The following is a 53,790-nucleotide window of genomic DNA, read 5'->3' on the forward strand; positions in this document are numbered from 1 at the left end:
GCCAGTGCTCGACGCTGCGCCAAGGGTGCTGGTGGCGCGCTCGGAGTTCTCCGGCGTAGCTCGGGAAGTCGTGTATTCGATTGCCGCCTTGATCAGGCCCGGCAGGCCGATTTCTGCAGACACCTTGATGGTCTTGCTCGCAACCTTCGAATCATCCGAATGGCGAGACAGCGGACCGCGTTGCTCAACGATGGCGAAGCGCGAACCGGCAGGCGGGTAGTAGCCCAGCACATCCAACGGGTACTCGCAGGCATGGAACCCAGATGCACATGCCTGGACCTCGCCTTCGTGGGTGTACTCCTTGCCGACTTCGAACTGGAAGTCGCGGCACTTCAGGTTCTGATCAAAGCCCTTATAGGAGGTGATGACCTCTACGGGCTGGACTTCCTTGGCTGACTTCTTCGGCATCTCTGCATCCCTCGGCCTCGGGGTGAGGCGATGGGTGTAGAATAGGCGCGCCTATCATTGCGGTCAATAGGTCAGCCTATAAAAATAGGCATGCCTTTATGAACGAGTCTAATTTCGTTCAGCCTTTGGATTGTGTTGCAAAGAAAAAGCCCCGGGCATCGGGGCTTGAGGCTATTTGACGATTCGGTGGCCTGCGCCGTAGGCAATGAAGAAGATCATCTTCCATACAATGCATATTGCTAGCCAAATTAGGAAGATAGCTCCAACTGCATAGGACCCGTATTTGATGCTGTTCCGCAGAGGGAAGGCGCGGCTGTACTCGTACTTCAGGGGATAGTTGCCATTTATGCTCTCCAAGACCATGCCGTCGGAGTACTCCGTCCTTGGTGTGGGTATCTGTGCTGCTTGCGCAATAAATCCCCTGGAGAGCATGTCATCCACTGCAGCAGTTGTTGTCCTGAACTCGCCACAATAGAAGTTGGCTTCAGCAATGCCTGGATAGAGCAAGATAGTGCAGTCTGAAGGTGACTCAAGATGCCTAGATTCAGCGTGCCAGTTGTACTGATACGTGGTGACTTTCCCATACTCCCACGCGAGAAATATGGAGATGGCGGAACCAAGCAACATTATCGCCAGCGCGATGACAAGTAGCAGCCTGTGCCACCACGCTTCCTTGACCTCCCTGATCATCGATCCTTCCCCCTGTTTCTATGTTGGTCATCCGTAACGCGAGCGAAGCAGCCCTGCATCCTCAAAGCTTACGCCATCTCTAATACAGTCCTGCGCCCGCTCTAGATCCTTGTGCAGCTGTACAAGCGTGTCGTCATCAAGCTGCTCAAGCCCTGCCAGCCCAAAGCAGGCCTGGTCGATGATCTGCTGCATGGAATAGCCCCACCTTCTGCGGATGTGCCGGATCATCCTACGGTGCGACTCGCGCTCCAGTTCGCACATCCCTTGCGAGTTCTGAGGCTCATCCTCTCGAACAATCCTCAGGCTTGGCCTCACCTTCGGCTGCAGCCCGTCCTCAATGGCCGCAACCAGCCGTCCGAACAATTCCTTATCTACCATTTGCCTTCTCCCTACTCACGCCGTCGCAATAGTTCGGCGACCCGTTCGCCGAAGTCGATTACGTCAGCCGTGGAGGGGGTCTCTGGCAATGCACATGCCAGTTGATAGGCCGCCAACGTCTGGGCTGGGTGGGTCTCAGGGTCATAGGACCAGCCTTGCTTCTTCGCCACATGGCGCAGAGCTGCAATCGACGTGGCTAGTTTGGTTGGGTCGAATCCCACGGACTGCGACGGAGAGGCGACACCGGTCCCGGTCATCAAATATTCGACCGAAGTCCCCAGGTACCGAGCAGCAGCCACGGCGTTGTCGGCCATGATCATTTTGGTCGATGGCTTCGAGTCGCTGTCGTTGAACCATTGCCAAATGGTCGGCTGCGACTTCCCGCATGCCTTCGCCAGCCCCTGCAGGTTCAAGCCCTTGGCTGCTAGCTGTTCTTGAATTCGTTCTGCCCACTTTTCCATTAGGCCAGCCTACAGAAATGGCAGATAGGTCGGCCTATTGACATCAGAATAGGCGGGCCTATACTAGCGCCATGGACAAGCACCCCGACTCCGAAATCATCGACCGACTCGGCGGGACTGCGGCTGTTGCGCAGCTCTGCGAGATCGCCTCTCCGTCCGTTAGTGAGTGGCGTCGCAAGGGCAAGGGAATTCCAAAGGCTCGACGGAAGTTCCTTGAGTTGATCAATCCGGAAGCTTTCGGATTGTCGCGCCGCACCCGCAAGAGGGGGGGCTGAGATGCGCGTTAGTTCGGCTCTTGTTGGGCAGATTGTGTTGGCCGAGTGGCTGGACTCCAGCCGCAGCGATGGCTGGACCCGGGACGTTCCGGAGTCGGTCGAATCGCTCCGGTGCTTCTCAGCTGGCCGGCTGATCTGCAAGAGCACCGGTGCTGTGACGATTGCTGGGCACTGGACGGACGAGGAGAGCCCCCAGCGCAGTGGGTCGATGACGATCCCAACCAAGGCCCTCGTATCGCTGAGGGCCTTGGCATGACGCGGGATTACTTCTTCTTGCCCTTGTCCGCCGCCTGCGTAAGAGCAGACGCGGCAACGGACTTCACAGCCTTGGACGACTTCGGGTTGCTCAACAGCTTCGATGCGGTTGTAGCGACCTTGGAGCTGGTTTTCTCGTTCTTTGCCACAGCGACATTCCTTGAACGGTGCGGGCGATTCCGCGCTGTCAATCATATCCATTTCACCCAGCCCTAAGAAGCCGCACGACATGGCGCTCGCCATTCCAGCGGACTGCGTAAACACCGCCTTCGTAGCGGATTAAAGAAACGACATTTGTCGAAGTTGTAGCAACAACCATCACTGACACCTCAATGGATTGATCCATGTACGCCGATCCGACACACATCCGAGATAACGAAGTAAAGCTGCGCTTCAACGATGAAGAGCTCGCTTTGATTGAAGCGCTTGCCCGATACAACAAGAGGCAGCGCGCCGCATTGCTTCGTGACCTGGTTCTAAGTGGCGTGTCCGCAATGCAGATGAAGCCTATCCGCCACGCCGGTATCGCCTGAAGGGCGACTTCAGGACCCGAGGAGGGCCTGTGGAGACATTGCAGTTGAGCAAAGGGGAGATTGCCCCGTTGCAGAAGCTAGCTGAGGAGCTCGGCATGACCGTCGATGAGGTCGCCGAGCTAGCAGCAAAGGAAGCGCTGAAGCAGATGTTCGAGCTACCGACCTACACCGGAACGGTTGTTCATTTCGAGGGCCTGAAGAGGCCTACAGAGGAAAACGGAAATGGCTGACGAATTCGACCGAGCAAGCGATCTGGAAGAAGCCCAGCGGCAGGAAGCCATTTCCCGTGTTCTCGCTCGCAAGCCGGGCGGTCGCAAGTTGCCGCTGATCTGCGTGCACTGCGAGGAGCTGCCGCGTCAGTCCGGATCAGTGAACTGCCATCGCTGCAACCTGGAGCTGGCCCGTGAACACAATTGAGGCTGCCATCGCTATCTGCATCGACCAGTGGGAGCGCAATGCGCCTGCAGCACGCTGCGCGGCGTGTTTGGAGGCCCTGAATGGTCCCGCGATGACTGCCAAGCAGAAGGCCGTCTACGACAGCCAGCGCGCTGCCGAGATGCATCGGGCTGAGCTGCGCCGCGCGCCCTCTCCGCAGCTGGATCTGAGGGCCTGAAAAGTGGCTAACCAATGGTTCCGCATGTATTCCGAATTCGCCACCGACCCCAAGGTGCAGATGCTGCCTGAGGCAATGCAGCGCCGGTTGGTGATGCTGTTTTGCATGCGTTGCGGTGACGTCACAGTGACGTTGCGTGACGACGAGATCGCGTTTCACCTGCGCATCAGTGACACCGAATTGGCCGAAACGAAGGCGCTGTTCGTAGCCAAGGGATTCATCGATTCCGGCTGGAACATCACCAATTGGGAGAAGCGCCAATTCGCCTCAGACTCAAGCGCAGCAAGGACTAAGGCCTACCGTGACAGGAAGAAGAACGCTCCTGTGACGTCACATGTGACGAAGGGTGACGCCCTAGATACAGATACAGATACAGATACAGATACAGAACAGAAGAAAGAGCTTAGCGCTCCTGCGCCGAAGGCCGAGCGTTCGCCTACCGGCTCTCGCCTGCCTGCCGACTGGAAACCCGATGCGGAGCTGACCCTGTGGGCAGCTCGGAACTTCCCGACCGTGAACGCTGGGATGGAGGCGGACAAGTTCCGCGACTTCTGGCATGGCAAGGCGGGGAAGGACGGGCGTAAATCGGATTGGCCTGCGACCTGGAGGAACTGGATCCGTCGAGCCGCTGAGCGCACTGGTGCGCCTATGCAGGCTCAGGCGGCTGGCGGCGGGAGGAGGGCGCTGTGAACTCCGTGACCCCAACCTTCGCCGAGGACGCGGTACTGGGTGGCCTGCTGCTGGCGAACGACCGCCTGCACGACGTGGCTCCGCTGCTGGCAGCTGAGCATTTCACCAGCCCGAAGCGTGCCCGCCTGTTCTCGATCATTCGCGACCGCGTGCTGGCCGGTGAGCCTGCCGACGCAGTGACCGTTGGCGAGATTGATCCGGCGCTGTTTGACGAAGCGATGGATCTGGCGACCAACACGCCGGGCGCAACGCAGGTTGTGGCCTACGCCGAAATCGTCCGCGAAAACTGGCGGCGGCGTGAGGCTGTGCAGATAGGCTTGGAGCTTGTGCAGGGCGCGAAGTCTGGCGAGTCCGATGCAGTCGATGCGGCGGTGTCGCGGCTGATGGCCCTGAGCGCAACCGTCACCGACTGCGAGTTCACCGGCAAGCAGGCGATGCATCAGGCGTGGCGCGTTGTGGAGGAGGCTCACGCGAGTGGGGGCAAGCTTCCGGGCATCACCACGGGCCTGAGCGCTCTGGATGAGATTCTGGGCGGCTTCCATGACTCCGACCTGACGGTGGTAGGGGCTAGGCCCGCGATGGGCAAGACGGCATTCCTAGGCGGTTTGGCGGAGGCGGCGGCAAATGCAGGAAAGCGGCCCGGCGTTATCTCTGCCGAGCAGCCTGCCGTGCAGCTCGCACTGCGCCGGTTGTCCATGGTTTCCAGCGTCGCGGCGTCACGGCTGCGTGCGGGCAAGGTCGATGACGAGGACTGGGCAGCGCTGCAGGCCGGTATCGCAAAAGCCATCCAGCGCGATATGTGGATCTATGACCGGTCGGCTGTGACGCTGGACGAACTGGTCAGCATCGCTCGCAAGTGGAAGCACACGCACGACATCGGAATCCTGTTCATCGACTACGCGCAGCGCATCCGGGTTCCAAAGGCAGACCGCATCACCGAAGTCTCTGAGGTTGCTCGCGGCATGAAGAACTTGGCCCGCGATCTGAACATTCCGGTCGTGTCACTCGCCCAGGTTGTGAAGGGTGTCGATCAGCGCGTGGACAAGCGGCCCACGGCTGGCGATCTGGCGAACAGCGACGAGCTGACGCGAGAGGCAGACCAAATCCTGATGCTCTACCGCGACGAGGTCTACAACCACGCCTCGCCAGACAAGGGCATCGCAGAGGTGCTGATCGAGAAGAACCGGCACGGGCCGACTGGCTTCAAGAAGTTGGCGTTCCTGGGCGAAACGATGCGCTTCGCCGATTTGGGGCGAGGAAGTGAGTTTTGAGCAGTGAGCAAATCAGCCCCCGCCAGTTTGGCCGCTGGGCCAGAGAAGCGGGCAGGGGGATCAACACATGCCCCGGCTACGGAATCACAACAGAAGCAGCAGACGAGCGCCGGGAGTGGCGCAACGACTGGAACGAACGGGATAGGGAGATGAGGCGATGAGTGCAGAACAGAAAGCATTGCAGGCAGCCATTCGCTACGAGAAGGCATCGGCACAGGTGAAGGCTCTGACGCGCTCTATTGGCGAAGAGCTGGAGGAGTGCCCAACTACCAAGCTTGCTGAGCAGGCATGGCAGCAGTTCGGCGGAAACATATACGTCTCAAAAAGTAGCGGGAAAGTTATGACGCACCTGTGGGGCGCTTTCAATGAGGAGACGGAGGGCCCATACGGGGGCGTCGGCCTCAATGAAGGTGAGATTACCGACTACCTGCGGGACGAAGAAACCGGCTGTCCTCACTGCCTCCGTGCGTGGGAACTCATCGGCGAGCGGAAAGCAGCAAGGAAGGATCTTGGTCGGGCGAAGTTGTCGCTGCGCGCAGTCGCAAAGTCGGCCATCAAAGCACAAGGAGCTTGACATGAGCGAGAACGAGATCAAGCCGGTGGTGTTCGATGGAAGCGAGCTCCGCCACGGGTGCGTGCAGCGCCCGAAGCGCTGGAGTGGTGACACGCACGACGACCTTGGCGGATCAGTGGATGAGGCCGCTACTGACGCATTAATGGCCGCAGCTGCTGACGCCATCGACCGCCTGACGGCAGAGAGGGATGCGTCTGTGGCTGAAGTTGCCAAAATGGAGGAATTGGTTGCCGCAGCCAAGCGTGCACGTCGTTGTCTTGCGTGGGCCTGCGAGCAGCGTCCTGAGTTCAATGCGGAATACGAGGCGTTCAACGAAGCCATCGACGCCACCAGGGCGGAGGGCGGGGTATGAGCATCGTCGCGAGCAGCCGAGGCGATTGGGAGCTGCAGGGCTCCACCGGCATGACCGACAAGCAGCGGAAGATGCTCAACGCTGTTTGTGGCGATCTGGCCGAACAGGTGGCATGGCACGGCAATCATTTGAGCAAGGACGACTGGCGGCACATGCTGGCCGGGACGATGCTCGGCTGGCGGATGATGCCCGCCATCGACCGGGGCGAGGGCGCTGCGGGGTTCATCATGCTGGGTGGCTCAAGCCTGAAGCTTACGAAATCGCAGGCAGCAGATGCGATCACCACCGGCTTGCAGATCGGCGACCACCCGGAAGATCAGCGACTGCGTGCCAAGCCTGTGCGGTGGTCGGATGCCGTGATGCGCGGGCTGGGGTTCAACCCGGCTGACTTCCGCGATAGCGAATACAAGGCGGTGGCGTGATGGACTACTACAACGAGTTCGACCCCGCCGTGGCCGCCCAACTCAGGGCATTGATTAAAGTGGGCTTGATCCCCGCAGGAGAAGTGGATGAGCGAAGCATTGAGGACGTTAAGCCCCGAGACCTGCGCGGTTATCGACAGTGTCATTTCTTCGCAGGGATTGGCGGGTGGGCTCACGCCCTGGCTCTTGCCGGATGGCCGGATGATCGACCCGTGTGGACTGGTTCGTGCCCTTGCCAGCCTTTCAGCGCGGCAGGTAAAGGAGCTGGGTTTGACGATCAGCGGCACCTCTGGCCAGCTTTCTTCCACCTCATCCGCGAGTGCAGGCCTGCAGCAGTGTTTGGAGAGCAGGTTGCAGGAACGGCTGCAGGCCCGTGGCTCGACCTTGTACACGCTGACATGGAAGGAATGGACTACGCCTTCGGGTGTGTCCCGTTTGCGGCAGCGGGCGTCGGCGCTCCGCACATCCGTGATCGCATCTACTGGTTCGGTTCCGACACCCGTAGCTTCCGAGGGCCGCGACAAGTCCCGGCCAGAAGTGTTGGCCAGGGCGGACAAGGGGGGGCGGATTGGACGCTGGATCTGCGCGAGATCCTCGACAGCCCGTTCGCACCAGGACGTAGTCATCCTCAACCCCTCCTTCGCAGGATGGATGATGGGTTTCCCAGTGCAGTGGTGGGAGTGCATGCGTTCGGTAACGCCATCGTCCCGCAAGCCGCAGCAGAGTTCGTGATTGCGGCTGAGATGGCGATTGAGGACATGCGCCAGATGCGCTTCCAGGAGGCCGCATGACCATCATCTCCAAGAAGCTGAGGGAGTCGGCGGGGCACCACGACGCGCACTGCATGTTGCAGATACAAGGGGTCTGCGGCGACGCGACGGAGAACAAGACAGCGGGGTGCGTACTAGCCCACGTCCGGTATGGCAATGCCGGATTCGGCATGAAGCCAAACGACAGCTTCGCCGTCTTTGCTTGCGGGCCATGCCACCGGGCGTTCGACAGCAACGGCACGACGCATGGGCTGCAGCGTGGCTCACAAGAATGGCTGCACTACGCATTGCGCGGGGTCGACCGGACGCAGGACTGGTGGCACGACCACGGGATGCTGGACGTAAAGGGGGCGAAATGAGCGCCCAGCCGTGGACCGTAGAGCATGGCGGGCCGCGTGACGAATGCCCGCCGAGGATCGAGATGGCCTTCCGGATCGCCGCGAGATGGCCGAACCGGCCGCCGAAGCCGAAGGAGCTGATGGACGAGTACGGGATGCATCGAGCGACCGCGTACCGGTGGATCAAGGCATTGAACGAAGCAAGGGGGAACCAATGAGGGTACTGGCTATCGACCCGGGCACTACCCAATCCGGCTACGTCCTGTACGACGGCAAGGTCATCACCGCCGGCGTCATGGACAACGGGGAGCTGCTGCAGATCGTCCGCGACGACCGCAGCGACTGCCTGTCCATTGAGCAGATCGTGAGCTACGGCAAGGCGGTGGGACAGGAGACGTTCGATACCTGCGTGTGGGCTGGCCGGTTCATGCAGGCATGGGCCTGCCCGGATGAGGTGCATATGGTCCGGCGCGCCGAGGTCAAGAAGGAGCTGGGCTTATCCGGCGCGGCCAAGGACAAGCAAGTCAACGCGGCGCTGCTGCAGCGAGTCGGGCCGAAGGGCACGAAGAAGGACAAGGGGCCGACCTACGGCGTTGCTTCCCATGCGTGGGCAGCTCTCGGCGTGGCGGTAGTGGCGATGAAGCGAATCAACGGCGGCGCTGCCGCTAACGAGGGGGTGTGAGGTGGGCAAGCTAATCAAGCGAATCTGTGGAATCGGTTATGGCTGGTACGTAGCGTTCAAGGTGTTCAAGGCCTTCTGCGCCATTCCAGTGCTGGCTGTCAGAATTGTCTGGGCGGTGATTCTTGCCTGTGTGCTGCTGGTGTACTGCACCTTCCGGACATGGCTTGAGATCATTTTCGAGGATATTCCGGTGTGGTTCTCTGGGTACACACGTACAAGATGGTTTACGGGATTCAGTAGGCAGCACTACAACAAAATCTACCGGTCACAGCTGACCGCCCTCCCGACGGAGCAGATCAATGACTGACCCCCGCAAGCAACTGGCGAAGCTCAATCCGACCAACGTCCGGTTCGATGTGGGCATGGGTGGTGGCAAGCCTGAGTTCGTCCGGATCGATGTAGCCGGGGCGCTGGGCTACATGGATGCCGGGCTTCCGCGCGAGGTGTTCGAGGCGTGCTGGAACCCGGATGGGGCGCGGCTGCATCGTCACAAGCTGAAGGACGCCGTAGTGGCTCTGGTTGCCCCTGAGCTGAAGCGGCAACGGTTGCGGCTTTCGGAGGCCCATCTAGACCTGCAACTGGCAGAGGCAGCTGTAGCCTGGTCCCGGGCGGCCAGCCATGAACAGCGCCGAGAGGTGGAGCAGAGGCGGGAGCGCTTGGCAGTGATCCGCGCCGAGACGTGGCCGCAGAACGTGATGGAGCAGCTTCCGGCCCTGACGGACGCCGCTATCGGCGAGATCGCACGGTTCCACAAGTGCGAGCAGTGCGAGGGCCGTTGCTTCATCATCGCCGAGGAGCTTGTCACGGACTGCCCGGCCTGTTTGGCGACGGGCTTCGCGCAAGCGCCGGACCTGCAGCGAGCCCATGCGCTGGATGTGATGGACTCCAGAAACTTCGTTCGGAACTGGAAGCCGGTCTATCTGTGGCTACTGGGCCGGTTCCGAAGCGCCGAGCTGAAGGCGCGGGAGCAGTTTGAAGCGGTGGCGGCTTGATTGGGTTTTGACTGGACCCAGCGATATTTGAAATTCTCCTACCATCGCGCGCGACTCATGCCCCGGACCCCCGGGGCTTTCGCGTTATGGCTTAGGGACCGATGGCTGTAAGACCCAAGTGATCCGGCATTAACCCCCGGAGACAGCTAGCGACGAGCGCCAGCGGCTCAATGCGTTAAGTAACAGCAGCCTTTTGGTTGCACAGCTGGCACGGCCCGTTCGGCAAATCCGGCGGGCCTTCTTATTTTGGAGATCGCATGTCATCGGCCAACGTAGAGAGCGTGGCCGATGCTGCGCTGCCCAGTGATGCAACTGAGCGGAACGAGTACCCGATGGCTGACGGCCTCCTGTACTACTTCCCGGCTGCACTGGCTTGGGTGTCCCGCTGCAGCAAGGCAGGGAACGACCAGCACAATCCCGGCGAGCCGCTGCACTGGGCCATGAGCAAGTCCACGGACCACGCTAACAAGATCATGCGCCATCTGCTTGAAGCCGGGACCGACGATACGGACGGCATCCCGCACAGCGTCAAGGTTGCATGGCGGGCACTGGCGCTGGCTCAGGAGGATTTGATGGCCCGCAAAGGCGCGCCGATTGGTCGGAATGCGAGGCGCTGATGCACCCAAGACGCCACTACGTCATCCCGGACGTTCAAGTCAGGCCGGGGGACGCTACAGACCATCTCGACTGGATCGCTGCGGATATCGTCCGGCGTAAGCCCGACGTAATCGTCTGCATCGGCGACTTCTGGGATCTGCCCAGCATGTCGAGCTATAGCGCCCCCGGCGGGCTGGAGAAAGAGAATTCCAGGCTGCTGGCTGATATCGAGGCGGGCCGGGAGGCAATGGGGCGACTGACTGTCCCGATCTGGAAAGAGATCAAGCGGCTCAAGGACAACAAGAAGAAGCAGTGGAACCCACGCTGGATCTTCACCGAGGGCAACCACGAACACCGCGCCGCCCGTCTGGCAGTCAACGATGCCCGGTTTGAGGGTGTCGTTGGCACGCACCTGATGGACGTCGAGACGTTCGGCTGGGAGCGGTACAAGTTTGAACAGCCGGTGCAGGTGGATGGCGTTTGGTACTGCCACTACTGGAAGACGGCCCACAGCCCCCGGCCTATCGGCGGCACCATCGACAACCGGCTGAACAAGCTGGGATTCTCGTTCGTGCAGGGGCATGAACAGGGCAAGCGTTACGGCGACCGCCCGCTGGCGAACGGCAAGACGATCCACGGCCTTGTTGTCGGCTCCTGCTATCTCGGTACCGAGCTGTACCGAGGGCCGCAGGGCGCGAACGAATGGCGCGGCGTGGCTGTGCTGCATGACGTGCGGGATGGGGACTTTGAGCCCATGTTCCTGACGCTGCGCTGGCTCTGCCGCGAGTACACGGGCGAGGAGCTGCCGGACTACATGCGCAAGCGGCACCCGGGCCGGGATTGGAGCCATCTGGAATGAAGCCCAACCCGGAAGTGCTGGGCATCGTCGAAGGCCTGCGCGAGCAAGTGCTGCGCGGCGAGGTAAAGGGCCTGTTCGTTCTGGCCCAGATGCGCGACGGCGAGTATGCGTGCGACTACTACACCCCGGACGCTGGCGATATGCGGCTCCAGCTGGGCACCGAAATCATGGGAATTGAACTCCCGTAACAGACTGCCCACAGGGGGCCAACTTGTGAAACACGAATACGCCGATAGCGTCGCTGCCGGTATTGCGAAGCTGACGCCGCCCGCTGGCGTGGTCGCTGCCTCAGTGGCCGGGATGAGCTTGCAGGACTGGGTGTATGCCCTGACTGCGGTCTACACCCTGCTGATGATCGCCCATCACATCGTGACGAAGTGGTGGCTCCCATGGAGGCGCAGCCGTGTCGATCAGGGCTAAGGTCATCGGCGGCTCAGTCCTTGGCGTGCTGATCGCGGCCACCGCCCTGGTGAAGCCATGGGAGGGCTACGAGCCCAAGCCGTACCGCGACATTGTCGGCTTCCTGACCGTCTGCTACGGCAGCACGACCAACATCGAGCAGCGGACGTATAGCGAGAAAGAGTGCAGCGACCGGCTCAATAGCGAGCTGGGAGCGTACTTCGCTGGCATCAGTCAGTGCATCAAGCAGCCGCTGCGGGAGCGCGAGTGGGCTGCGGTGCTGAGCTGGGCCTACAACGTGGGCGTGGGTGCTGCGTGCCGCTCGACGCTGGTTCGCCGGATCAACGCTGGCGAGCATGGCTCGGGCTGGTGTTCGGAACTGGACAAGTGGGTCTATGCAGGCGGCAAGCGCGTGCAAGGGCTGGTCAACCGTCGCGCCGCTGAGCGGGCGATGTGCGAGGGGAGGGCTGAGTGATGGAAGCAAAGAGCGGCTGGATCGAACAGAACACCGGCGGCTGCATTGGGCACGGCACTGCCGACCTGATCGGCCGCGAGGTCGTGGATGGCTTCATCACCGGCGTGGGCGAGGGCTGACAGATGTGCATGTCTGGTTACTGGCCTGCGCAGGCCCTGCCATCGGTTGGAGTCTTTCCGGGGAATTCGGTTGTAGGCACATGCAGCAAATGCCACGGCCCAGTGACCGTCCCCGGCATATGGGGCGGGATCATCCCCCCGACGCCCATCTGTGCCCGGTGTGGCGCTAAGAAGCGCGAGTCGCATGGCCCGATCATCGACATGGAATGACCGATACGGGGAATCCCGTTTCGGCAACACATCAGCCCTTGTGGGCGTGGAGGTTTGAGTGAACGACAGCGAGTTGACCGACAAGGCGCGCGGCATCGCCCGTTGCCTCACCTACAACGAGGGCGAGCATGAGGCGGCGGCGAAGCACATGCTGCGCGAGCTGGCACATCGGCTTGATAGTCGCAGCCTGCGGGTCCACAAGAAGAAGGACGGGCTGCTGGTCATCAACGCCATTGGCAAGTCGCGTTTCATGACCTTCAGGGAACGGCTGGCCTACAACGTCTTCGGCGCGATGCCGGTCGAAGTATGACCCGCGCCCAGATCCTCGCCGCAGTGTGGAGAGAATGAAATGACCCCAGAACAATTCACCTACTGGATGCAGGGCTTTGCCGAGCTGAACGCTCTGCCGCCCAGCCCTGAGCAGTGGCAGTCAATCCGTGAGCATCTGGCGCTGGTGTTTGAGAAGAAGACGGCTGAGTTCAAGCCGAACCCGAGCTTGGGCATCAATCCGCAGTTCCAGCCCGGGACGGGGGATGTTGGCAAGGCGCGCGATCTTTTGCTGTGCGGTGGCGGCGTATTGAAGTGCTGAGCCGGGCGCAGGTAGTCGGCATCGCGTGGCTGCTTAGCCTGCTGGCGGCATTCAGCGCTGGCTGGGCCTGGAAGGGTGACAAGGCAGAGGTCCGCGAGACGCGCACCGAGCTGAAGCAGGCCAAGGCCGAGACCAAGGCAGTCGAGCAGGCCCGCTCAGTAGAGCGCCAGCAAAACGAACGCCTGCATGAGATTGGCACCCAATACGAGGCAAAACGTAGTGAAAACGAAAGTCTGCCTTCGACTGTTGTTGCTCAGCTCAATGACGGCACTTTGCAGCTGCGCAAGCAGTGGGCAGCGTGTGAAACCAGCCGCCTGTCCGACGCTACCGCCGCCGCCATCGAACGTGATGCGCTCGCCGAGCTACGAAGAAAGGATCAGGGCGATCTTGTTCGAGCAGGGCGAGGCGCAGACGACCAGATCAGAGCCTGCCAAGCGGTAGTCATTGAGGATAGGAGGTAGGTATGTACGACTTCACGTCCCTCTACAGAGTGCACAGAGATCAAGTTGCCGCCGCTGCTGCGGACAAGAGCGAGCGCTGCTGGATTCGCGGCAACCTCAGCGCCGAGGCACTAGAGAAGTTCCAAGCCACAGTCCACGGCATCCATCGCCGGTTCGACGAGGTGATGGCGAGGTGTGGTAAATGAGTAGGGCATCCAAGGCATACGCAAGCGCCCATGTACGCACCAGGGTGGCGGCGGTCAAGATGTTCGTAGGCGAGGTTCGCCGGGTCGAAGCTGACATGAGTGCTGCCATCCCGGCAGGGGGCTCAATCGCCAAGGCTGCGTGGGAGTTGGGCGCTCCATATGGGGCCGTGATGAGCGTGCCGACCATCGAAGGGCTGTCGACCTCTGTGCTTCTGGACGCCGCCTATGTGGGCTGCTCGGCACTCTGTTGCATCGTCACGCTGAATGACGGCACCGCACTGACGCAGATGTTTGACCTACGCATCCTGGACAACGGGCTGACGCCAACGCAGCTCACCCCGGGCCCAAGCCGCGTGGAAGTTACTGCATAACAAAAGTGGATTGAGGTAGATATGGGTGCTCCTAAGGGTCGCGTAAAAGCAGGCGGCCGGAAGAAGGGCACGCCTAACAAAAGCACGGTTGAGTTCCGCGAGGCGGTGACAAACCTGCTGCAGGTCAACACGGACAACTACTGCCGCTGGCTGACGCTGGTTGCAGAGGGGGACGGGGCGAATATCAAGCCTGACCCAGCTAAGGCGCTCGACCTTGTTGCCAAGCTGGCCGAGTACGCGGCGCCTAAGCTCAACCGGACCGAGCATGTAGGCGAAGGCGGCGGGCCTGTCGAGACCATAACCCGCATCGAACTGGTGGACCTAGATGGCGACGGCGCAGATTAAGCTGCCGCCGAAGCTGCGGCCCCTGTTCGTAGGCAAGGCAGACGTTCGCGCAGCCCACGGTGGGCGCGGCTCAGGCAAGACACGTAGTTTCGCCAAGATGGCAGCTGTAAAGGGCTACCAGTTCGGTATGGCGGGCATCTCGGGGATCATCCTGTGCGCTCGCCAGTTCATGAACTCGCTGGAAGATTCCTCGCTTGAGGAAGTGAAGCGGGCGATTGAGGACGAACCGTTCCTGGCGGACTACTACGAGATTGGCGAGAAGTTCATCCGCAGCAAGGATGGGCGCATCTCGTTCGCCTTCGCTGGCCTTGACCGCAATATTGCCAGCATCAAGTCGAAAGGCCGCCTGCTGCTGTGCTGGGTGGACGAGGCCGAACCAGTCACGCATGAGGCTTGGGGGACTCTGATCCCGACGCTTCGTGAAGAAGGCAGCGATTGGAATGCCGAGCTTTGGGTTACGTGGAACCCTAAGCGCAAGACCGCTGCAGTGGAGTCGCGCTTCCGTGGGTCGTCTGATCCGCTGATCAAGTGTGTCGAGCTGAACTATCGGGACAACCCGAAATTCCCAGCCAAGCTAGAGCGCGATAGGCAGCGAGACCTTGAGGAGCGCCCGGATGAGTACGGGCACATTTGGGACGGCGAGTATGCCCAGGCCATTGCGGGCGCCTACTACGCCAAGCATCTGGCCCTAGCCAAAGACGCTGGCCGAATCGGCCGGGAAGCGGCGGACCCTCTGATGACGATCAGGGCCGTGTGGGATATCGGCGGCACAGGGGCCAAGGCAGACGCCTGCGCCATCTGGGTCGTTCAGTACATCGGACGCTCGCTCGTAGTGCTGGATTACTACGAGGCAGTCGGTCAGGAGCTGTCAGCCCATGTGAAGTGGCTGCGCGACTCAGGGTATGGCTCGGCTCATTGCGTTCTGCCCCATGACGGCGTGCAGCACGACAAGGTGCACAAGGTCAGCTACGAGGGCGCGCTAAAGCAGGCCGGGTTCACTGTGAAGGTGATCCCGAACATGGGTGCAGGCGCGGCTATGACACGCATCGAGTGTGGTCGACGCCTCTTCCCGTCCATCCGCTTCAACGAGTCGACGACAGGCGCTGGGCGCGATGCTTTGGGCTGGTATCACGAAAAGCGGGACGCGGTCAGGGGCATCGGCCTCGGTCCCAACCACGACTGGGCAAGCCACGGAGCCGACGCGTTCGGCCTGATGTGCGTTGACTTTCTCTCAATGGATCACTCGCCGCAGAAGCCGGTGAGGATCAGGTTTGCTTCGGAGTTCTGATGGCTGAGAAGACGCAAAAACCAGACGACCCGAAGTTCGCCACTGAGCGGTCTGGCGTCAGCGATGACGATCTCCACAAGGAGATGCTTGAGCGGCACCGCGATGCCCGCGACTACTGGCGCTCGCAATATCAACAGGCTGAGAGCGACATGGAGTTCGCCTTTGTCCCTGAGAAGCAGTGGGATTCGTGGATGGTGGAGACCCGTAAGGGGCGCCCTACCTACACGGTGAACAAGCTTCGTCAGGCGATGAAGCAGATAACGAACGACCAGCGCCAGAACCGCCCGCAGCCCAAGGTCCGCGCTGTCGAGGACAGTGATACGGATCTTGCCGAGGTGCGCCAGGGTTTGATGCGCAACATCGATCAGGCAAGCGAAGCAGATCGGGCGCGAGATACCGCGTTCCAGTTCGCTGTCGGCGGCGGCTTCGGTGTGTGGCGCGTCAACTACGGGTATGAGGATGACGGCGGCTTTGACGTTGTCATTAAAAAGGAAGAGATCGCTAACCCCTATTCGGTGGTGTTTGATCCGGCTGCCAAGTCCAAAGACCGCCGCGATGCTACGTATGCGTTCGTGGACAGCAAGTGGAGCCGGTCGGCCTTTAAGGCAAAGTGGCCCAAGGCGAAGCTTGTGTCTGTCAGCGACTGCGACGACCTGAATCGCGACTGGTTCGACGAGAAGGAGATCACGGTAGCGGAGTACTGGTACAAGACCACTGAGACCTACACGCTAGTCCTCATGTCAGACGGCTCGACCTACGATGAGGCAGAGCTAGCGCCGGTAATCGACGAGCTGGCGGGCCAGGGAATCACCATCCAGCGTAGCCGAGAGGCCACAAGGGACAAGGTGTGGCAGTGCATCGTTTCCGGCGCTGAGATCGTAGAGGGGCCGAACGAATGGCCTGGGCGGTTCATCCCGCTGGTGCCGGTTTGGGGCGAGATACTGACCCTCAAGGGCAAGGAGACGTTCTTCGGCGCGGTCCGCTTCGGGCGTGACCCGCAGATGATGTACAACTACGAGCGCAGCACGTTCATCGAAGTGCTGGCCGATCAGCCGTATTCGCCATTTATGGCGCCCGCTGAGTCGGTCGAGGGCTACGAGTCGCAATGGCGGAACCTGAAGACGCAGCGCCCCCCGGTGCTGTTCTACAAGTCTGACCCGAACCTGCCCAATGGCGGAAAACCGAGTCGTGAGCCTACGGCACAGTTCCCGGTGGCCTTGGCTCAAGCGGCCCAGATATCCAGTGAAGATATCAAGTCAGCCACTGGCATCCATGACGCGAGTCTGGGAGCCAAGTCAAACGAGACCAGCGGCAGGGCCATCATTGCCCGGCAACGTGAGGGTGATGTTGCCAACTTCGATTACATCGACAACCTGTCGTTTGCGATCAAGTACGACTTTGAGGTGACCAATGACCTGATTACTGCTCTTTACGACACTGAGCGGCAAATACGGATCATCGGCGACGACGGTGCCGAGAAGGTTGTGAGGGTCAACCAAGTAATCCTCGACGAGCAGACCGGTCAGGAAGTCACGCTGAACGACATGTCGAGGGGCAGGTTCGATATCGCCGCGACGGTTGGGCCGAGTTATACGACGCAGCGTATGGAAGCTGCCGAGGCCATGATGCAGCTGGCGAATGACCCATCCCCGATTGGCATGGTCGCCAAGTACGGGTTCATCAAGTCGTTGGATGCCCCGGGCCTAGACGATGTGAGGAAGGCGGCACGGAAGATCCTTGTTGATGGAGGTCTGCTGGAGCCTGAAGAGGGCGATCAGCCCCCGCCGCCTCCGCAGCCGAACCCCAAGGACATGGCAGACGCCAAGAAGAGTGACGCCCAGTCCCAATTGTATGGGGCTCAGGCAGAAGGGCAGCAGCTGGAGAACATGCAGTTGCTGCAGCAAGTGCAGGCGGGGCAAATGCTGATGCAAATGCCTCCACCGCAGCCAGTTCAACAGCTCCCCGATCAGCCGCCGCAAGGCGGTTTTTTTATGGGCGGCTATCCCGGGGCTGACCCCACCGTACCGGCCGGAATGCCGGGCTAAAACCGCCAAGAGGCGCACATGACCAGTGAAGTAGAGAAGCCGCAGCCGGTGGACAACAGCCACCTGGACGCGGGTATTGCCGCGCGAGATTCCCGAGCCGAAGCCGAGAAGGAGGCCAGTCAAACCGCTGAGTCTGAACAGGCCGACGAACAGCAAGAGGCAGAGGAAGACGAGCAGAACGACACCGAAGAGTCGGCAGCTTCGGAAGCGGATGATGCGGCCGCCCCAAAGCCCCGTAAGGGCGTGGGAAAGCGCATCGATGAACTGACGCGCGAGAAGTACGACGCGCAGCGGGAACGGGACTACTGGAGGGAGCAGGCGACACGCGGCAACCAGCAGCAGGCCCAGCCGGTGAAGGAGGCGGATTCCACAGAGCCGACGTTGGAAGGCTGCGAGTTTGATGTGCAGAAGTACAACGCCGCTTGGTACGAGTGGAAGCGCGGGCAGGAGCGAAAAGCCGAATCGCAGCAGAAGCGTGAACAGAAGCTGCAGGAGAGCGCCCAGGGCTTTGCCCAGAGCAACCCCGACTACTTCGAAGTGATTTCGAACCCCTACCTGCGCATCTCGCAGGACATGGTCGACGTCATCGCCGACACCGACAACCCCGCTGCATTGGCCTACTACCTCGGCAAGAACCCCCAAGAGGCCGAGCGCATCTCGGCCATGAACTTGGCGGGTGTTGCCCGAGCCATTGGCCGAATCGAGGCCGAGCTTTCCGCTCCGCCTCCGCCGCGTCAGATCACACCCAAAGCCGTGACCAAAGCCCCGCCCCCTGTGACCACCCTCACTGGGGCGCCCGCTGTCGTGAAGTCGCTGGAAGAAATGTCCATGCGTGAGTACGACGAGCAGCGCCGCAAGGAACGGAAGCAGAAGGGCCTTCGATAAGGAACCATAGAACGTGGCAAATCAATATCTCAACACCAAGCTGATCACCCGCGAGATTCTGTCGACCCTGCGACAGAAGCTGACCTTCCTGCGCAAGATCAACATGGAGTACGACGACAAGTTCGCCGTTACCGGCGCCAAGATCGGCAACTCCATCGACATTCGTGTGCCGACCCACGCCAAGATCCGCCAGGGCCGCATCATGGATGCGAGCAACATGGTGGACAAGACCGTGCCGCTGACCATCACTGACCAGACCGGCATCGATCTGGCGTGGAATTCGGCAGACATGGCGCTGAACATCGATGACTTCCGCAAGCGTTACTTGGATCAGCCGCTGGCCGATCTGGCTTCGGTCATCGAAACCACCGTGCTGCAGCGGGCCCTGCCGTTCGCCAGCAACTACGTGTCGAACGCCGATGGCAAGCTGGACTTCTCCGAAGCGTTGCGCGCCAACAAGCTGCTGACTGACAGCTTGGCCCCGAGCCAGCGCTATCTGGTGACCAACACCAGTGGCACCGTGCAGGTGGTCGACCAGCTGAAGGGCTTCTTCAACTCGCAGGATCGCTTGGCCGAGCAGTACGAAGATGGCCTGATGGCGCGTGCGGCTGGCTTCGATTGGTTCGAAACCACCAACATGCCAGCGCAGGCAATCGGTACGGCAACCGCTTCGGGCTACACCGTGACTGGCGCAGGCCAGACTGGCTCCAGCCTGACTGTTGGTGCAGGCACCGGCACGCTGATCGCAGGCCAGCACATCACCATCGCTGGTGTCTATGCGGTCAACCCGGCGACCAAGGTGTCGACCGGCTTCCTGCAGACCTTCGTAGTTACGGAGAACTTCGCAGGTGGCGCTGGTGCGGTGAAGATCAGTCCGGCCATCATCCCGACCGGTCCGGAGCAGAACGTCACTGCGTCCCCGAATGCTGCAGCACCGGTTTCGGTGCTTGGCGCTGCCGCACAGACTGGCGTGAACTTGGGCTTCGCTCGCGACTTCCTGACCTTCGCAACGGTCGATCTGCCGCTGCCGGAGAACAAGGACGCAAGCCGGGTCAACCTGGACGGCCTGTCCCTGCGTATGGTCCGCGACTACGACACTGTCAACGACCTGTTTCTCAACCGCGTCGACATTCTGTGGGGCTCGGCTGTTCTGCGCCCGGAATGGGGCGTGGTTATCCCCAACGACCCGACTTCGTTCTAAGGAGGACGATAGATGGCACTCGACACTGGCAATACCCGCGCGGCCTCGGCCGTGGAGACCGAGGACGGCACCGTGGTTGGTCGCAATGCGACCTCCAAGGTTGGCTTCTTCGGCGCAACCCCCGCCGCCCAGCCGGCTGCGCTCAGCTTGGCATCGGTCACTGCCGCCCAGCTGGCAACGGCGCTGGCGGCCCTGGGCATCATCAAGACCACCGCCTAATAGCGGTTTAGCAGCAACCAAAGGGGCGTCCATCGGGGCGCCCCTTCTTCTTTTAGAGGCCGCAATGACGACTGTCGCAGAAATCGTTTCTGGGGCCTTGGATCTGTTGCGCGTGAAAGACGCGACAGAGGCAGCAGAGGCTGAGGACATGGCTACGGGCATCAGCTCGCTGAACATGATGATGGCTCGCTGGGAGGCGAACGGGTATTCCGTTGGCTGGACGCCGGTATCCAACCCAGCCGATGTGCTGCCCGTTCCACCTGAGGTTGACGAGGCCGTCATGTTCAACTTGGCTTTGCGACTGCGGCCGCGTTACGGCGCTTCGCTAGAGCCTGACGTGGTCGATACCGCCCGCAGGCTGAAGTCTGACGTGCTGGCGGATGTGTTTTCCAGCAATCCGATGACGCTGGAGCCGGGGCTTCTTGGTTTGGGTGGCGCCTACAACATCCGCACTGATAGGTGGGAGGTCTAATGCCCCTCACTCGCGTAAACCTGCTGGCAGGCTTCAACCGCGACGACTCTCCGGCTTGGTCTGTGCAAGACGTGTGCAACTTCCTGCCTGTAGTGGCGGATCAGCCTGGGACGAAAACGCAGTTCAAGCTGCGGACGCCTCCGGGCCTGAAGCCGTACCAGCGTATTAGCCCGGGGCCGATTCGTGGCGTGCATAACGCTGAGGGCCGTCTGTTCGTTGTCTCTGGGCAGACGCTGTACGAGGTCACGGCGAAGGGTGTCGGCATCAGTCGCGGCACCATTCCCGGCGTTGGCCGGGTGCGCATGGCTCACAACCAGGTCAAGAACGGCAATCAGCTGGCCGTGGTGAATGGTCAGTCGGGCTATATCTACAACACGGCAACGCAGGCGTTCACCCGCATCACTGATGACGGGTTCCCGGGCGCTATCGACGTGAAGTTCATCGACGGCTACCTGTTCTATCTGGAGCCGTTCGGGCGCTTCTGGCTGCATTCGGATCTTGCCGATGGCCTGAGCTACAACACGCTGGATCGGGGCGAGGCAGAGAGCCAGCCTGATCGGTTGGTGGGCCTTGCGGTCAATCAGGGCGAAGTGATCCTGTTCGGTGAGCGAACCACCGAGTTCTACGGCAATACCGGCGAGGCGACTGGGACGTTCCATTCCAAGGGCGTAACGGCAGACGTTGGATGCGCATCCCGCGACACGGTCCAGAACCTGGACAACTCGGTCATGTGGCTGGGTAATGACGGGGTGGTGTACCGACTTGATGGTTACCGCGCTGTCCCGATCAGCACCCGAGCGATTGAAAAGACCATCGCCGCGTCTGACTGGAAAAACGCATTTGCGTTCACTTGGGAGGACGAGGGCCACAAGGTCTACTACATCACGTTCCCCGATGGCGAGACCTACGGCTACGACGTGGTAGTCGGGCTATGGCACCGTCGCCAGTCGTTCGGCCTCAAGCGCTGGCGGCTGAACACCGTCACGTCGTGGGGCCGGAAATGGATCGGCGGCGACTTCCAAGACGGGCGCTTGTGGCTGCTGGACTGGGACTATGTGCTGGAGGGCGACGACGAGCTGATCGCCACCTACACCTCCGCCGAGATCAGCGACAGTGGTAACCGCATCGGCATCCCCGAGATGAACCTGGAGTTTGACGTAGGTCGCAAACAGACGGTGCCAGTGCCATTCCCGGCCGAGGTGACGCCATGATCGGCCTTGACGTGCATGTGCTGGTGATGGACTACACGCCAGCGCAGGTACTGGAGCGCTGCAAGCAGTCGCTGCAGGCTGCCGCAGAGCAGGCTGGATACCCGGTGGCGGTCCACTTCCTGCCGGGCGTAGTGGGCCACCTAGGCCGGGCGAGGGCGAACGGCTATGCCTTGGGCAGCCACCCCTACGTGACCCATGTTGACGATGACGACTGGGTGGAGCCGAACGCCTTTGCGGTGCTGGCCGACCATCTGGCTGCCGGTGTCGATGCCATCACAACCGGCGAGAACCACGTAACAGGCGAAGTGATCACGCCTGCGCCGGACGCCCGCCATCACTTGGCCGTGTACCGCCGCGATGCCCTGCAGCAGATCGGCTACAGCGCCTTCCAGTTCTACCCGGATCAGTACGCGCTGAGCATGTTTGAGCCGGTCCACATCCCGCAGTGCGTCTACAGCCACCGCATCTATGCAGAGAGCGGCAGCAGGAAGCAGCGGCGGGGCAATCCTGAGGCTGCACGCCGGGAGCTGGCTGCGATCAAGCGGCCTGACTTGGCGCTGGTCGAGAACGCCACGCCCGCCGAGATCGCCGCAGCCACTGATGCAGCACTGAGGGAGGTCAAATGAGCAATCTGTTGGCCTCCTTGACCGGCTGGACGCTGGTATCAACCACGTTCGACGGCGAGCGATGGGTGCTCAACTGCTACGGGGCATACGCAGAGCAGCCAAACGGGACCATGGAGTACGGCGGGGCTGAGACTCCCGGGGACACCCTGTCTGCCAGCGTCTCCTACACGGTTACCCCGCCACTGGCTGAAGACCTGTGGCTGCTGGTGCGAACTGTAGAAGGGTTCGTGTTCGCGCATAAGATTTGGTCCGCAGATGGTTCGATGCCGGTGTCAGGGGCGTTCCCGCTGTTCGTTGACATGTCGACCTTCGCGTGGGCGACCGTGGCGGTTTCAACGTCTCCGACGATGTTTGTTGCGCCCAACAGCTACGACCAAGTGGCTGTGCTGACTCTGGTCCCGGACATTCCGCCACCCCCGCCGCCGCCCCCTGACCATCATGTGCTGGTCCGCTACAGCAAGGACGGCGGGCGCAACTGGTCGAACTGGAAGAAGCGTTCCCTGGGCGCAATCGGCGAATACCAGCAGCGCGTGCGCTTCACCCGACTGGGCGAGGGCTACCGCTTTGTGTTCCAGATTCAAATCTCCAGCCCGGTGAAGAGGGATCTGCTGGGCGCAAGTCTGCGCATAGAGCCGAGGGGCTGACGATGCTGATAATTGATGACTTCCTGCCCGATCCTGAATCGGTGCGGGCAGATGGCCTGCGCGCAAACTACGTTGATTGGCATGGGCCAGACGGCGAAATCTACAAGCGCATCGCCATCGCTGAGGTGCCGGGGCTGAGAGAAGGCATTGAGAAGGCCATGGGGCCGGTTGAGATGCTGGGTATGGGCTACCGGCTCAACTTCAATGGCGAGTTGCCGAATGCGGCCATTCACTCGGATATGGGCTGGGGCACACATGCCGCCGTCCTCTACCTGAGCGAGGGCGAGGGTGGCACCGCCTTCTGGCGTCACAAGCAAACCGGCGCAAGCCGCATTGAGCAGGGCGACCTTAGCCTGTTTGAGCACGTTCGCCACGACTGGGACGACGCCGACAAGTGGGACCAGATTGCCCTGGCCGAGATGAAGTTAGGCCGCTGCATCATCTATGAATCGGCCATGTTCCACAGCCGCTGGCCCTTCGCGGCCTTCGGCGATGACGCAAAGACAGGGCGACTCGTAGCAGTCGCCTTTTTTACGCCGGAGGGCTGATGGAAATTCGCAAAGCAACACTGGCCGACGTGCCGGTGATCGTCAGCATGTCCGCACGTTTCTACCCGACTACCCACTACGCCGACTGGTGCGAGATGGACGAGGCGAGCGTGGCGGGGCTGGCAACCGGCCTGATCGAGAACGACGTGTTCTATGTCGCCGAGCGTGACGGTGAGCTGGTCGGAATGATCGGCCTGATGATCGCGCCCTTCCTGTTCAACCAGAACCGCAAGTTCGCCGTGGAGATTGTCTGGTGGGTGGCCCCGGACGCACGCGGCTCACGCATTGCCAGCCAACTCCTGGCGGTGGTCGAGCAGCCCTGCCGTGACGCAGGCGCTGAGCGCATCCAGATGGTCCACATGCCCAACAGCCCGCCGCAGGCCGCAGCGCTGTATCGCCACGCGGGCTACGCGGAATCCGAAATCAGCTTCACAAAGGATATCTAACCATGGCAGCAGTAACTTCAGCAGTCGTTGTCGGCGCTGGCATGGCGTATTCCGCCAACCGCCAGGGAGCAGCCGCGAAGAAGGCGGGACAGGCGCAGAGCAACGCGGCCCAGCAGACCATCGATAAGCAGCAGGGCATCTACGACCACTCCATGTCGCTGGCCCAGCCGTACTACGACGCTGGAACCAATGCGCTGAGCCAGCTGGACGCCGTGAACAGTGGCGACTATTCCGGCTTCAATAGCTCACCGGACTACCTGTTTGCCCAGCAGCAGGGGTTGCAGGGCTTGGACCGTAGTGCAGCCGCGCGGGGTAGCCTGTTTTCAGGCGGTGCCGATGCTGATCGTATGACCTTCGCCTCCGGCCTCGCATCCCAGAATCTCAACAACTACCGCAGCAACCTGATGCAGCTTGCTGGCATGGGCCAAAACCAGTCCCAGTATATGGGGCAGTTGGGGCAGAACTACGGCAATCAGTTCGCCAATGCCATGGGTATCAAGGGTCAGGCTGACGCGCAGAGGGCCTCGGCGACCGCTGGGGCTCAGGCTGGCTACGGCAATGCGCTTGGGTCTGCCTTCGGGGCTTACACGGGCGCTGGCGGCAACTTCAGCGGGCTGACCAACCTGTTCGGCAACGGCGCGGCCTCTGGGGCAACCGCTGGCGGGTCCAACCTTGGCAGCCTTGCGAACTTCGGCAACAACACCAATTGGCTGGCCGGTAACGCCCGCAAGTCGGCATGGGGAGCTTGATCAATGGCTGACTATCAGCAGAATTTTTTGGCCTCCCTGCACGGCGGCATGGACTTCGGCCAGCGCATCAAGCAGCAGCGCGACCAGAGCCAGCTCAACCAGCTGGCAGCGCAGTCCTATTCGACGCCACCGGAACAGCGCGACTCACTGCTGGCTCAGATGGCTGGCGTCGATGCTGGCTCGGCGTTCCAGGCTGAGAAGCAGATGGCCTATTCGGACGAGCGTCGCAACACCAACATGGTGAACATGGCGCGCCTTCTGACCAATGCGCCGCCGCAGGCCCGCGCAGGCCTGTACCGCAGCATGGTGCCGACGCTGTCCCGCTTCGGCTTGTCTGAGATGCCGCAGGAGTACAACGACCAGACCGCCCCGGTCATCGACAAGGCCGCACAGTCGATTGTGCAGGCTTATCAGGGCGGCGGCACGTCAAGCCAGAACAAGGTGATTGGTGATGCGCTAGTTGGGCCTCAGGGGAACATCTTGTATCAGGCTGAACGTCAGCCGGAGTACATGTGGTCTGATCGCGCAGGTGCTTGGATTCCGAGCCCGAACAATGCGCTTATCAGCCAACGCCAAGGGCATGCGCAAGGGACGCCCGCAAATCCGCTTGAGCAAGGCGGCACGCAGGCGCAGGTGGACGCTGACGCAGCACTGGCAAACGAAATGATCGCGGCCGGTATTTCGGATGCGCAGGTTGATGCATTCCTCGCGGCGAGGATGAATCCGAATGGAGGCTCAGCTGTCGCTGCTTTGCCTAGCAGCCTTGAGCCAGTTCGAGTTGCCGGAGTTGGGCCGAAGCCTGAAATCTCCGCTGCAGAACAGATGCGGCTGGACATGGCTGGGCGCGCAGCTAATCGTGCTGATGAGGCTGCGCGCGAGGCGTCTGCTGCTCGGCAAGAAGCGGCAGACCAGCGGAGGCGTGGAGAGGAGGAAAAGCGCCAGAAGGCGGACATGGCAGCGCAGCAAGCCATATCATCGGTTACTGACAGTCTGGGCACAATCCAGCGGCTTCGTAACCACCCTGGCTACAGGCAACTAGGCACGGTGATGGGCGATGCGGCATTGAGCACGCCATTGATCCGAACTGATGCCAAGGGCGCTAACGCGCTACTGGAGACAATCAAGAGCCAGATGCTCATCAACACTCTGCAGAGTCTGAAGGCGGCCAGCTCTACTGGCGCTTCTGGATTCGGCAGTTTGACCGAGCGTGAGGGCGATGCGCTGCGGGCGGCTATTGCAAATCTGACCACCGCGCAGAGCCACGAGGATCTGGATTCGGCTATCGGTCAGGTGGAGAACGTCCTGACACGTAGCCAGAGGCAGCTATCTGCCAGTGCGCCACGGCAGGCGGCTCCTGATCGTCCGCAGACCAATGCAATCCCCCAGCGCGCCCGTAACCCGCAGACGGGCCAAGTAATCGAACTCCGCAACGGACAATGGGTGCCAGTGCAATGACGACTCCCCCGCTACCCCCGGGATTTGAGCTTGAGCAGCCGCAGGGCAGTAGCGCGCCGCCGCTTCCCCCGGGTTTCGAGTTGATGCCGGAAGACTCCAGCTACGGCTCCGGTCCGGCGCTGGAGATCGATATTGTGGGCGGCATCCCTGAGAGTAGGGCAGCGGAACAGCAACATCGCGCTACTGACGGCATGTCAGGGAGCGAGCGTTTCGCTGCTGGCGTCGGCAAATCTTTGGTTGATACTGGCGAAGGTGCCAGGCAGTTCCTTGGCGATATGCCGGGGTTGGGGTTTTCGGCAGTAAGCTCTGGCGTCCTTGGCCTCCTTAAGGGGCAGGGGTTCACCGAGGGGATGGTGAATGGACTCGCGCAGATGGGCCGGGAGCGTCAGGAGATGCGGCAGAGTGCGGCTGACCGCCGTGAGGGCGACCGCGATCTGACCAGTACCGGAGCCGGGCTGTCTGGAAACGTGGCTGGCACCATTGCGCAGATTCTTGGCCCCGGCGCTCTGGCTCGAGGAACTGCAGCCGCTCCTGCAATCCTCCCCACTACTATCCGAGGGAATGCACTGCAGGGCGGGGTAATTGGCGCGGTACAGCCGAACACTGGCGCCCAAGATCGCGGCTTGAACATGCTTCTTGGTGGCCTTGGCGGCGGCGCTGGTGCTGGGCTAGTCAAGGTTGCTGGCGCGACGGCGTCTGGACTTGGAAACCTGCTGGCTCGCACCGGCCTCTCTGGAACTGATCGAAGGGCTGCAGAGCTTGTTGCGCGCGAGGCAACCAGTCCGAACGCACTGACCTACCAGCAGTCGGCGGTTCCAGGTGTCCGGCTTACCCTCGGCGAGTCCACGCAGGACGCCGGGCTTATGGCTCTTGAGAATGCGATGCGCGCAAGGAATCGAGGCGCGTTTGAGGCTATCGACCAGTCGAACAATGCAGCCAGAGTCGGGCAACTTGAAAGGATCGCAGGAACGGATGCTGACATGGCTGCTGCTGAAGCTGCTCGCAGTGACGTTGTTGCCGGTAGGCTTGGGGAGGCGATGCGCGAGGGTGCTGATAGCGAGGCAAGACAGGCCGCTACCGTGGCAAGCGAAAGGGCAGCCGCTCAGGCTGCCAGGGACGCAGCCGTACTGGAGAATACGCGGCTTTCTTCGCTAGGCCTCAAGCCGTCAATCGTGCTACCCGAGGTGCTGGATACCCCTGCCGTTTCTGAGGGCCTGAAGAGTCTGCGGAGCACGGTTGGCGATATTCAAGCGGCAAACGCAACTCGACCAAGTGTTCAGTCTGCGGTGAATGATGTCGCTCGTTCCCTTGATAGGGCTGGAGACTCTGTTGCTAGTCTGTATGGATCGCGCAAGTACATTGGAGATCTGCTTGAGGGGAAGGCTGGTCCAGATAAGGGTTACGCCAAGGCGGCTACACGCGAGTTGATGCAGATCCGCGATGCGCTGGATGAGCAGCTCGCGCAACGGGCCCCGAGCTTCCCGGAGTACCTACAGGCATACCGCCAAGCTTCCAAGCCAATCAATCGGATGGAAGTTGGCAGGGAGGTGCTGCAGCGATCTTCCGGCGCTGTTCCCGATCAGCTTGGGAATCCGGTGCTGACCCCCGCAGGAGTCATGAGGGCAACTGGCGACTTGGACGCCATCGCGGCGAAGGCCACTGGCTTCAAGAAGGCACGGGCAGCAGACATCCTTTCTGCTGAGGACGTTTCAGCCATAAGGGCAATTCAGCAGGACATGGTCCGGCAGGCCAATCGCCAGCGGTCAGGAACGGCAGGCAGTCAGACGGCTGAGCGCCTAGCCATTGGGGATCGAATTGCCAAGCAGTCGCTGGCTACACGAATCCCATGGGCCGGACAGTTCTTTGAGCACTTTGAGGCGAAAGCCAACGAGCAACTGCAAGAGCGCTTGGCTTTCATGATGGCAAACCCGCAGGAGGCGAAGCGAGTCCTGGCGGCACTTCCTGAAAAGGACAGGGCTCCGGTCAGGGCGATGCTTGGACAGCTGGCCATGGCGTCTGGGCGGAGTGCAGGGGCGCAGAGAGACTGAGTTAGAACGTGCGTTCTTTTAGGAGCGCACGCTTTAGCTTCCCATCTGGCAGAAGGCGACAAATAGAGTTTCCGCCCTTGATGGCAACAAGCCAGTACAGAAAGAAGAAGACTGGGGCAAACACCATTTTCAAAGCTAGGGCGTAGAGCCAAGTCATAGATAGTTCCTCCTTGACCCCAGATCGTACCACTGGGGCGTGAAGCCCACACCTAACAGCCCGCCTAGTGCGGGCTTTGTCATTTCTGGAGTCCTGAATGACCTACCGCTTCTACAACCCGGCCCCGGTTCTGATGGATCTGTTGGGCCTAAAGCCGTGCGCTGACGGGTCGCTGACGTTTTGCGAGATCGGCACCACCACGGAAAAGGACACTTGGTCCGATCCTGACCAATCGACTCCGAACGCCAACCCGGTGGAGCTGGATTCGTCGGGCCGGACTGACACCAATATCTGGCTGGACGGGGCCTACACCATCACGCTGCGCGACGGCGACGGGGCAGTCGTCTGGACCCGCGACGTAGACAGCGGACAGGGCAGCGGTGCGACCATTCCGGCGCTGGTCACGGGCCAGTTCCTGACCAACGACGGCTCCAACCTCATCTGGCAGGACGTGCGGCAGGTTCCGGACCCCTCGGGCTCGGCTGACTACATCCTGGGCACTGATGGGTCGAATCTGATCTGGAAGGCCCCGCCAGAAGCGCCGCCCGCTGCCGAGGTGACCAGCGTTGACCGTGTTGTCATCAAGACCGGCGGTGACACGGACTGGCAGATTCTGAAGGGCACGGGCACGGCCCCCGCGTCCGGCCTCAACCAAACCACGCTTGCGGTCACTTTCGCCAATGCGTTCAAGACCGGCACCGTGCCGAACGTGACGATCACGCCTGCCCCTGGCGGCCAGCCGGGTGGACCGGTCTGCACCTATGTGACAGCACCCCCGACCGCCACCGGCTTCACTGCTGGTTTTGACGTGGCAGAGGGCAACTCCGGGCAGCAGAACATCGTCAACCCCGTCGTATTCCAGTGGATCGCTCAGGGGCAAGTGGAGGCTGAGTAATGGCGCTGATGATCCCAAAGGCGACCTCCGATATCTCACGCGGTCAGCCCCTGAATGCCGAGTGGTGGCGATTCTTCAAGTCGGTGGAGGTCAGCCTCAATGCCGGGGGCCTTGCCGAGCAGCTGGCCGCGATACAGAAGGAACTGGCCGAGCTGAGCGAGCCGGGCATCCTGCCGGTGAAGTCCGTCAACAGGAAGTACGGCGCTGTCATCCTCGATGCAGGGGACGTGGGCGCTGATCCGGCTGGCGCTGCTGCCGCTGCAGTTGCAGCCCACGTCTTAGCCGCAGACCCACATCCGCAGTACACCACCGAGGCCGAAGCCGCTGCAGCCGCCCCAGTGCAGTCGGTCAATGGCGAAACCGGCGGCGTGGTGCTGGATGCGTCGGACGTTGGGGCAGATCCGGTTGGGAGTGCATCTTCTGCTGTCTCTGCCCACGTCGCTGCATCGGACCCGCACACGCAGTACTTTTCCAAGCCAACTGGAAGCAGCGCAGAGTTTTTGCGGGGAGACGGCACAAGCTCGCCCTCAATCGGCACTGGACTCTTCTATGACGAGCTAAACCGCAGGCTAGGGGTTGGAGAGTCTTCGCCAGCGTACACGCTTAGCTTGAAGGGGCCGTCCGCAGGAATCCAAGTAAACCGAACAGGCGGGTTGCCATTCGCTCAGTTCATTAGAGATGGCGACATAACGGTCGGATTTCAGTTGCGAGGAATGTCTGCAGGGCTCTCGATCACATCGGCTGATGCTTCTACCACTTTTGTGCAAGTCAGTAGTACATATGTCCGCCCCGGTGTTGATAACGCTCAGACCCTAGGAGGGGCGAGCAACCGCTGGTCAACGGTTTACGCAGCAACCGGCACAATCAACACTTCCGACGCCCGCGAGAAGACAACGGTTCGACCGCTGACAGCATCCGAGCTGGCGGCAGCGGCAGAGTTGGGGAGCGCAGTCGGCGCGTACCAGTGGCTGGCGATGATTGCCGAGAAGGGCGACGCGGCCCGGGAGCACATCGGTATGACGGTGCAGGGGGCGATTGCCATCCTTGAATCGCATGGCCTTGACCCGTTCGCATACGGCTTCATCTGCTATGACCAGTGGGACGAGCTGCCCGAGGTGGTCGGCGAAGAGGGCGAGGTGGCGCAGGAATACCGTGCAGCTGGCGACCGCTACAGCTTCCGGATGGACGAGCTGCTGGCGTTCATTGCTCGCGGACTGGCCCACAGGTTGGATACCGTGGAGCAGAGGCTGGCAGCTGCTGGCCTCTAATCCCAGGCCCTGAGACGCCCCGGCGCTAGGCTGGGGCATGCTCCCCGAATGCTACCGCTGGACCGACAACCCGGACATTTGTTTCCTGGGCCTGAACTACTGGCAGGTGGCCGTGTTGCGGCTGGTCGATGGGAAGGTGCATGGTTCGGTGACGTGGCAGGGTCGGGTCCACACCTTCCGGGCCGGATCGTTTGAGCAGGCCAAGCGCTGGACAGAGAGGTGGGTTTCCGCCCGAGGGAACGCGATGCCCAAAGCCCCGAGTCCGGGGCGATCACGGAAGAAGAACGGGCAGGCGGCGGCCCATAAAAACTTGCACCGTTTTTGCACCAGTAGGGAATATAGCCACCGCTGAGACCCGCTAATTACGGTGCATGGCTTTTGTTAGTAGGATTGCACAAGCCTTTAAATTCAATTACTTGGAAAGCCGTGGCCGGATTGAAAATCCCCGTGTCGGCGGTTCGATTCCGTCCTCGGCCACCAAAAATTTCAAGGGCTCGCAGAAATGCGAGCCCTTTTTTGTTGTTTGATCTGCTCCGTTTCCGCGCCGTGGCTTCTAATCCGGCAGCCCAGCTGGAGCGCAAGCAGGCAGTGAGCGCGGCGCCTGGCAACACGTTTCGTCCGCGTTGCGCCTGCAATTGCCCAGCGCACGTGGCGGCGCCCATCGGGTCTTTATCGCGCCAGCAGCATTGTCTGGAGAGGGACGTCACGCAGACGTTGCGCAGCCGCAGATGCCTGGCTGCCATTCACCATCTTCCGGTCGCAAAGAACCAAACATGATTGGACGCGCTGTGCTTGCGCTGGCGACTCTAACGGTGGCGCTGTGCGCGTGCATCGCAACAGAGGCAACAGGGAGGTTGGGATGGAGGATCCATCAATGTCCGCGCGGATCAAGGCATCACGCGTCAGTGCAGGACTGTCGCAGACGGAACTGGCGGTCGCGATCGGTGTGAACAGGGCGACCGTCGGGCATTGGGAGCGCGGTGGGGCTTTCTCGCCAAGCCTTGAGCACCTGCAGGCACTGAGCGTGACGTTGCAGGTCAGCCTGGATTGGTTGGTTCATGGCGAACCGTCAGTACCGCCATCGTCCACGCATACAACGGTTTCATTGTCCCCGCGGCTCGCGGCCGAACAGCGGATGGTTGGGTTGTCGCGACAGTTGCCACTGTCCTTCGTTGATCGCGTGCTTGCGCTGATGGAAGGCATGGCTGCCTATCTATGAGGGGGGGAATGCCGTGCTGTGCGGAGAACAGCACGGCGTTTGCCCCGATGGTGGTGATGGCGTCTAGTGAGGGTGCGGGCCGCGTCGCTTGCCTGCATCAAGCAAGACGCCCCGCTGTTGCCAAGGTAGGGGGGCTACACCGGGACGCGTTCCTGGTGTGCGCGCTGTCTTGGTCATGGTGTTTCCCAACTCTCTCAAGAAGGAAATCTGCAATGGCTGACAATCTCAAAACACCCAAGGCGCTGTCTGCATTGGCGTTGGTTCTGGCGGGCAGCGTGACGGGTGGTGCGTTCGCGCAGTCACCTGATGCGGCAACACTCGACCAGCAGCTCTCCGTTGCCACCAGCATCGACCTGGCCAATGACGCGGCGTCGGCCGGGGCTGGAGCGGTGGCGCAGCTGGGTGTCGATCCGCACCATGTTGACGAAATCCACCATCACCACAGCGAAGCCAACCTGGCTGCACGGGAAAGTGACGCGGTTGGCGGCGCCGACGACGCCGTGTTCAAGGTTTGATCCCCGGGCGTGCCCGCGTGGTGCGGGCACGCCTTTGCAATGCTGTGCGATACAAGGATGAATCACGTGGATATGCCAGTGGATGGTGTGTTGGACGGGGCAGGTGACGTGCGGGTACTGCTGGGGCTGGCCCAGGTCGATGACCAGGCGGCTACTATGGCCGATGGGATCATGTGGGCAAGGCTGCGCGCGATGCGGGGTCATCTGCATCGGATTTTTTCCGGCAGCGGCAGCGATCTTCTGGTTGCGGCCGTCAAAGAACGCTACGGGCAACTCACGCCGGCCCATCAGGCGCGGGTTCTGCTGAGTTCGGAGTTTTGTGATCGACAGATGGCCTGGAACCACGCCTGGCGAAGGGTGCCGAGGGGCGAGGGCGGCGGTGCAAGCGAACAGGTTGGGCCGCTGAGAGACATTTTCGACATCCTGTGCCGCGAGCACGCGATTGCCGGATTGCTCGGCGGCAGCACGCATGAGCATCTGCGCCGTAGTGAGCAATGGCAGGTGTATAGCCCGGCCGGCGACGTGGTTGCGCTGAAGGGGGAGGACGGGCATTGGCGGCTGGAGTCGCTGCCCACCATTGGTGGCTGCGTGGCGGTCGACTTTGACAGTCCATCGGCCAGGTTGCATGAGCCGCGGTCCGGCATCTTGAGCCAACCCTGCCTGCCATTCCTGGCCGCGGAACGGACTGCGTTGCTGGAGAAGCTCGAGCGCGCGCTTGGTCTGATTGATGCCTGCGAGCCATTCTATGGGCAGCTGATTCGAACCTTCGTTCGCCGGATCATCGTCCGCAAATCACAAAGCGATGGCGATGCCGTATCCCTGCACTATGGATCGGAACACGCGCCGCGGCACCCGGGCTCGTTGCGGCTGCTCAACTTCCACCGATCCCTGGTGAGCGTGGAGGCATGCATGGAAAGCCTGATGCATGAGAGCACCCACAATTTCCTGGCGGCATGGGAGCTGTCACAGGGATTTCTTGCCGGTAACGACGACAGCGTTCGCGTCATCTCGCCGTGGTCGGGGAATCCGATCCCGGCTTCTTCGTTCATCCATGCGGTCTTCGTCTACTACATCTGCCATCGCCTGCATGAGCAGCGCCTGCAGCGGGAGCAGGCGTTGAGTTCCGCCGTGCGTGGGTTCATCGAAGGGCGTCTGGCAGTGTGCGCCGCCGGATTTCTGATCGCGCGGCCGCTCAGCTCGCTGCTCCCCGCTGACGCCGCACTGCGGCCGGGTATTGCTGCCCTGCTGGACGAGATGCAGGCGGGTATGCGTGTGCAATACGCAGCGAAGGTGTGGGCATGAGTGCGGTGACCATTCTGCATGCCGACCGTGGTGATCCCATTGCCCGCATTGCACGAGCCAAAGGTAAAGCTGGGGATGTCCGCGTCCTGCATCTGGATGATTGGCTGCAGCTTGTGCAGCCTCGCCCCTGGCCGCAGATGCTTGCGGTGCGGGCGGATGCATCCGGCGCGCCGATAGTCGGCAGGCATGTCGTCAACCGTCTCTTCACTGTGGCCGCGACCGCTACGGGCAGGCGTTTGGAGCAGGGCTCCAGGAACGAACGCTGGTTGCACGTGCGCCTGCAGCAGGTATTTGAACCTGCTGCGTCGCTTGCCTACGAGCCGGGTGTGCGGGGTATTTCGCGGGCCTTGCTTCCGCTCAACCTGCAATGGTCGTCGCTCCGGCACGAAGCGGGTATCCGGGTGCCGAGGTTTGTGTATGGCTTTGGCTTCCAGCGTCCTGATACCGCCGGATTGCGGAATCCGATGCAGAAGTCGATCTGGTCCTTGTTCGATTGGGACCAGGAGCGGCATCTTCCGTCGATTGAAGCAGCACGGCATCAGTTTTTCGTGGAGCGGCCGTCCGGCGAGCCCGTGCTGGCCTGTTTCCTGGGCGAGCATGTCTGTGCGCCCCTGCATCCGCATGGCCAGCCACTGTTCCTTGCAGAGGCTGATGCAGCTGAACTGCGGCGCATATGTCAGGCCGCGCGACGAGCGTTCCATGCAGAGGCCGGAGAGCTGCTGCTGTATCGCGACCAGCAGGGTTGGGTCTTCCATGCGTTCTCACCGCACCTGCGCTCTGCCCAGCAAATGCCTGATTTCGAGTTGCGGGCACGCGCGTGGATGGAAGACTTGTGCTCCCCAGGCGTCCGTGTGGTGTCCGGGCAGACTGCGGATCACCGCAGCTGATTGACCTGTACCGGACCGGAAGTTCCACCTGCAGCAGATGGTGCTGGCTGCCCAGCCGTGGCCAGTACCAGGAGACGAACAATGCTGGGTCACTATGTTCACTTGGCGCTGCGTGCGCTCGGGAGGTCGCCGCTGATGGCTGTTGCCGTGGTGGTTGCCCTGGCGCTGGGGGTGGGGACGAGCATTGCCATGCTTACGGTGGTTCGGGTGATGTCCTGGGATCCCTTGCCCGGGCTGAGCCAGCACCTCTATCGCCCTGTCATGGATCCATTGCCAGCATCGTTCAAGATCCGGCCAGGTGCCGATCCCCGCATCGCCATGACCTGGGTCGACGCCAAAGCCCTGCTTGATGATGGTCCTGCGGCTGCCCAGGTTGCATTGGCGACCGGCCGTGTGGTCCTGCCGCCACAAACGCCGTTGGATCAGCCTGCGTATGTGGATGGGCAGTTTGCGACGTCACAGGTTTTCCGCGTGTTCGGCATCCGCTTTCTGGAGGGGGCGGGCTGGTCAGCGGCCGAAGAAGCCGGGCACGCGGCCGTCATTGTGATAAGTGAGAGCTTTGCCCGCAGGCTCAGGGCAGAGGGTTCCTTGGTTGGGAGGCGGATCCGGCTCAGCGAGCACAGTTTTACCATTACCGGCGTGATCGCCGATTGGACACCAGTGCCGCGCTTCCATACCGATATGCAGCGCGAGGTGTTCGCGGGCAGGGATGATTTCTTCATCCCCTTGGAGACGGCGATTGCCCTGGATATGGAGGTGCGCAACGCGGTGTTTTCGTGGGGTGATGTGACCAACTCCCGCGACATGAAGAGCGCATCGGCGACATGGCTGCAGTTCTGGGTGGGACTTGAAGACGCGCAGGCGCGTGCCGCGTACGCTGCTTTCCTGCAGAACCATGTGCAGGCCCAGCTTGATCTGGGCCGATTCCAGCGCCCGCAGCAGACGGCGCTCGTGCCGTTGCGCGACCATCTGCGGCAGCGCGGGGTTGTACCTGCGGAAGTCAGGCTCCAGTTGTGGCTTGCGATTGGGTTCCTGTTTGTCTGCATGGTCAATATCTGCGCGCTGTTGTACGCACGCTTGAGCCGGCGTACGCATGAGATAGCGGTTCGGCGGGCATTGGGGGCACGGCGTGCCGATGTCGTGCTGCAGTTGGCCACAGAGGCGGTGCTGGTGGGCGGCCTGGGAGGCGTGGGTGCATTGGCCGTTGCCGCGCTGGGCCTGTGGTTTCTGCGTACGCAACCGGAGGGCTATGCAGCTTTGGCGGTGATGGACTGGCCCATGGCCGTGCTCACGCCCTTGCTGGCCTGTGTGTGCAGCCTGCTTGCCGCTGCTTTGCCTGCCTTGCGCGTGGCTTCCACCCGTATAGCCATGCAGATAAAGGTCGCCGAATGAACATCCTGCAACTGGCATTGATTGCACGAGCACTGACCCGCCATCGTCTGATTGTTGGCATATTTGCCGTGCAGATCGTGGTGACGGTGGCAGTAGTGGCGAACATCGCTTTCCTGTTCGTGCAGCGGCTGGATGCGCTGGCCGTTCCCAGCGGGCTTGCCGAGCCGGGTCTGGCCATTGTCGAAGCGGAGTTCGTCGGCGATGGGCTTGGCCGCATCCCTGGGGTAGTGCAGGCGGACCTGCAGGCATTGCGGCAGTTGCCTGGGATCACCGCCGTGTCGGTGCTGGGGGCGGTGCCGTTGGGACAAACCGGCTGGTCGATCGGCGTTGGCAATCTGCCCGACGTACAGGACGGGGCGCCGGGTGCTGTCGAGGCCGATGTTGCGGTATTTGCGGCGGCCCCGGATGCCATCGCCGCGCTGGGCCTGCGACTGGAAGCCGGCAGTGATTTTGGGCAGGACGCGTATGTGCCGCTGGCATCGGATGACTACTTTTCGGGCCTGTACAAGGCGGCGGAAGTGATTGTTTCCAGACAGATCGCCGAACGGCTGTTCCCGGGGCAGAACCCGCTTGGCAAGGCCTTGTACGCCGACGGCAACCATCCACTGCAGATTGTCGGCGTCGTCGAGCATCTTGCACGGCCGGTGCTTGGGCAGGGGCTCGATGGTGATGCAAGCATCCTGTTGCCTTTGGTGCCGGACGGGGCACGGGTGACGTACGCGTTGCGGACGCAGCCAGGCCGGATCGGCGAGGTGCTGGCTGCTGGTGAGCAGGTGCTCAAGTCCAATGAGCGCAGCCGGATGCTGCGACGCTCGCTGCCCTATGTGGATCTCCGCCAGGGTTACTTCCGGCGCGACAAGACGATGGCAACACTGTTCATCGGTGCCGGCGTGGCGCTGCTGCTGGTCACGGGTATCGGGATCTATGGGTTGTCCAGCTTCTGGGTCCGCCAGCGTTATATGCAGATCGGTATACGCCGTGCACTGGGCGCTCGAAGGCGCGATGTCATCAGCCATTTCCTGGCGGAGAATCTGATGATCTGCACTGTCGCCGGTGCACTTGGCGCGGCATGTGGTGCACTGCTCAATCGGGTATTGGCACTGTTCAATGAGGTGCCCGTCATCCAGTGGCCTTACCTGGTCAGCGCTGCGGTGCTGGTGGCGATGGTCGGGCAGTTGGCAACCTGGCTGCCGACCCGCCGTGCGGCCAGGGATGCGCCAGTGACATCCTTGCGCGGTGGCTGAAAGCCGGGTGTAGCGCACTACACCCGGGGGCGCGGATCAGGCGGCGGGCAGCAGTGGACGCAGCACCGGCTCCAACTGCTCGCGGCGCCAGCCGGCCAGGGCGACTGGCCAGTCACCGCTTTCCAGCAGGGCTTCCAGGTGCTTGCGCGAGGCCAGCAGGCCCTCCGGCAGGCCCAGCTCGGCAGTGCGCTTGCTCACGGCGTCCTGCAGGCGCTTGAGCGCGCTCTTATTGCCGTCGGTGGCGGGCAGGGCCATCGGTGCGTCGGCTTCATCGGCCAGCGGCGTGTTCAAGGCCTCCCACAGTGGCTGCGCCAGTTTGCGCGGTGCCTTGGGGAAACGGCCGAACAACTTGAGCATGGCGTCGTAATCGGCCGGTGGGGTGCGTGCCAGCAGGTTGGCCAGTTCGTTGTCCAGGATCCAGCTGCGCGGCTTGTCGCTGCTGCGTGCCTGGTGGTCACGCCAGCGCAGCAGGCGCAGCAGGCGCCGCTGTGCGTCCGGCTCCAGGAACTGCGAGGACCGCATGGACAGGTGCGGCCAATGCTCGCCTTCGTCGCGTTCAACGCTGGTCAGCAGGCGCTCGCCGTCGTCCTGCAGCCATTGCATACGGTCCGTGGCCTGCAGTTTGGTGCTGATGGCGTCGTGCAGGGCGAACAGGTACTCCACGTCGTCGGCGGCGTATTCCAGCTGCGCGTCGCTGAGCGGCCGCTTGAGCCAGTCCGAACGGGTCTCGCCCTTGGGCAGGGTCACGCCGGTGATCTCGGCTACCAGCTTCTGGTAGCCCATGCCGCCGCCGATGCCAGCCAGGGCGGCACCGATCTGGGTGTCGAACAGCGGGCGCGGCAGCGCGTCGCAGGCGCACTTGAACGCCACCAGGTCCTCGCTGGCGCTGTGCATGACCTTGGTGATGGAGGTGTCGCTCAGCCAGGGTTTCAGGGCTTCGCACATGCCCGGTATCAGCGGGTCGATCAGCAGGATTTCATCGCCAACAGCCATCTGTACCAGCGCCAGCTGTGGCCAGTAGGTGCGTTCGCGGATGAATTCGGTGTCCAGCCCGATCCGGCTGGGGCGCTGGCGGTAGCGTTCTTCCAACTCCGCCGGGTGTTTGATCCAGTAAGCCACGTGGGTTCCGTCAACTGCAGGGTTTGCTCAGGCGGGTGAGAATAGCCTAACGTCGGGCCGCTCCCGGGAAAGTGTGCAAGGTAATGGAGGCGTTTTTGGGTAAGACCGGCCAGATCACGGGCTTGATGGCGCTGCTGCTGGTGGCCCTGGCGGGCTGTCAGCCGTCATCGGCGCCGGATCCGGCACAAGCGGCGGCGCAGGAGCAGAAGTCCCTGGCCGCGCGGGTTGCCGCGCGGCTGGAGGCACGCGCGGTGGCCAAGGCCGCACAGGCGGCACCGGATCCGGTGGCGGTGGTCGAGGACACCGCGCTGCCGGTGTGGAATGCGCCGGAGCTGAGCCTGGCGCCAGAGCAGCTGGCGCAGGCGCGCAAGGACGCCGACAAGGCACTGGCCGAGGACCGGCTTTACAAGGATGCCAGCGACGCGATCCCGCTGTACCTGGCCATCCTGGCCCAGGATCCGCAGAACCGCGCGGCCCGGCTAGGGCTGGACAAGGCCCGGCAGCGCCTGCGCAGCCTGATCGGGCAGCGCTTGGCGCAGACCGAGAATCAGCGTGTGGCTCTGGCCGAGGCTGCGGAGATGACGGGGGTTGCAGTGGCACTCGCGCCTGATGCCAAGGCCGAGCAGGCCCTGCAGCAGCGGGTGGCGACGGCGCGGCGGCTGTTGGCATTGAACCGTGCCGGCGAACAGGCCCTGCGGCTCTACCAGTTGGGGGAGGATGGCGGCGGCGCGCAGGCAGCGTTTCGTGAGGTGCTGGCGGCCGATCCGCTCAACAGCCGTGCCCGGCAGGGGCTGGCCGCAGTGGAAAGCGGGCTGATCCGGCGTGCCGAGCATGCTGCCGGGGTTGATTCGGATTTCCCTGGCGCGGCGCGCTGGTTGGACAAGGCCGGCACCATCCGCGGCGAAGGGGCGGTGACGGTACTGGATGCACGGCGGCGGGTGGAGGCCATCCGCCGTGCCCAGTTGGATGCCCTGCGCGAAGGCGGCCTGCGCGACCTCACCTCATCGCAGGGGCTCAAGCCGGCCCGCGAGAAGCTGGAGCAGGCCATCCGCATCGCCTTGCCCGGTGATCGCACCGTGGCACTGTTGCGCCAGCGCATCGATCTGGTCACCCACTACGGCAGCTTCCGGCCGGGGCAGGTGTTCTCCGACGCGCTGGCCAATGGCGGCCGTGCGCCACAGATGGTGGTGGTGCCGCATGGGGCGTTCCAGATGGGCGCGCCAGCGGAGGAGGTGGGATCGGTGGATGCCGAGCGCCCCCAGCACTACGTCCGCTTCGACCGTGGTTTCGCCATGTCGATCACCGAGGTGACTGTGGCCGATTTCCGCCGCTTCGTGGAGGCTGCCAACGCCCGGCCACGCGCCACCCGGCGCGGCCATTCCATCGTCTACGACGAGCGCAGCGGCAATTTCATCCGCCGCAGCGGGGTGGACTGGCAATCCGATTACAACGGCGTCAAGGCCGCGCCCAACAGCCCGGTGATGCATGTCAGCGTGCGCGATGCCGAGGCCTATGCGGCATGGTTGTCGGAGCAGACAGGGCGCTACTACCGCCTGCCCAGCGAGTCGGAGTTCGAGTACGCGCTGCGGGCCGGCAGTGTCGGCCGTTATCCCTGGGGGCGGGCGGCCGTGCCGCCGGAGAACACCGGCAACTTTACCGGCAGCCTGGATGTGTCGCCCAGCGGCCGCCACTGGAACAACGCCTTCATCGGTTATGGCGATGGCTTCTGGGGCACCGCGCCGGTGGCCATGTTCCGAGCCAATGCCTGGGGATTGCACGACATGGGCGGCAATGTCAGTGAGTGGGTGGCCGATTGCTGGCATGCCAGTTACCGGCGTGCGCCCGCGGACGGTGCCGCCTGGTACAACCCGGGTTGCCGGCAACGGGTGATCCGCGGAGGCAACTGGGCCAACGCACCGGAACAGGTGCGGGCGGCGTGGCGGCAATCGCAGGATTCGGATGTCACCTCGGCCCGGATCGGCTTCAGGCTGGTGCGCGGCATTTGACCTTGCCCATGCGCCCAGTAGCGTTAACATCGGCCACGGCCAGCCCGGCCCAGACGGAACCCAACCATGCGACAAGATCCTTTCGGTAACCAAGGCGGCAGCCGTCAGCGCCGGGGCGGCGGCCTGTTCGGCAACATCCGTTGGGTGGTCCTTTTGGGCTTTGCGATCTACGGGGGCTGCTACTACTTCGGCAACCGTTCGGTGGACCCGTACACCGGTGAAAAGGTGCTGATCGACAGCTCGCTAGACGCGAACGAGGAGAAGGCCCTTGGCCTGCAGGCCTACCAGGAGATCCTGTCGCAGGAGCGTCCGGTGGACCCCAACTCGCAGATCGCGCGGCAGGTACGCGAGATCGCCAACCGCCTGATCGCCAAGGTGGACGTGGTGGAAACCTCGCTGGCGCAGGAGCATGGCCTGCAGCCACAGCATTTCGCACGTGATTTTGATTGGGACGTGAATGTGCTGCAGTCCGACGAGGCCAACGCGTTCTGCCTGCCCGGTGGCAAGATGGCGGTGTATACAGGCCTGATCCCGGTGGCACAGAACGCCGATGCGCTGGCGGTGGTGATGGGCCACGAAATCGCCCACGCCTTGCTGCGGCATGGTGCCCAGCGCATGGCCCAGCAGAAGCTGACCCAGATCGGGCAGATGGCGGGCGCGGCCAGCGGCATGGACGCGCAGCAGCAACAGATGATGATGTCGGCAATGGGCTACGGCTATCTGTTGCCCTATGCGCGCTCGCATGAAACCCAGGCCGATGAAGTGGGCCTGATGTTGGCCGCCGCCGCCTGTTTCAATCCTGAGGAAGCGGTGCCCTTGTGGCAGCGCATGAGCGAAGCCAGTGGTGGCCAGGCGCCGCCGGAGTTCTCCTCCACTCATCCCAATCCCGGCACCCGTATCCAGAACCTGCAGGCGTTGATGCCCAAGGCATTGGAGTACAGGCAGCGTTACTGCACCTCGCAATAAGCAGGCAACAGCAGGACGGGGCGCCTTGGAGCGTGCGCGGCGGTTGATGTACCCAAGCGCTGCTGTGCACCAGCCCCATTGGCGTGTTTTGCGAGGTGCGCCGCGTCTGCGGGCTAGAGGGTTTTTTCTACCCGTAGCTGCAGGCTGCCTTCTGCCAGACGGGCCTGCAGGGTGTCCCCCGGACTGGCCTGATCGGCGCTGCGCACCAGGCTGCCATCGTCTGCGCGGGTGAGGATGGAATAGCCACGCGCCACGGTTGCCAGTGGGCTGACCGCTTCCAGCGAACGGGCAATGCCGCGCAGGCGCAGTGCATCGCGCTGCAGTTGCCGGTCCATGGCGGCCTGCGCGCGCGGGGCCAATGCCGCCAGTTTTTCTGCCAATGCATCCAGGTGGCGCTGTGGCTGCGCGTTGCGCAGCACGGCGGCGGCATGGCGCAGCTGTGCATGGCGGCGTTCCTGTTGCTGGCGCCACGCTCCCTGCAGGCGTGCAAAGGCTGCCTGCTGACGGTGCTCCAGCAAGGTCAGGCGGGCCTGGGGGCTGTGCGCCTGCAGGCGCAGGGCGGCACGGTCGGCACGCTGCATGGCCTGGCCCAGGGTATGCACCTGCAGCTGGTTCAGGCGCTGCGCCAGCCGGCGCACGCGCAGGGCAAGGTCACGCTGGTCGGGTACCAGCAGCTCGGCGGCGACCGAGGGGGTCGGCGCGCGCAGGTCGGCGGCGAAGTCGGTCAGGCTGAAGTCGGTCTCGTGGCCTACTGCCGAAACCACCGGCGTATTGCTGGCGGCAACCGCACGCGCCAACTGTTCATCATTGAACGCCCACAGGTCCTCCAGTGAGCCACCACCGCGGGTCAGCAGAATCACGTCGTAGCGGCCACTGGCATCGGCCTGGCGCAGCAGCGAGGTGATCTGCGGTGCAGCGGTTGCGCCCTGTACCAGCGAGGGGAGCAGTTCGACTTCCAGCATCGGGAAGCGGCGCGCCAGCACGCTCAGTACGTCACGCACCGCCGCGCCGCTGGGCGAGGTGATCACCGCCAGCCGGCGCACATGTGCCGGCAGCGGCCGCTTGCGTGCCGGGTCGAACAGGCCGTCGGCTTCCAGGCGTGCCTTCAATTCGTCGTAGGCACGGCGCAATGCGCCTTCGCCGGCCTCTTCCATGTGGTCCAGGATCAGCTGGTAGTCGCCGCGTGCTTCATACAGGGTAAGCCGCCCGCGCACGAGTACGCGCATGCCCTCGCGCGGGATGAACTTCAGCCACTGGCTCTTGGGCTTGAACATGGCCGCGCGTACCTGCGCGCGCGCGTCCTTGAGCGTGAAATACAGGTGCCCGGAGGCTGGCCTGCTGACACTGCCCAGTTCACCCTCCACCCACACCAATGGGAACGCGCTTTCCAGCAGGTCGCGCGCCAGCGTGTTGAGCTGGTTGGGGGTGAGGATGTCGTTGCTTGGGCTCATGGACACAGTACGGCAGAAAGAAGGCGCGGCGATTGTGGGCAGGATGGCCTGCCGGATCGCCGGTTGGGGGCCATCTTAAGCCCTGCGGCTAGTCGAAGAAATCGAAGATGGAAATGTCCAGGTCCGGGAATTCCAGCCAGGACAGGTCGAAGTCGAACCAGCTGGAGTTGCCGGCGTTGGCCACCGAATGCAGCATTTCGGCCTTCATCGCCGCATAGTCACAGACATCGTTGCTGCCGGCATGCAGGCGATCAAAGTCGGCATGGGTATTGAACAGCGCATGTGACCAGCAGGCCACGTCGATATCGATTTTGTTGCGGCGGTTCGCCTCGCGCACCTGCTGCACCGAATAGAAATTGCGCTTGCCATGGTGGCGGACCAGGTCATCGCCTATCAATTGTGCCTGGCGGCGCTTGTCCGCTGGGGCGATGCTGCAGGGTGCTTGCTGGATATGGGTGTCCATCACGGTCCTTGTGGCGGTGTCGGGTGCGCATCATTGCACGGCGGGCAGGGATGCGTCCGCTTGCCCTTCGGCGGCATCGGCATGCCGCTGCAGCGCCCATTGCACATGCTCACGGACCAGCGGCGATGCATGCCCGCTGCGGCTGTGCAGTGCCTGCAGCACGCTGGGCGTAGCTGTGGCATTGCCCAGCGCCACGGCAATGTTGCGCAACCAGCGCTCATGGCCGCTGCGCCTGATGGGGCTGCCTTCGGTGCGGCGCAGGAATTCCTCCTCATCCCAGGCGAACAGCTCCGGCAGGGTGGCGGTATCCAGGTTGTTGCGGGCGCGGAAGTCGGGCTCGTCCGTGCGCCGGGCAAACTTGTTCCAAGGGCAGACCAGTTGGCAGTCGTCGCAGCCATAGATGCGGTTGCCCATGAGTGGGCGCATTTCCAGCGGGATCGCGCCATCGTGCTCGATGGTCAGGTAGGAAATGCAACGCCGCGCATCCAGCCGGTGCGGGGCGATGATGGCAGCGGTGGGGCAGACGTCGATGCAACGGGTGCAGGTGCCGCAGTGGGCGGCGGCGGGTACGTCGATCGGCAGCGGCAGGTCGACGTAGATCTCGCCCAGGAAGAACCACGAGCCACCATTGCGATCGATCAGGCAGGTGTGTTTGCCGATCCAGCCCAGCCCGGCGTTGCGTGCCAGGGCGCGCTCCAGCACAGGTGCCGAATCGACGAATACCCGGTAGCCGAATGGGCCGATCTCGCTGCCGATGCGTTCGGCCAGCTTCTGCAGCCGGTTGCGCATCAGCTTGTGGTAGTCGCGGCCCAGCGCATAGCGCGCCACATAGGCGCGCTCGCCATCATTCAGGGTGGCCCAGGCTTCGGCGTCGTCCTTGTGGCCATAGTCCAGGCCTACCGAAATGACCCGCACCGTGCCGGGCAACAGCTCCTGCGGACGCGCACGCAGGCTGCCATGGCGCGCCATCCATTCCATCGTCCCGTACAGGCCCTTGCCCAGCCAGTCGGCCAGGTGCGCTTCGTCCTCGCCCAGTTCGATACCGCTGACCCCGCAGCGCTGGAAGCCAGCGTCGCGGGCAAGCTGGCGGATGCGCAACGACAGCTGCGCGGGATTGGCGGCGGTAACGGCTTCAGGCATGGCGCAAGTATAGAATCGTCGGCATGTCAGAGCCCGTTGAACTGTTTGATATCGCCGCCGCACGTCGCATCGACGCGCAGGCAACCGCTGCCCTGGGCGGCGACGGCTATGTGTTGATGCAGCGCGCAGGCCAGGCGGCCTGGCACAGCGTGCTGCAGCATTGGCCCCAGGCGCGATGCATCGTGGTGGTATGTGGGCCGGGCAACAATGGCGGCGACGGTTACGTGCTGGCCCGCCATGCCCGCCAGGCCGGGCGGCAGGTGAGTGTGTTGCACCTGCCCGATGCGCCGCCACGCAGCGGGCTGGCGCAGCGTGCCTGTACCGACTACCTGGCTATTGGCGGCCACGTCGAGGTGACCCTGGACTGTCTGCAGCAGGCCGATCTGATCGTGGATGCGCTGTATGGCATCGGCTTGGCGCGTGCGCCAGAGGGCGAGGACATCGCGCTGATAACCGCCATCAATGCCGCCCCGGCACCGGTGTTTGCACTGGATGTGCCCAGCGGCGTGGATGCCCTCAGCGGCGACGTGCCCGGCATGGCGGTGCGCGCGCAGCGGGTGCTGCAGTTCATCGTGCCGCACGTGGGGCTGCATACCGGTGCTGCGCTGGAGCATGCCGGGCAGCGTCTGTTGGCGGATCTTGGCGTTCCGGTGGAGGCGTTTGCCGGCGTTGCTCCGGCCGCCCAGAGGTGGATCAAGCCGGTACTGCAACTGCAGCTGCCGCCGCGCCGGCTCAATACCCACAAGGGCGAGAACGGCCATGTGCTGTGCGTGGGCGGCAACCATGGCAGTGGCGGGGCGGTGATGCTCAGCGGCGAGGCCGCACTGCGCAGCGGTGCCGGCCTGGTCAGCGTGGCCACCCGCGCCCCGCACGTGCTGCCACTGCTCGCGCGCTGCCCGGAGGCGATGGTGCATGCGGTGGAGGAGGGGGCGGCGTTTGCTGCCTTGTTGGCGCGCGCCAGTGTCGTTGCGATCGGGCCGGGTCTGGGCCAGGACGATTGGGCAGGCGCGCTATGGGCGGCTGCCGTGGCCAATGGCAAACCGCTGGTTGTGGACGCCGATGCGCTCAACCTGCTGGCGGCTGCGCCGCAGCCGCTGCCGCAGGCCATTCTTACCCCGCACCCGGGCGAGGCCGCACGCCTGCTGGATACGGATACGGCCAGCATCCAGCGCGATCGCCTTGGTGCAGCCCGTGCGCTGGCAGCGCGCTATCAGGCCGTCGTGGTGCTGAAGGGTGCAGGCACCGTGGTGGCCGCGCCGGGGCAGTTGCCGCGCGTGGTGGTGGCCGGCAATCCCGGCATGGCGGTCGGTGGCATGGGTGATCTATTGACCGGTGCCATCGCCGCGCTGCGCGCTCAGGGTCTGCCGGCCTGCGATGCAGCCAGCAGCGGTGCACTGCTGCACGGCCTGGCCGGTGACGCGGCGGCAGGCGAGGGTGAACGCGGCTTGCTGCCACGCGACCTGTTGCCACACCTGCGTACGCTGGCCAATCCATAATGCACGGCATGACCGACTTGTTTCTTGCAGACGCCGACGGCACCGACCAGCTTGGCCGGGCTTTGGCACACACCCGCCCGGCACAGGCCGTGGTCCACCTGCAGGGCGACCTGGGTGCCGGTAAATCCACCCTGGCGCGGGCGTTGCTGCGCGCGCTGGGCGTGCAGGGACCCATCCGCAGCCCCACCTACACCTTGATCGAACGGTATCCGCTGGCCGATGGCGAAGCCTGGCATCTGGATCTGTACCGGATCGGCAACGCTGGCGAGTTGGACTTCCTGGGCTTGGACGAAGCTACTGCCGACCTTTGGTTGGTCGAATGGCCTGAGCGGGGGGCTGGCGCGTTGCCGCCGGTGGACCTGGCGGTGGCCCTGGAAATCGATGGCCACGGCCGCCGGGCGCGCATTCAGGCCCATACCGCCAACGGTGAGCGCTGGTTGCAGGAACTGCGCAAAACGCCCCACTTGCAGGGGCTTCCTAGCCCCTGACTGCAGGAAGATGCGGCAGGTTGCGGATTATTAAGGGAAAACATGTTGCAATTACCGAATTCCGGTGATTGAATCCGCCCATGACTATGGCAAACCGCCTGTTCGCTCTGTCCACCGCCATTGCTGGGCTCTGCCTGGCCAGCGCTTCGGCGTGGGCAGGGGAGATCCGCGGCGTGGGCCTGAGCGCCGGTGCCACCGGTACCAGGGCTGAGATCCAACTGGCTGGCGGTGGCAGCTACAAGACCATCAGCCTGGCCGGCCCGAACCGCTTGGTCGTGGATTTTCCCGATTCCACCGCCGTGCGCGGGCTCAAGCTGCCCGCTGCCGCAGGCGTGGTCACGGCAGTACGCACCGGCAACCCCACCCCCGGCACGTTCCGCGTTGTGTTTGACCTGGCGGAGACGGTGGCGGCGTTCAAGCCGCAGATGCAGGGCCAAGGTGCCGAGTCCCGGTTGTTGATCGAGTGGCCGGGCGATGCGCCGGCACGCCCGGCGACGACGGCCGTGGCGGCCACTGCGCCCACAACCGGTGCTGCGCCTGCAGCGCCAGCCACTGTCCAGAGCGTGGCCGAGGCACGTGCCGAAGCAGCCCGTGCCACGGCGGCCTTGACCGCTGCCGTGCGCCAGCAGGCCAGCGCGCCGCCGCCCGCGCCCGCTCCGGTTGTGGCAGCAGCGCAGACGCCGGCGACGACGGTGGTCCAGGCGGCGCCGCAGCCGGCCAGTACGGGAGTGATTGCCGCGGCCTCCGCACCGGGCAACTCGCCGGCAGCCATTCTCAATGCCCAAGGACCGGTGCGCACCACCATTGCCACGGGGCGCCCAGCGCCGGTGGGCGCGGTGTCGCAGGGGGCTGCCGCCGCCGCTCCCGTGGCCAGTGCTGAACAGCCCTTGCCGCGCCCGGTGATGCCCAGCGATGCCTCGCGCATCCGCATGCAACCGGGCATGCGCAACCTGATCGTGGCGATCGATCCCGGCCACGGCGGCCAGGATCCGGGTGCCATCGGCCCGACCGGCAAGCGCGAGAAGGACGTGACCCTGGCGGTGGCGCGTGAACTGGCGCGCCAGGTCAATGCCACCCCCGGCCTGCGCGCCTACCTGACCCGCGACACCGACGTATTCATTCCGCTGCCGATGCGCGCCCAGCGTGCCCGCGCCGCCAAGGCGGACATCTTCATCTCGATCCACGCCGATGCGGCAGAAAACCGCTCGGCGACCGGCTCGTCGGTCTATGTGCTGTCCACCAAGGGGGCGTCGTCGCAGCGTGCGCGTTGGTTGGCGGACAAGGAGAACGCCGCCGACCTGATCGGTGGCGTCAGTCTCAGCCGCACTGAAGGCACCCTGGCCAACGTACTGCTGGACCTGGCCCAGAGTGGCAACATGAAGGCCTCCGAAGATGCCGCCAGCCACGTGCTGGGCGGGCTCAAGCGCATCGGCAACAACCACAAGCCGAACCTGGAGCGCGCCAACTTCGCGGTGCTGCGCACCTCGGACATGCCGGCGATGCTGGTGGAAACCGCCTTCATCTCCAACCCGGACGAAGAGCGTCGCCTGATCGATCCCACCTACCAGCGACGTATCGCCGGTGCGGTGCTGGATGGCGTGCATACCTTCTTCAGCCGGCAGCCGCCGCCGGGCACCTTGTTTGCCGCCCGTGCCCAGGCCGAAATGGATGCTGCCGTGGGCACCGTTGCCGGCGGCAGCAAGTAAGCGGGCGCGGCCGTCCGGGCCGCGAACGCATGGGCGCGACAGGACACAGTATTCAGCCCGCGGTGGTATCGGTGCCGAGCCCGCGCTCGGCTATCATCATGTGCATGCATGATGTCAGCCTGATTCCCCTCGTAACTCCGCCCACCTGCGCCTTTTTTGCACCGTTGATGCAAGGTGGTGGCGCATGAGTGCAATCCGTCCCCTGCCGGAAATCCTGATCAACCAGATCGCTGCTGGCGAAGTGGTCGAGCGCCCTGCCTCGGTGGTAAAGGAGCTGGTCGAGAACGCGCTGGACGCAGGTGCCACGCGCGTGGATATCGATCTGGAAGAAGGCGGTGTACGCCTGATCCGCATCCGTGACAACGGCGGCGGCATCGCTGCCGACCAACTGCCGCTGGCCGTGTCGCGCCATGCCACCAGCAAGATCGCCAGCCTGGATGACCTGGAGTCGGTGGCTACCCTCGGCTTTCGCGGCGAAGCCCTGCCGTCAATCGCCTCGGTCAGCCGCTTCATCCTGGCCTCGCGCCGTGCCGATGACGAACATGGCTCGGCGTTGCAGATCGAGGGGGGCAAGCTCGGCGACGTCACCCCACGTGCGCACGCGCCAGGCACCACGGTGGAAGTGCGTGAGCTGTTCTACAACGTACCGGCGCGGCGCAAGTTCCTGCGCGCCGAGCGTACCGAGCTGGGGCACATCGAAGAATGGTTGCGCTCGCTGGCCTTGGCGCGCCCAGACGTCGAGTTGCGGGTGTCGCACAACGGCAAGCCGTCACGGCGCTACAAGCCCGGCGACCTCTATTCGGACGCGCGTCTGGGCGAAACCCTCGGCGAGGATTTCGCGCGGCAGGCCTTACGCGTGGACCATAGCGGCGCGGGCCTGCGGCTGCATGGCTGGATCGCGCAGCCGCAGTATTCGCGTGCCAGTGCCGACCAGCAGTACCTGTACGTCAACGGGCGTTCCGTGCGTGACCGCAGTGTCAGTCATGCGGTGAAGATGGCCTACGGCGATGTGCTCTACCACGGCCGGCAGCCGGCCTATGTGCTGTTCCTGGAGCTGGACCCGACCCGCGTCGACGTCAACGTGCACCCGGCCAAGCATGAAGTGCGTTTTCGTGACGCGCGACTGATTCATGATTTTGTCTACCGCACGCTGAAGGATGCGCTGGCCGAAACCCGTGCCGGGCTGGAGCCGGCGGCGATGGGGCAGGGCCATCCGGCCGATCCCGCCGCCTCCCTGCCACCCAGTACCAGCATGGGGGGGGGCTATGTGTTGTCGCGGCCAGGTGGCAGCGTGGCCAGCAATGGCAACTGGCAGGCGCGGCAGTCGCCGTTGGGCCTGCAGGTGGCGGAAGCGCCTTCGGCCTATGCGGCCTTGTATTCGGCGCCGGCGGCAGATGCAAGCCAGGCCGATGCCGGGCCGGCCTTGCCGGCAACCTCAAGTGATGCTGGGGTACCGCCGCTGGGTTATGCCATCGCCCAGTTGCATGGCATCTACATCCTGGCCGAGAACGCCGAAGGCTTGATCGTGGTGGACATGCATGCCGCCCACGAGCGCATCGGCTACGAACGCTTGAAGAACGCGCACGACGGCATCGGCCTGCATGCGCAGCCCCTGCTTGTGCCGATCACCCTGGCGGTGGGCGAGCGAGATGCCGATACCGCCGAACGTGAAGCGGCGACGTTGGCCGAGCTGGGTTTTGAAGTAACCCGCTCGGGGCCGGGCTCCCTGCATGTACGCAGTATCCCGGCGCTGCTGGCCAATGCCGAGCCCGAGGGCCTGCTGCGCGATGTGCTGGGTGACCTGCGCGAACACGGGCAGAGCCGGCGCATCGCCAGTGCGCGTGACGAACTGCTATCGACGATGGCTTGCCATGGCGCAGTACGTGCCAACCGTCGCCTGACGCTGCCTGAAATGAATGCCCTGCTGCGTGATATGGAGATCACCGAGCGCTCGGGGCAATGCAACCATGGCCGCCCGACCTGGGCGCGCTTTTCCTTGGCCGAGATTGATCGCTGGTTCCTGCGGGGGCGTTGATGAAAAGAGCATTGGGGGGGGCGGCCTTGTTGGCCGTGGTGCTGCTGGGCGGCTGCAAACAGGAGGTGGCGGCGCCGCCGGTGGTCAAGGTGGATCCGGCGTTTGCGCACGACAACGCGCTGTGGCGCGAGCAACGCCTGACCGAGCTGTTGGCGGTCGATGGCTGGACCAGCCTGGTGGGGTTGCATTGGCTGGAACTGAAAGCGCACTACATCGGCAGCGGCAGTACCAGCGGCATCCGCCTGGCAGTAGGCCCACCGCGCTTGGGCATGGTGTCGCGACAGGGCAAGGACTGGTACTTCACGCCCGAACCCGGAGTGCCGATGCAGGTGGATGGCAAGCCGGTGAGTGGGCGCATCGCCTTCCACGGCGACCGTGATGAAGCCCCCACCCTGATCCACTTCGATGACGGCAAGGGTGTATTGAGCCTGATCGAGCGTGGCCCGCGTTTCGCCCTGCGGGTGCGGCACAGCGAGGCCCCGGCGCGTGCCCACTTCGGCCACCTAGAGTATTGGCCGGCTGATCCGAGCTGGCGCATCACCGCACGCTTCGTGCCGCATGATCTCAACAAGACCTTGCCGATCGTCGACATCACCGGCTTGACCACCGAGCAGTCCAATGCCGGAGCCATCGAGTTCGAGCGTGATGGCCGCACCTGGCGACTGGAAGCGCTGGGCGAGCCGGGCCAGCCCCTGCAGGTGATATTCGCCGACCGCACCAGCGGCCGCGGCAGCTATGCGGCCGGCCGCTACATCGATGTGGCGGTGCCGGACAGCAGGAGTGAAGTCGTGATCGACTTCAACCGCGCCTACAACCCGCCCTGCGCGTTCACCCCGTTTGCGACCTGTCCGTTGCCGCCGCCGGAGAACCGTTTGGACATGGAGGTACAGGCCGGCGAGAAGGCTTACGCCAAACCCATGAGTGAGGTGGCTGCATGAGGTGGATGACCCGTAGCGCCGGCCTGCTGCTGGCAGGCTTGATGCTGGTTGCCGGTACCACCACAGCGCGCCCGGTACGTGGCGAAGCCGCGCCGGCGGCCTATGTCGCCCCGGTCCCGCTGCTGTGGAAGGTCAGTGGTGCCCAGGGCAGTGAGGTTTACCTGCTGGGCTCCTTCCATCTGCTCAAGCCCAGTGACTATCCCTTGTCCAAGGACGTGGATGGCGCGTTCGCAGCGTCGCAGCGGCTGCTGTTCGAGCTGTCCCCGGAGGAGATGAACTCGCCGGCGTTGCCGATGCAGATGGCGCAGGCCGCATTGCGTCGCGATGGCAGCCAGCTCAAGGATGATCTGGACGCGGCCACCTGGGAGCGGCTGCAGGACTGGGCACAGGCCAACAACATGCCGATCCAGAGTCTGGGCGGGCTCAAACCGTGGTTCGTCGGCCTGACCATCAGTGTCGCGCAGATGACCCGGCTGGGTCTGGACCCGCAGGCCGGCCTGGATCGGCACATGATGGATCTGGCAGCCAAGGCTGGAAAACCTGCCGGTGGACTGGAAACAGCAGCCTCGCAGATCAGCATGCTCGATGGCATGGGCGTGGACGAACAGCGGCAGATGCTGCGCGAGGCGCTGGAACAAGTGGACAAGGGTGACGCCCAGAGCCGTGCCCTGCATGACGCGTGGCGTCGCGGCGATGCCACGATGCTGTGGCAGGACATGGCCGGGCAGATGAAGCGGCAGTACCCGGGGCTGTACCGGCGCATCAATGTCGAGCGCAATGACGCCTGGCTGGCGCCGCTGCAGCAGCGGCTGCAGGCCGGGCAGGGCACCACCCTGGTGGTGGTTGGCGCGCTGCACCTGCTTGGCGCTGACGGCGTGGTGGAAAAGCTGCGCGCGCAGGGCTACAAGGTGGAGCGCATCTGCAGCGCCTGTACGGAGCAGCAGCGAAAGCCATGAAGGCAGGGCCGGGTAGGGTCCGTTGGCCTGCTTCCAGGGCAGGGGCCAGCTCGGCAGGGCTGGGCCACGCCAACCTGTAGAAATGAAAAGGCCGACGCTTGCGTCGGCCTTTCAGTAGTCAGCGGTTGCTGCGGGTCTTGCCGCCGCTGCCCGGTGGTGGGTCGGCCGGCTTGCTGCCCGGCGCCGGCGGACGGGTGCCGAAGCCGCCGCCCATGTTGCGCTGGAACTCCTGCCACAGCTCCAGGTTGCGCTCGGTGAGCTGGTTCATCATGGCCCACGGAGTCTGGCCGAGCAGGCTGCCCATCTGCTGGCGGAACTGCTGCTGCTGGTCCAGGAACACCTGCATGCTGCGCTCCAGGTAATTGCCCATGAAGCCCTGCAGGGAGTCGCCGTAGAAACGGATGAGCTGGCTCAACAGCTGGGTCGACAGCATCGGCTCGCCGTCCTGCTCCTTGTCCGCGATGATCTGCAACAGCACCGATCGGGTCAGGTCGTCGCCGCTCTTGGCGTCGCGGACCTCGAACTCCTCGCCGTCCAGGATCAGCTGGCGGACGTCTTCGATGGTGATGTAGCTGGAAATCTCGGTGTCGTAGAGCCGGCGATTCGGATACTTCTTGATGATGCGGGTCGCAGCCATTAAGCAGTCACTCGTCACGGTTAGGTGCGCAGCATGGCGCAGTGCAGCAGGGCTTGCAACCGCCAAAAGTACAGGTTGCAAGGGTTGGCGAAGTGTATTTTTGTTGCGCAGCACGCAAAGTGCCGGACTGCAGCACGGGCAGGGCTTACCAGCCCATGTGGTGGCCGCCGTTTATGTCCAGGTTGGAGCCGGTGATCCAGGCGGCTTCCTCGGCCACCAGGAAGGCCACCGCATAGGCGATCTCCTCGGGCTTGCCCAGGCGCCCGGTAGGAATGTCGGCGATGATCTTGGCCCGCACCTCCTCCGGTACCGCCATGACCATGTCGGTGGCCACGTAGCCGGGCGAGATGGTATTGACGGTGATGCCGAAGCCCGCGTTCTCGCGTGCCAGCGAGATGGTGAAGCCGTGCATGCCGGCCTTGGCTGCGGCGTAGTTGGCCTGGCCGTACTGGCCCTTGAGGCCGTTGATCGAGCTGATCTGGATGACCCGGCCCCAGCCGCGCTTGCGCATGCCTTCGATCACCGGGCGGGTGACGTTGAACACCGAGTTGAGGTTGGTGTTGATCACCTCGTGCCACTGTTCCGGGCTCATCCGGTGGAAGGTGGTGTCACGGGTGATGCCGGCGTTGTTGACCAGGATTTCAACCGGCCCAAGCGTGGCTTCGGCAGCCTGGATCAAGCTGCGGCCACTGTCCGGGTCGGCAACATCGCCTTCGAACAGGGCGATGTCATAGCCCTTCTCGCGCATGCGCTGCTGCCACTGCTGGGCTTTCTCGGCGTTGCGGAAATTGGTGGCAACCCGGTGCCCTTGGTCGGCGAGGCGTTGGCAGATGGCGGTACCAATGCCGCCGGTACCACCGGTGACCAGTGCGACGCGGGATGTCATGGGCAGTGCTCCAGGGCAGATTCGCAGGGGAGCCGATGATTCTAATGAAACTGCGCTCAGGCAGGGGGCGCCTCGGGGGCGCGCAGCGCGCTTTTTTGCAGTTTGTGCGGGTTGAATGCGGCAGCAGCGTACTGCAGCAGCTCGGGTACCTGGCCTGCAGCATCCAGCGCGGCGGGGTCCTGGCCCAGGCAATGCCAGAGCCAGCGCAGCACCGGTAGTGGGCGGGCACTGTCCACCGGCACGGCCGCCTGCGACTTGGACAGCTTCTGGCCGCTGGCATCCAGCAGCAGCGGCAGGTGCAGGTAGGCCGGGGTGGGCAGGCCCAATGCCTGTTGCAGCAGGATCTGCCGCGGGGTGGAGTCGATCAGGTCGGCCCCGCGCACCACATGGGTGATGCCTTGTTCGGCGTCATCGACCACTACCGCCAGTTGGTAGGCCCAGCAGCCATCGGCACGCAGCAGGACCACATCGCC

General features: G+C 63.3%; 67 protein-coding genes (1 of these 67 only partly in view). 55 read left to right on the forward strand and 12 right to left on the reverse strand.

Annotated elements, in window-relative coordinates; all coding sequences use genetic code 11:
* The 5 genes from B2527_RS00700 to B2527_RS00720 form a co-directional block, all read right to left on the reverse strand.
* Nucleotides 1-408: DUF7666 domain-containing protein (locus B2527_RS00700; protein ID WP_422664250.1), on the reverse strand; the 408-nt coding region annotated here is incomplete at its 3' end.
* 171 nt (nt 409-579) lie between these two features.
* On the reverse strand, nt 580-1,098 hold the full coding sequence (locus B2527_RS00705) for a hypothetical protein (protein WP_293705483.1): 519 nt from the start codon (nt 1,096-1,098) through the stop codon (nt 580-582).
* Between the two features lie 27 nt (nt 1,099-1,125).
* Entirely contained in the window at nt 1,126-1,476 is a 351-nt protein-coding gene (locus B2527_RS00710) for a hypothetical protein (protein ID WP_293705485.1), read from the reverse strand.
* Between the two features lie 11 nt (nt 1,477-1,487).
* On the reverse strand, nt 1,488-1,937 hold the full coding sequence (locus B2527_RS00715; RefSeq protein WP_293705487.1) for a helix-turn-helix domain-containing protein: 450 nt from the start codon (nt 1,935-1,937) through the stop codon (nt 1,488-1,490).
* Between the two features lie 538 nt (nt 1,938-2,475).
* Nucleotides 2,476-2,616, reverse strand: coding sequence for a hypothetical protein (locus B2527_RS00720; protein WP_293705489.1), 141 nt, complete (start codon nt 2,614-2,616; stop codon nt 2,476-2,478).
* Between the two features lie 195 nt (nt 2,617-2,811).
* Between B2527_RS00720 and B2527_RS00725 the strand changes: the two genes are divergently transcribed.
* From B2527_RS00725 to B2527_RS00955, 47 genes are all read left to right on the forward strand, one after another.
* Nucleotides 2,812-3,000: a hypothetical protein gene (locus B2527_RS00725; RefSeq protein ID WP_293705491.1), complete on the forward strand. Its 189-nt coding sequence runs from the start codon at nt 2,812-2,814 to the stop codon at nt 2,998-3,000.
* A gap of 95 nt (nt 3,001-3,095) precedes the next feature.
* On the forward strand, nt 3,096-3,230 hold the full coding sequence (locus tag B2527_RS00730) for a hypothetical protein (protein ID WP_293705493.1): 135 nt from the start codon (nt 3,096-3,098) through the stop codon (nt 3,228-3,230).
* A complete protein-coding gene (locus tag B2527_RS00735) occupies nt 3,223-3,417 on the forward strand; it encodes a hypothetical protein (protein ID WP_293705495.1) in 195 nt (64 codons plus the stop codon). The genes B2527_RS00730 and B2527_RS00735 overlap by 8 nt, the downstream gene beginning before the upstream one ends.
* The gene (locus B2527_RS00740) at nt 3,404-3,613 is read left to right on the forward strand and encodes a hypothetical protein (protein ID WP_293705497.1); all 210 of its coding nucleotides are present in this window, start codon (nt 3,404-3,406) and stop codon (nt 3,611-3,613) included. Before B2527_RS00735 ends, B2527_RS00740 begins: the two co-directional genes overlap by 14 nt.
* A gap of 24 nt (nt 3,614-3,637) precedes the next feature.
* The gene (locus tag B2527_RS00745; protein ID WP_293705499.1) at nt 3,638-4,303 is read left to right on the forward strand and encodes a hypothetical protein; all 666 of its coding nucleotides are present in this window, start codon (nt 3,638-3,640) and stop codon (nt 4,301-4,303) included.
* Nucleotides 4,300-5,574, forward strand: a complete 1,275-nt coding sequence (locus tag B2527_RS00750) for a replicative DNA helicase (RefSeq protein WP_293705501.1) — start codon at nt 4,300-4,302, stop codon at nt 5,572-5,574. The genes B2527_RS00745 and B2527_RS00750 overlap by 4 nt, the downstream gene beginning before the upstream one ends.
* 157 nt (nt 5,575-5,731) lie before the next feature.
* A complete protein-coding gene (locus B2527_RS00755) occupies nt 5,732-6,148 on the forward strand; it encodes a hypothetical protein (protein ID WP_293705503.1) in 417 nt (138 codons plus the stop codon).
* A gap of 1 nt (nt 6,149) precedes the next feature.
* On the forward strand, nt 6,150-6,500 hold the full coding sequence (locus B2527_RS00760) for a hypothetical protein (RefSeq protein WP_293705505.1): 351 nt from the start codon (nt 6,150-6,152) through the stop codon (nt 6,498-6,500).
* Nucleotides 6,497-6,922: a recombination protein NinB gene (locus B2527_RS00765; protein WP_293705507.1), complete on the forward strand. Its 426-nt coding sequence runs from the start codon at nt 6,497-6,499 to the stop codon at nt 6,920-6,922. Before B2527_RS00760 ends, B2527_RS00765 begins: the two co-directional genes overlap by 4 nt.
* The gene (locus B2527_RS00770; protein ID WP_293705509.1) at nt 6,922-7,713 is read left to right on the forward strand and encodes a DNA cytosine methyltransferase; all 792 of its coding nucleotides are present in this window, start codon (nt 6,922-6,924) and stop codon (nt 7,711-7,713) included. The genes B2527_RS00765 and B2527_RS00770 overlap by 1 nt, the downstream gene beginning before the upstream one ends.
* Entirely contained in the window at nt 7,710-8,051 is a 342-nt protein-coding gene (locus tag B2527_RS00775; protein ID WP_293705511.1) for a nuclease domain-containing protein, read from the forward strand. Before B2527_RS00770 ends, B2527_RS00775 begins: the two co-directional genes overlap by 4 nt.
* An 85-nt stretch (nt 8,052-8,136) precedes the next feature.
* Nucleotides 8,137-8,712: a hypothetical protein gene (locus B2527_RS00780; RefSeq protein WP_293705513.1), complete on the forward strand. Its 576-nt coding sequence runs from the start codon at nt 8,137-8,139 to the stop codon at nt 8,710-8,712.
* 1 nt (nt 8,713) lies between these two features.
* The gene (locus tag B2527_RS00785) at nt 8,714-9,019 is read left to right on the forward strand and encodes a hypothetical protein (RefSeq protein ID WP_293705515.1); all 306 of its coding nucleotides are present in this window, start codon (nt 8,714-8,716) and stop codon (nt 9,017-9,019) included.
* On the forward strand, nt 9,012-9,704 hold the full coding sequence (locus tag B2527_RS00790) for a hypothetical protein (RefSeq protein ID WP_293705517.1): 693 nt from the start codon (nt 9,012-9,014) through the stop codon (nt 9,702-9,704). The genes B2527_RS00785 and B2527_RS00790 overlap by 8 nt, the downstream gene beginning before the upstream one ends.
* 257 nt (nt 9,705-9,961) lie before the next feature.
* Entirely contained in the window at nt 9,962-10,321 is a 360-nt protein-coding gene (locus B2527_RS00795; protein ID WP_293705519.1) for a dATP/dGTP diphosphohydrolase domain-containing protein, read from the forward strand.
* Nucleotides 10,321-11,160 (forward strand): hypothetical protein, encoded by an 840-nt coding sequence (locus B2527_RS00800; protein ID WP_293705521.1) that lies wholly within the window; start codon nt 10,321-10,323, stop codon nt 11,158-11,160. Before B2527_RS00795 ends, B2527_RS00800 begins: the two co-directional genes overlap by 1 nt.
* On the forward strand, nt 11,157-11,348 hold the full coding sequence (locus B2527_RS00805; protein ID WP_293705523.1) for a hypothetical protein: 192 nt from the start codon (nt 11,157-11,159) through the stop codon (nt 11,346-11,348). The genes B2527_RS00800 and B2527_RS00805 overlap by 4 nt, the downstream gene beginning before the upstream one ends.
* Nucleotides 11,349-11,373: 25 nt before the next feature.
* Complete coding sequence (locus tag B2527_RS00810) at nt 11,374-11,580, forward strand: hypothetical protein (RefSeq protein ID WP_293705525.1); 207 nt, start codon at nt 11,374-11,376, stop codon at nt 11,578-11,580.
* Nucleotides 11,564-12,034, forward strand: a complete 471-nt coding sequence (locus tag B2527_RS00815; protein WP_293705527.1) for a lysozyme — start codon at nt 11,564-11,566, stop codon at nt 12,032-12,034. Before B2527_RS00810 ends, B2527_RS00815 begins: the two co-directional genes overlap by 17 nt.
* Before the next feature lie 387 nt (nt 12,035-12,421).
* Nucleotides 12,422-12,673: a hypothetical protein gene (locus B2527_RS00820; protein ID WP_293705529.1), complete on the forward strand. Its 252-nt coding sequence runs from the start codon at nt 12,422-12,424 to the stop codon at nt 12,671-12,673.
* A gap of 39 nt (nt 12,674-12,712) precedes the next feature.
* The gene (locus tag B2527_RS00825) at nt 12,713-12,952 is read left to right on the forward strand and encodes a hypothetical protein (RefSeq protein WP_293705531.1); all 240 of its coding nucleotides are present in this window, start codon (nt 12,713-12,715) and stop codon (nt 12,950-12,952) included.
* Entirely contained in the window at nt 12,946-13,413 is a 468-nt protein-coding gene (locus tag B2527_RS00830) for a hypothetical protein (protein ID WP_293705532.1), read from the forward strand. The genes B2527_RS00825 and B2527_RS00830 overlap by 7 nt, the downstream gene beginning before the upstream one ends.
* Before the next feature lie 2 nt (nt 13,414-13,415).
* On the forward strand, nt 13,416-13,598 hold the full coding sequence (locus B2527_RS00835; RefSeq protein ID WP_293705533.1) for a hypothetical protein: 183 nt from the start codon (nt 13,416-13,418) through the stop codon (nt 13,596-13,598).
* A 95-nt stretch (nt 13,599-13,693) separates the two neighbouring features.
* The gene (locus B2527_RS00840) at nt 13,694-13,969 is read left to right on the forward strand and encodes a hypothetical protein (protein ID WP_293705535.1); all 276 of its coding nucleotides are present in this window, start codon (nt 13,694-13,696) and stop codon (nt 13,967-13,969) included.
* A gap of 21 nt (nt 13,970-13,990) precedes the next feature.
* The gene (locus tag B2527_RS00845; protein ID WP_293705537.1) at nt 13,991-14,314 is read left to right on the forward strand and encodes a hypothetical protein; all 324 of its coding nucleotides are present in this window, start codon (nt 13,991-13,993) and stop codon (nt 14,312-14,314) included.
* Nucleotides 14,295-15,602, forward strand: a complete 1,308-nt coding sequence (locus B2527_RS00850) for a PBSX family phage terminase large subunit (protein ID WP_293705539.1) — start codon at nt 14,295-14,297, stop codon at nt 15,600-15,602. The genes B2527_RS00845 and B2527_RS00850 overlap by 20 nt, the downstream gene beginning before the upstream one ends.
* Nucleotides 15,602-17,647: a portal protein gene (locus B2527_RS00855; RefSeq protein ID WP_293705541.1), complete on the forward strand. Its 2,046-nt coding sequence runs from the start codon at nt 15,602-15,604 to the stop codon at nt 17,645-17,647. The genes B2527_RS00850 and B2527_RS00855 overlap by 1 nt, the downstream gene beginning before the upstream one ends.
* An 18-nt stretch (nt 17,648-17,665) precedes the next feature.
* Nucleotides 17,666-18,532, forward strand: coding sequence for a hypothetical protein (locus B2527_RS00860; RefSeq protein ID WP_293705543.1), 867 nt, complete (start codon nt 17,666-17,668; stop codon nt 18,530-18,532).
* A 13-nt stretch (nt 18,533-18,545) separates the two neighbouring features.
* Entirely contained in the window at nt 18,546-19,733 is a 1,188-nt protein-coding gene (locus B2527_RS00865; protein ID WP_293705545.1) for a P22 phage major capsid protein family protein, read from the forward strand.
* Between the two features lie 12 nt (nt 19,734-19,745).
* On the forward strand, nt 19,746-19,952 hold the full coding sequence (locus B2527_RS00870; protein ID WP_293705547.1) for a hypothetical protein: 207 nt from the start codon (nt 19,746-19,748) through the stop codon (nt 19,950-19,952).
* 64 nt (nt 19,953-20,016) lie between these two features.
* Entirely contained in the window at nt 20,017-20,424 is a 408-nt protein-coding gene (locus tag B2527_RS00875; RefSeq protein ID WP_293705549.1) for a packaged DNA stabilization gp4 family protein, read from the forward strand.
* On the forward strand, nt 20,424-21,635 hold the full coding sequence (locus B2527_RS00880; protein ID WP_293705551.1) for a packaged DNA stabilization protein: 1,212 nt from the start codon (nt 20,424-20,426) through the stop codon (nt 21,633-21,635). Before B2527_RS00875 ends, B2527_RS00880 begins: the two co-directional genes overlap by 1 nt.
* A complete protein-coding gene (locus B2527_RS00885) occupies nt 21,632-22,261 on the forward strand; it encodes a glycosyltransferase family A protein (protein WP_293705552.1) in 630 nt (209 codons plus the stop codon). The genes B2527_RS00880 and B2527_RS00885 overlap by 4 nt, the downstream gene beginning before the upstream one ends.
* A complete protein-coding gene (locus tag B2527_RS00890) occupies nt 22,258-22,905 on the forward strand; it encodes a hypothetical protein (protein ID WP_293705553.1) in 648 nt (215 codons plus the stop codon). Before B2527_RS00885 ends, B2527_RS00890 begins: the two co-directional genes overlap by 4 nt.
* A gap of 2 nt (nt 22,906-22,907) precedes the next feature.
* Complete coding sequence (locus B2527_RS00895) at nt 22,908-23,453, forward strand: DUF6445 family protein (protein WP_293705555.1); 546 nt, start codon at nt 22,908-22,910, stop codon at nt 23,451-23,453.
* Complete coding sequence (locus B2527_RS00900; RefSeq protein ID WP_293705557.1) at nt 23,453-23,899, forward strand: GNAT family N-acetyltransferase; 447 nt, start codon at nt 23,453-23,455, stop codon at nt 23,897-23,899. Before B2527_RS00895 ends, B2527_RS00900 begins: the two co-directional genes overlap by 1 nt.
* Before the next feature lie 2 nt (nt 23,900-23,901).
* Entirely contained in the window at nt 23,902-24,648 is a 747-nt protein-coding gene (locus B2527_RS00905; RefSeq protein WP_293705559.1) for a hypothetical protein, read from the forward strand.
* A 3-nt stretch (nt 24,649-24,651) separates the two neighbouring features.
* Nucleotides 24,652-26,103, forward strand: a complete 1,452-nt coding sequence (locus tag B2527_RS00910; RefSeq protein ID WP_293705561.1) for a hypothetical protein — start codon at nt 24,652-24,654, stop codon at nt 26,101-26,103.
* Between the two features lie 83 nt (nt 26,104-26,186).
* Complete coding sequence (locus tag B2527_RS00915) at nt 26,187-28,151, forward strand: hypothetical protein (protein ID WP_293705563.1); 1,965 nt, start codon at nt 26,187-26,189, stop codon at nt 28,149-28,151.
* A 254-nt stretch (nt 28,152-28,405) separates the two neighbouring features.
* Entirely contained in the window at nt 28,406-29,203 is a 798-nt protein-coding gene (locus B2527_RS00920; RefSeq protein WP_293705565.1) for a hypothetical protein, read from the forward strand.
* Nucleotides 29,203-30,471 (forward strand): tail fiber domain-containing protein, encoded by a 1,269-nt coding sequence (locus B2527_RS00925; protein ID WP_293705567.1) that lies wholly within the window; start codon nt 29,203-29,205, stop codon nt 30,469-30,471. Before B2527_RS00920 ends, B2527_RS00925 begins: the two co-directional genes overlap by 1 nt.
* 874 nt (nt 30,472-31,345) lie before the next feature.
* Nucleotides 31,346-31,690: a helix-turn-helix transcriptional regulator gene (locus tag B2527_RS00930; RefSeq protein WP_293705569.1), complete on the forward strand. Its 345-nt coding sequence runs from the start codon at nt 31,346-31,348 to the stop codon at nt 31,688-31,690.
* 212 nt (nt 31,691-31,902) lie between these two features.
* Nucleotides 31,903-32,205 carry a hypothetical protein gene (locus B2527_RS00935; protein WP_293705571.1) on the forward strand — a complete coding sequence of 101 codons (303 nt, stop codon included), beginning with the start codon at nt 31,903-31,905 and terminating at the stop codon, nt 32,203-32,205.
* 57 nt (nt 32,206-32,262) lie between these two features.
* Nucleotides 32,263-33,507, forward strand: coding sequence for a hypothetical protein (locus B2527_RS00940; protein WP_293705573.1), 1,245 nt, complete (start codon nt 32,263-32,265; stop codon nt 33,505-33,507).
* On the forward strand, nt 33,504-34,394 hold the full coding sequence (locus B2527_RS00945; RefSeq protein ID WP_293705575.1) for a hypothetical protein: 891 nt from the start codon (nt 33,504-33,506) through the stop codon (nt 34,392-34,394). Before B2527_RS00940 ends, B2527_RS00945 begins: the two co-directional genes overlap by 4 nt.
* 81 nt (nt 34,395-34,475) lie before the next feature.
* The gene (locus tag B2527_RS00950) at nt 34,476-35,786 is read left to right on the forward strand and encodes an ABC transporter permease (RefSeq protein WP_293705577.1); all 1,311 of its coding nucleotides are present in this window, start codon (nt 34,476-34,478) and stop codon (nt 35,784-35,786) included.
* Nucleotides 35,783-37,030 carry an ABC transporter permease gene (locus tag B2527_RS00955; protein ID WP_293705579.1) on the forward strand — a complete coding sequence of 416 codons (1,248 nt, stop codon included), beginning with the start codon at nt 35,783-35,785 and terminating at the stop codon, nt 37,028-37,030. Before B2527_RS00950 ends, B2527_RS00955 begins: the two co-directional genes overlap by 4 nt.
* Nucleotides 37,031-37,066: 36 nt before the next feature.
* Here B2527_RS00955 and rnd read toward each other — a convergent pair whose 3' ends face one another.
* Nucleotides 37,067-38,149: a ribonuclease D gene (gene rnd / locus B2527_RS00960; protein WP_293705581.1), complete on the reverse strand. Its 1,083-nt coding sequence runs from the start codon at nt 38,147-38,149 to the stop codon at nt 37,067-37,069.
* Nucleotides 38,150-38,232: 83 nt separating this feature from the next.
* Here rnd and B2527_RS00965 point away from each other — a divergent pair, with 83 nt between their 5' ends.
* Together B2527_RS00965 and B2527_RS00970 are read left to right on the forward strand one after the other, a co-directional pair.
* Nucleotides 38,233-40,155, forward strand: a complete 1,923-nt coding sequence (locus B2527_RS00965; RefSeq protein ID WP_414716950.1) for a formylglycine-generating enzyme family protein — start codon at nt 38,233-38,235, stop codon at nt 40,153-40,155.
* Between the two features lie 66 nt (nt 40,156-40,221).
* A complete protein-coding gene (locus B2527_RS00970) occupies nt 40,222-41,121 on the forward strand; it encodes a M48 family metallopeptidase (RefSeq protein ID WP_293705583.1) in 900 nt (299 codons plus the stop codon).
* Nucleotides 41,122-41,234: 113 nt separating this feature from the next.
* Here the strand turns inward: B2527_RS00970 and xseA are convergent, their stop codons facing one another.
* The 3 genes from xseA to queG all read right to left on the reverse strand — a co-directional run bounded on the left by xseA (nt 41,235) and on the right by queG (nt 44,175).
* On the reverse strand, nt 41,235-42,572 hold the full coding sequence (gene xseA / locus B2527_RS00975; RefSeq protein ID WP_293705585.1) for an exodeoxyribonuclease VII large subunit: 1,338 nt from the start codon (nt 42,570-42,572) through the stop codon (nt 41,235-41,237).
* A gap of 88 nt (nt 42,573-42,660) precedes the next feature.
* Nucleotides 42,661-43,035, reverse strand: coding sequence for a hypothetical protein (locus B2527_RS00980; protein WP_293705587.1), 375 nt, complete (start codon nt 43,033-43,035; stop codon nt 42,661-42,663).
* Between the two features lie 30 nt (nt 43,036-43,065).
* Entirely contained in the window at nt 43,066-44,175 is a 1,110-nt protein-coding gene (queG, locus tag B2527_RS00985; RefSeq protein WP_293705589.1) for a tRNA epoxyqueuosine(34) reductase QueG, read from the reverse strand.
* Nucleotides 44,176-44,198: 23 nt separating this feature from the next.
* Here queG and B2527_RS00990 point away from each other — a divergent pair, with 23 nt between their 5' ends.
* The 6 genes from B2527_RS00990 to B2527_RS01015 all read left to right on the forward strand — a co-directional run bounded on the left by B2527_RS00990 (nt 44,199) and on the right by B2527_RS01015 (nt 51,794).
* A complete protein-coding gene (locus tag B2527_RS00990; protein WP_293705591.1) occupies nt 44,199-45,671 on the forward strand; it encodes an NAD(P)H-hydrate dehydratase in 1,473 nt (490 codons plus the stop codon).
* 8 nt (nt 45,672-45,679) lie between these two features.
* Entirely contained in the window at nt 45,680-46,159 is a 480-nt protein-coding gene (tsaE, locus tag B2527_RS00995) for a tRNA (adenosine(37)-N6)-threonylcarbamoyltransferase complex ATPase subunit type 1 TsaE (RefSeq protein ID WP_293705593.1), read from the forward strand.
* A gap of 80 nt (nt 46,160-46,239) precedes the next feature.
* Nucleotides 46,240-47,865, forward strand: coding sequence for an N-acetylmuramoyl-L-alanine amidase (locus tag B2527_RS01000; protein WP_414716952.1), 1,626 nt, complete (start codon nt 46,240-46,242; stop codon nt 47,863-47,865).
* Nucleotides 47,866-48,049: 184 nt separating this feature from the next.
* Nucleotides 48,050-49,900 (forward strand): DNA mismatch repair endonuclease MutL, encoded by a 1,851-nt coding sequence (gene mutL / locus B2527_RS01005; RefSeq protein ID WP_293705595.1) that lies wholly within the window; start codon nt 48,050-48,052, stop codon nt 49,898-49,900.
* Nucleotides 49,900-50,838: a DUF1684 domain-containing protein gene (locus B2527_RS01010; protein ID WP_293705597.1), complete on the forward strand. Its 939-nt coding sequence runs from the start codon at nt 49,900-49,902 to the stop codon at nt 50,836-50,838. Before mutL ends, B2527_RS01010 begins: the two co-directional genes overlap by 1 nt.
* Nucleotides 50,835-51,794 carry a TraB/GumN family protein gene (locus B2527_RS01015; protein ID WP_414716953.1) on the forward strand — a complete coding sequence of 320 codons (960 nt, stop codon included), beginning with the start codon at nt 50,835-50,837 and terminating at the stop codon, nt 51,792-51,794. Before B2527_RS01010 ends, B2527_RS01015 begins: the two co-directional genes overlap by 4 nt.
* Nucleotides 51,795-51,912: 118 nt before the next feature.
* Here the strand turns inward: B2527_RS01015 and phaR are convergent, their stop codons facing one another.
* The 3 genes from phaR to gluQRS all read right to left on the reverse strand — a co-directional run.
* The gene (gene phaR, locus B2527_RS01020; protein ID WP_293705598.1) at nt 51,913-52,497 is read right to left on the reverse strand and encodes a polyhydroxyalkanoate synthesis repressor PhaR; all 585 of its coding nucleotides are present in this window, start codon (nt 52,495-52,497) and stop codon (nt 51,913-51,915) included.
* 79 nt (nt 52,498-52,576) lie between these two features.
* The gene (locus B2527_RS01025) at nt 52,577-53,317 is read right to left on the reverse strand and encodes a beta-ketoacyl-ACP reductase (protein WP_293705600.1); all 741 of its coding nucleotides are present in this window, start codon (nt 53,315-53,317) and stop codon (nt 52,577-52,579) included.
* Nucleotides 53,318-53,373: 56 nt separating this feature from the next.
* Nucleotides 53,374-53,790: the 3' end of a tRNA glutamyl-Q(34) synthetase GluQRS gene (gene gluQRS / locus B2527_RS01030; RefSeq protein ID WP_293705602.1), read on the reverse strand. It continues 471 nt past the right edge of the window; only the last 417 of its 888 coding nucleotides appear in the window; its start codon lies beyond the right edge, outside the window; it ends in the stop codon at nt 53,374-53,376.

Source organism: Stenotrophomonas sp. UBA7606 (assembly GCF_002477705.1).
Classification (GTDB): Bacteria; Pseudomonadota; Gammaproteobacteria; order Xanthomonadales; family Xanthomonadaceae; genus Stenotrophomonas.

Excerpts from the sequence above, each read along its gene's own strand:
- B2527_RS00705 (WP_293705483.1), bottom strand. The coding sequence starts at position 1,098 with ATGATCAGGGAGGTCAAGGAAGCGTGGTGGCACAGGCTGCTACTTGTC.
- B2527_RS00710 (WP_293705485.1), bottom strand. The coding sequence starts at position 1,476 with ATGGTAGATAAGGAATTGTTCGGACGGCTGGTTGCGGCCATTGAGGAC.
- B2527_RS00715 (WP_293705487.1), bottom strand. The coding sequence starts at position 1,937 with ATGGAAAAGTGGGCAGAACGAATTCAAGAACAGCTAGCAGCCAAGGGC.
- B2527_RS00725 (WP_293705491.1), top strand. The coding sequence starts at position 2,812 with ATGTACGCCGATCCGACACACATCCGAGATAACGAAGTAAAGCTGCGC.
- B2527_RS00730 (WP_293705493.1), top strand. The coding sequence starts at position 3,096 with ATGACCGTCGATGAGGTCGCCGAGCTAGCAGCAAAGGAAGCGCTGAAG.
- B2527_RS00735 (WP_293705495.1), top strand. The coding sequence starts at position 3,223 with ATGGCTGACGAATTCGACCGAGCAAGCGATCTGGAAGAAGCCCAGCGG.
- B2527_RS00745 (WP_293705499.1), top strand. The coding sequence starts at position 3,638 with ATGTATTCCGAATTCGCCACCGACCCCAAGGTGCAGATGCTGCCTGAG.
- B2527_RS00755 (WP_293705503.1), top strand. The coding sequence starts at position 5,732 with ATGAGTGCAGAACAGAAAGCATTGCAGGCAGCCATTCGCTACGAGAAG.
- B2527_RS00760 (WP_293705505.1), top strand. The coding sequence starts at position 6,150 with ATGAGCGAGAACGAGATCAAGCCGGTGGTGTTCGATGGAAGCGAGCTC.
- B2527_RS00765 (WP_293705507.1), top strand. The coding sequence starts at position 6,497 with ATGAGCATCGTCGCGAGCAGCCGAGGCGATTGGGAGCTGCAGGGCTCC.
- B2527_RS00770 (WP_293705509.1), top strand. The coding sequence starts at position 6,922 with ATGGACTACTACAACGAGTTCGACCCCGCCGTGGCCGCCCAACTCAGG.
- B2527_RS00775 (WP_293705511.1), top strand. The coding sequence starts at position 7,710 with ATGACCATCATCTCCAAGAAGCTGAGGGAGTCGGCGGGGCACCACGAC.
- B2527_RS00780 (WP_293705513.1), top strand. The coding sequence starts at position 8,137 with ATGGCCGAACCGGCCGCCGAAGCCGAAGGAGCTGATGGACGAGTACGG.
- B2527_RS00790 (WP_293705517.1), top strand. The coding sequence starts at position 9,012 with ATGACTGACCCCCGCAAGCAACTGGCGAAGCTCAATCCGACCAACGTC.
- B2527_RS00795 (WP_293705519.1), top strand. The coding sequence starts at position 9,962 with ATGTCATCGGCCAACGTAGAGAGCGTGGCCGATGCTGCGCTGCCCAGT.
- B2527_RS00800 (WP_293705521.1), top strand. The coding sequence starts at position 10,321 with ATGCACCCAAGACGCCACTACGTCATCCCGGACGTTCAAGTCAGGCCG.
- B2527_RS00805 (WP_293705523.1), top strand. The coding sequence starts at position 11,157 with ATGAAGCCCAACCCGGAAGTGCTGGGCATCGTCGAAGGCCTGCGCGAG.
- B2527_RS00825 (WP_293705531.1), top strand. The coding sequence starts at position 12,713 with ATGACCCCAGAACAATTCACCTACTGGATGCAGGGCTTTGCCGAGCTG.
- B2527_RS00835 (WP_293705533.1), top strand. The coding sequence starts at position 13,416 with ATGTACGACTTCACGTCCCTCTACAGAGTGCACAGAGATCAAGTTGCC.
- B2527_RS00840 (WP_293705535.1), top strand. The coding sequence starts at position 13,694 with ATGAGTGCTGCCATCCCGGCAGGGGGCTCAATCGCCAAGGCTGCGTGG.
- B2527_RS00845 (WP_293705537.1), top strand. The coding sequence starts at position 13,991 with ATGGGTGCTCCTAAGGGTCGCGTAAAAGCAGGCGGCCGGAAGAAGGGC.
- B2527_RS00850 (WP_293705539.1), top strand. The coding sequence starts at position 14,295 with ATGGCGACGGCGCAGATTAAGCTGCCGCCGAAGCTGCGGCCCCTGTTC.
- B2527_RS00855 (WP_293705541.1), top strand. The coding sequence starts at position 15,602 with ATGGCTGAGAAGACGCAAAAACCAGACGACCCGAAGTTCGCCACTGAG.
- B2527_RS00860 (WP_293705543.1), top strand. The coding sequence starts at position 17,666 with ATGACCAGTGAAGTAGAGAAGCCGCAGCCGGTGGACAACAGCCACCTG.
- B2527_RS00870 (WP_293705547.1), top strand. The coding sequence starts at position 19,746 with ATGGCACTCGACACTGGCAATACCCGCGCGGCCTCGGCCGTGGAGACC.
- B2527_RS00875 (WP_293705549.1), top strand. The coding sequence starts at position 20,017 with ATGACGACTGTCGCAGAAATCGTTTCTGGGGCCTTGGATCTGTTGCGC.
- B2527_RS00880 (WP_293705551.1), top strand. The coding sequence starts at position 20,424 with ATGCCCCTCACTCGCGTAAACCTGCTGGCAGGCTTCAACCGCGACGAC.
- B2527_RS00885 (WP_293705552.1), top strand. The coding sequence starts at position 21,632 with ATGATCGGCCTTGACGTGCATGTGCTGGTGATGGACTACACGCCAGCG.
- B2527_RS00890 (WP_293705553.1), top strand. The coding sequence starts at position 22,258 with ATGAGCAATCTGTTGGCCTCCTTGACCGGCTGGACGCTGGTATCAACC.
- B2527_RS00895 (WP_293705555.1), top strand. The coding sequence starts at position 22,908 with ATGCTGATAATTGATGACTTCCTGCCCGATCCTGAATCGGTGCGGGCA.
- B2527_RS00900 (WP_293705557.1), top strand. The coding sequence starts at position 23,453 with ATGGAAATTCGCAAAGCAACACTGGCCGACGTGCCGGTGATCGTCAGC.
- B2527_RS00905 (WP_293705559.1), top strand. The coding sequence starts at position 23,902 with ATGGCAGCAGTAACTTCAGCAGTCGTTGTCGGCGCTGGCATGGCGTAT.
- B2527_RS00910 (WP_293705561.1), top strand. The coding sequence starts at position 24,652 with ATGGCTGACTATCAGCAGAATTTTTTGGCCTCCCTGCACGGCGGCATG.
- B2527_RS00915 (WP_293705563.1), top strand. The coding sequence starts at position 26,187 with ATGCCGGAAGACTCCAGCTACGGCTCCGGTCCGGCGCTGGAGATCGAT.
- B2527_RS00920 (WP_293705565.1), top strand. The coding sequence starts at position 28,406 with ATGACCTACCGCTTCTACAACCCGGCCCCGGTTCTGATGGATCTGTTG.
- B2527_RS00925 (WP_293705567.1), top strand. The coding sequence starts at position 29,203 with ATGGCGCTGATGATCCCAAAGGCGACCTCCGATATCTCACGCGGTCAG.
- B2527_RS00930 (WP_293705569.1), top strand. The coding sequence starts at position 31,346 with ATGTCCGCGCGGATCAAGGCATCACGCGTCAGTGCAGGACTGTCGCAG.
- B2527_RS00935 (WP_293705571.1), top strand. The coding sequence starts at position 31,903 with ATGGCTGACAATCTCAAAACACCCAAGGCGCTGTCTGCATTGGCGTTG.
- B2527_RS00940 (WP_293705573.1), top strand. The coding sequence starts at position 32,263 with ATGAATCACGTGGATATGCCAGTGGATGGTGTGTTGGACGGGGCAGGT.
- B2527_RS00945 (WP_293705575.1), top strand. The coding sequence starts at position 33,504 with ATGAGTGCGGTGACCATTCTGCATGCCGACCGTGGTGATCCCATTGCC.
- B2527_RS00950 (WP_293705577.1), top strand. The coding sequence starts at position 34,476 with ATGCTGGGTCACTATGTTCACTTGGCGCTGCGTGCGCTCGGGAGGTCG.
- B2527_RS00955 (WP_293705579.1), top strand. The coding sequence starts at position 35,783 with ATGAACATCCTGCAACTGGCATTGATTGCACGAGCACTGACCCGCCAT.
- B2527_RS00965 (WP_414716950.1), top strand. The coding sequence starts at position 38,233 with ATGGAGGCGTTTTTGGGTAAGACCGGCCAGATCACGGGCTTGATGGCG.
- B2527_RS00970 (WP_293705583.1), top strand. The coding sequence starts at position 40,222 with ATGCGACAAGATCCTTTCGGTAACCAAGGCGGCAGCCGTCAGCGCCGG.
- xseA (WP_293705585.1), bottom strand. The coding sequence starts at position 42,572 with ATGAGCCCAAGCAACGACATCCTCACCCCCAACCAGCTCAACACGCTG.
- B2527_RS00980 (WP_293705587.1), bottom strand. The coding sequence starts at position 43,035 with ATGGACACCCATATCCAGCAAGCACCCTGCAGCATCGCCCCAGCGGAC.
- queG (WP_293705589.1), bottom strand. The coding sequence starts at position 44,175 with ATGCCTGAAGCCGTTACCGCCGCCAATCCCGCGCAGCTGTCGTTGCGC.
- B2527_RS00990 (WP_293705591.1), top strand. The coding sequence starts at position 44,199 with ATGTCAGAGCCCGTTGAACTGTTTGATATCGCCGCCGCACGTCGCATC.
- tsaE (WP_293705593.1), top strand. The coding sequence starts at position 45,680 with ATGACCGACTTGTTTCTTGCAGACGCCGACGGCACCGACCAGCTTGGC.
- B2527_RS01000 (WP_414716952.1), top strand. The coding sequence starts at position 46,240 with ATGACTATGGCAAACCGCCTGTTCGCTCTGTCCACCGCCATTGCTGGG.
- mutL (WP_293705595.1), top strand. The coding sequence starts at position 48,050 with ATGAGTGCAATCCGTCCCCTGCCGGAAATCCTGATCAACCAGATCGCT.
- B2527_RS01010 (WP_293705597.1), top strand. The coding sequence starts at position 49,900 with ATGAAAAGAGCATTGGGGGGGGCGGCCTTGTTGGCCGTGGTGCTGCTG.
- B2527_RS01015 (WP_414716953.1), top strand. The coding sequence starts at position 50,835 with ATGAGGTGGATGACCCGTAGCGCCGGCCTGCTGCTGGCAGGCTTGATG.
- B2527_RS01025 (WP_293705600.1), bottom strand. The coding sequence starts at position 53,317 with ATGACATCCCGCGTCGCACTGGTCACCGGTGGTACCGGCGGCATTGGT.